Genomic DNA, 57,671 nt, shown 5'->3' with positions numbered 1-57,671 from the left:
TTATGTGTGCTATCGCTTTCGCGTGGCTTGTGCGTAACCATATAATTATAGTTTATTCGATCGTGTGTTCTCTGTTTGACCCTCATGAATGAGTGTCAGTAACATCATACTCATCTTTCTGAGAAAGGCTATACAAGAACAAACCCTCGCTCTCGAACAAGTTTTACCCTTGTTTAAGGAATATAAACTTATCGTTTTGGGCGACCGTGAATTTTGTTCAGTAGACTTAGGAAACTAGCCGGGATCAATGGGTATATCTTTTTGTTTAAGGCTTAAAAAAAATCATTGTATTGAAACAGAAAATTTAATCTGGCAACGCTTAGACCAATTAGGAGTAGTACCCGGAACTTCGTTGTACTTTCAAGGAGTGAGGGTAAGAAAAACTCAACCAGTAGCAGGATTTGATATCGCCTGTAAATGGAAACGAAACTATCGAGGATTAAAAGTAAAAGACGCCTGGTTTATTCTCACAGATTTGGGTTCATTGCCAGTAGCGCTCTCCGCTTATAAAGAGCGAATGGGAATTGAAGAAATGTTCCGAGATTGCAAGACAGGAGGTTATAATTTAGAAGGGAGTGGTTTAAGGGGAGACAGACTGATTAAGATGATTCTGTTAATGGCTATCGCCTACACTTGGGCCATATTTCAATGCATTGAAATTCAGAAGAAGCAGGTACAAAAAGATGTATCTCGCCGCTGTGAACCGAGAAAAAAATACCGTAGACGGAGTACATTTGGCGTTGGTAAGAATGGAGAACAGTGGGTTGATTATCTCGATAGGCATTCATTAGAAATTCAACAGTTAATGAAGTTAACTCGAAATAAACGTCGCTTTTATCAACAGGGTATACGGGCTGCAACCCTTATTGCGTCTATCTCCTAAACCTCTTTGTCACCCCCCCAGATGAAGAAGGAAGAACGAAGAAGGAAGAAGGAAGAACGAAGACTTTTTTCTTCCCTCGAACCTCTTAGTTCAATATTTTCTGAGAGCAGTTTTCCATTCTATGAAATAAAGTAAGGACTTAGGCAAAGCCTAAGTCCTACCGCATATCTGTAATTGACTCAACTGAAAACCGCTATATCGGCGATTTAGAAATTTTGACCTTCACTGGTTGGAGCTATCGAACCCGGTTGATTGAGGAACAGGTTTTTAGCGCCGTCGTTTTGGTAGATACAGTTAATTTCGGGTTGAGCTTCCAGGGGGCCGGTGAAGCCAAAGGTGTTCATGCGATTTTTGCAATCGCGCACTTGGTCTTGGCTGATGAGTTTTCTTTGTTCCAGAATTGCCCAGTTATTGGTTCGCAGGACGCATCCGGGGCGCATACTCGGCTGCGAGATGTAGACGTTGAAAGGGTTGAGGGTGACGTAGAGGCGCATATCTGTCACCATCGCGCTTGCTCCAAACTGCACGCAAAGTTCTGGGTTCGGGGCGCTGCGATCAATAAATTCGCGGGAGGCTACGTTCTTTGGGCTAATTGTAGCTGTGGAGCTAAAAGCAATGCCAATCCCAATTCCCAGAATAAAGACGGCTGTTAAAATCCCTAGGGTGGCGGAATTGAGGAAAGAGGGTTTGCCGGACTGAGGTTGACGCCGCGACTGTCCGCCCATGGAGCCGGAGTAGTCGGAGTCTTCATCTCCTCGGGATGGGTCGCCGCTGAATCTGTCGTTGTAGGATTTAGGTTTGCGTTTCATATAAGGTTCCCTCAGTTCTGGAGACTCAACAGGTAGTAGTTTGTTATTTTTAACCGATCGCGCCTTTCTAATATTATGGCGCTAGGAATGTGGTTGCGGAGGGTCCAGGACACCCCCTGTGGGTTTGGTGTTGGGTTCGCAGCTCGCGATCGACCAAGGGGCTGCCTTGTCTGAATTTTCAGATTTCAATAAAATAGCTGAAAGTGAGATAGTCTTGCACAGCGGAGGAATCCGGCTCAAGATTGTTGACAAATTTTAACATTTTACAAGTCAGGAGGTATAGATTAGTGTCTGTCGAAATTATTCAAAAGCCTTCCACAGTCCGCAAGCTTGCACCGCGCTACCGCGTTCTGCTGCACAATGATGATTTCAATCCTATGGAGTACGTGGTGCAGACTTTGATGGCGACGGTACCGAGTCTGACTCAGCCACAGGCGGTAAATGTGATGATGGAAGCCCATACTAACGGGATGGGATTAGTGATTGTTTGCGCTCTCGAACACGCTGAGTTTTATGCTGAAACCCTCAATAATCACGGATTGAGCAGCAGCATTGAACCTGACGATTAGAACCTGACGGTACTGCAACGGATTCGCCCAGCCGGTTTCCGACTCATACTGTCAACTCTCATACCAAAAAGCCAAGGGTTAGGCCCTTGGCTTTTTGGTATATTTAATCCGGTAGATATGGAAATTTGAAGAGCATAGGTTTTTCGGAACGGCCGGAAGTGGTTCGGAGCTAGGTGAGCTCTCGCGCCAATTTCAACTCTCCAATCTCAAATCTTTATCCGAGGAAACTAATGAGGAAATTAATAACGTCCTCCGCCGCCGCCGCCTCCGCGAGCAAATTTTCCAGGGCCACCGCCGCCCCGGTTGCCGCCACCCCGGCCGCCTTCATCTTCGCGGGGCTTAGCTTTGTTAACTTTGAGGTCGCGACCCATCCACTCTGCTCCGTCGAGAGCACTAATGGCTGCATCTTCTTCTGCATCTGTGGACATTTCTACAAAACCGAAGCCGCGGGGGCGACTGGTTTCTCTGTCGGTAGGTAGATGTACTCGCTTAACGGTTCCGTATTCGGCGAAGACGGTGGTGATGTCTTCTTGGGTAACTTGGTAGGATAAGTTACCGACGTATATCGACATGAGGAATAACTCCAAAATTTAGACAGTGCGAAGATTTCAGTTTCGGAGAGTCCCCTGCCGATACAGAAGGGCAAGTTTTTAGACAATTCTGTAGCAATGAACAAAGCCTGCAACTGAATCTGATTCACACTTGGTACTTTAACATAGAATAATGTCTTTTGAGTAGGTTTCAGGAGTTAATTAAGTTGTTCTAATTAAAGGTAAAACTTTTAGGGTATTCAGAAACCTGGTTGATCGGTGTGATGTTTTGCCTGCAGTGGAAGCAGAGAAAGTTATGTCGCGCCCTCTCATCGCAGGAAAGATACATCCACCTTGCCAAAGTTGGTACTCAAAGCTAGGTTCACGTTTTCCAGGGCTTTGACTAACCAGACTACGCCTTCTCGGGTACTGCATTCGTAGTGACCGAACAAAATTGCCAGTCGCTTTTCTAGGTAGGGTTTGACTTTGCCGCAAATTAGTACGATTTTCAGCAGCAAACCTGTGGTTTGGGTCGGCCCGAGGTTTGAGATCAGGTCGATGAAGACAAAGTGGTTGGGCCGCACAGGACTCTCTACTACTAAAAAGTTCAATAACTGGCTGCAAGTTCTGATCATTAAAAATTCATTAAACTTCTGATCATCGCTGTGGGGCAGGGTATTTTGTAGTTGCTTATACAATTTTTCGTTAAAGAGACGTTTGCCGTACCGATCGTCGGTGACAGAAGAAATCAGGTATTCGTACAAGTCGTCTTTAAAGGATCGGTAGGACCCAGTTGTGCTGGCGTTTGCCGTGAATCGGCCCGCTAGCTCTTTGTAGGTATCGGCTCCCTCTACTTTTCCGACAAAGTGCTTGAGGGCAAAGAACAGTTCCGGGTCGGTCAACAGTGTCGGGTTTTTTATCGGTTGTATAATTCTTTTGAATGAAATTGAGGTTTCCCGGCGCGCTGTTTGGGCTTTTCTCACTTGGTGAGCCACGTATTGCGAGAGGTTGACCTCAAATTGCTGCTGCTTTTGAGCTTGGATTTTTTTAATGATTTTCTGCTGTTCGTAGGTGCTGTCGTCGCTGAGGAGGCAGTGTTTGTAGAGGTAAGGGTAGCGGGGAATTAAGGTTCCGAGGGCAAGGGTAGCAGGGGTTTTGCTGTTGCTGCTATCTTCATTGTTGTGAGTTATGACTTTGGCTAAACGTTGGAGGGTGAGGTACTGTTCGCTTTCGGTAAATTGATTTGCTAATTGGGGGATGGAGGCTCGCCCCCGCGATCGATTGTATCCAAATAATATTTTGGGCGCTTCTTCAAACAAAGCGATCAATTCAGGGATGGCTGCTTGTTTGCTGGGGTAAGTTTGCCAGCGGTTGATCAGGATGTGGCAGCAGCGGTTGAGGATGTACTTGAATTCTTGTTGGGCGTGTTCTGAGGCTGCTATTTTTTCGAGTGCGTCGGCGACGGAGCGATCGGGATATCCGGTACCCTGGATAAACAAAGTGCGAAAGCGGCTGATGAGTTCGGCTGGCTGCTCTCGTTGTACCAACTCCAGCCAGTGCTGGTAAAGTAGCTGTTCTTCTTCGTAACTTTGTCTGTTGTAGTCGTTCACTGTGGATTAACCCTCCGAGGCTGGGGCAGTAGCTTTCCGCGCTATTAGCTTGATGAATTGGCCGATGAAGCGCAACAATTAAGTCAACCGAGCTTCTGGCCGGATGAAGCTTAGGGGTAGAAGCTGTCAGCAGCTTAAGCCGATCGATATTTTTTGCTTAGTTAAACTATTTACCAACACCAGCATGGCATGAATTGTTGGTAATTAGCAAGGCCTTAAATACCATCGACTTTGTAAAGTATTGGTAAAGATTGTGGGTGGGTACGGGATATTTTTTTGGTGGGCCGACGATTTAGTATTAGGACGATCAAGGTCAATCCTGATCCGCAGCCTGCGGTTAGTTAAATTTGAGGTTGGGCGAGGTAGAATTAACTGTGAAAATAATTATTTGAAATGTGAGTGCTGGTTATGGTTTGTCGCGTAAGTATCGCCCAACTTGCTGAAATTTTAAATGTACCTTTGCCTGCTATGTCTAAGGGCGTTTTGACAGTTTTAGGGACAGGTATTGCCACAGATACGCGCACTCTTGAGGGGGGCGAAGTATTTTTGGCGCTGCGGGGAGACAATTTTGATGGCCATCAATTTTTGGCAAAAGCCCGTGATTTGGGGGCGATTGCGGCGATTGTCGATCGAGATTGGCAAGAGGAATTGCCTAATTTTCCGCTGTTGCACGTTGACGATACTTTAAAAGCTTATCAGTCGATCGCCCGTTGGTGGCGTGACCAATTCAGTATACCTATAGTTGCTGTTACTGGTTCTGTCGGTAAAACTACTGTTAAAGAGTTAATTGCGGCGGTTTTGTCAACGAAGGGAAATGTTCTTAAAACTCAATATAACTACAATAATGAAATTGGCGTACCAAAAACTCTGTTGGAGCTTTCACCATTACACAATTATGCTGTAATTGAAATGGGAATGCGCGGGAGTGGCGAAATTGCGCTGCTGTCGCAAATTGCGCGTCCTACTGTTGCGGTAATTACTAATGTAGGAACGGCACATATTGGGCGATTGGGTTCGGAAGAGGCGATCGCCCAAGCAAAGTGCGAACTGTTAGCCGAAATGCCTGCTGATAGCATTGCTATTCTCAATCACGATAATCATAGATTAATGGCAAGTGCGGCGAAAGTTTGGCAGGGGAAAACTTTAACTTACGGTTTAGAAGGCGGAGATTTGTGCGGAGAATTGCTCAATCATGATACAATGTTGGTAGAAGGTGTGGAATTGCCACTGCCGCTGCGTGGACGGCACAATGCTGTAAATTATTTGGCGGCTTTGGCGGTAGGAAAAGTTTTAGGTATTGATTGGGAAATTTTCAAGCAAGGTTTGTCTGTGCAGTTACCGGATGGACGGGCGCGCCGCTACGATTTGCCCCAGGATATTGTGATTCTGGATGAGACTTACAATGCTGGTTTGGAGTCGATGTTTGCGGCGCTGAGACTGTTAGCAGATACTCCGGGAAAGCGTCGGATTGCGGTGTTGGGAACGATGAAGGAATTGGGCGACAGGGCGATCGAATTTCACCGGCAAGTGGGAAGGGCGGCGCGAGATTTGAATCTCGATGCTTTGTTTGTTTTTGCTGATTTTGAGGAAGCGGCGGCGATGGCCGCGGGCGCTGCGGGTTTGCATTTTGTGGAGATAGGAGATATTACAGCCAAGGGTGGGCGGGAAGATTTAGCAAAGCGGTTGTTGGGATTTGTCGAAAAGGGCGATCGTATTTTATTTAAGGCTTCTCATTCGGTTGAGTTGAATCGAGTTGTTGAGAAAGTTAGAGCTGATTTTGGCGGCGAAGAATAGAAGAGAAACTTGGCGGTTTTGACTCGGCGATTTATATCGTTTCCGGTTGCATCGGAATGATACTGAGGACACGGCAGTGCCGTTTCCCTACCTCCATTAATTGTAGGAACACGGCACTGCCGTGTCCTCCGTTTATATCATTCCGATGTAAGCATTCAGCTATCAGCCGTCAGCCGTGAGTTAGCGCAGCGTAACGCTTCGCTGCCGAGGCTTGATGCGTTACGGCTATCGCCTAACGCATCCTACAAAATGCTTTGATTCGACAAATGGATATTCAGGAGTTATAAAAGCATTAGCCAGTAATTGCCCAGATCGCTTGTAAACTTGGCACGCATAAACTATCCTCAAGAGATCGGAAATAATAACAAGCTTTCTTTCAAAAAATCTTAAACCAACACAGATGCTACAGCCTACTTACAAAGCAAAATCTATAAAGTTTTATTGCAGAAAAAAAGCCCGACTTAATTCTGAGCAATAGATCGCAGTTTACAATCGTAGATTTTAGAATTGGCGGATATCTGTGTTGGGGGGAGAGACCCGATCTGGGAAGCAGCCCGGATGTATTGAAACTAGAGCGCTCAATTATGCCGATCAATTAAAATACAAGCAAGTTTGTGGACAGGGGGCAAAATGTCTAACATTCAACTCGGCAGTCTGAAGGATAACTATTTCAAGATCGACAGGTCAGTCGCGGATACACGGATAGCTTTTTCTAATTACCAATTCCCAATTACCAATTCCCAATTACCAATTCCTATTCTTGAGTAACTAAGACTAGAATCGCAATTAAAATAACGTCCCTTTGGACGAATTCGGTTTTCATCTGTAGGTTTTGTCTGAGTGCTAATACTATCGCCAGAGGTATATACCAATGTCTCTCAAGGAAATTAATCCTGCAAACAGCCTCAAGACCGGAGTAGACTCCTTTACTGGTTTACCTGGTAGCATTTCTGATATTAATCGCGATCTCTTTGGAGAATCACTGAGTAAGGCTCCTAGTAGTGTTCTTGGAGGCATTCCGATGAATCCTCTTTTGGAGTCTGAGGATGATTTTGATACAAGAGCAACCTACGATCGCAGCATCAGTGCCATTCAAACGAAAGCTTGGTCTGGTGCCTCATCGGTATATGGAGATGAAAGCGGAATTTTTCCGATCAATCGCACTGCTCAACAAGTAGGCAAAGCGTTAATGGATAATCCCATTACCGCACCAGTTCCCAGTGGCGATCGAGTCGATCGGCCAGGGCAATATGACGAGTTAACTAACCCGAACCCCTCCAATTTGGCGACAACAGTTCTTTCCGGCGATACTCTCTGGGAAATTGCTCAAAAAGGATTGGGAACGGGTAGCCGCTGGAGAGAACTCCAGAAAGCGGACGGCAATGGCTTTACAGAGCGAGAGGCTTATAAACTTCCGAACGAAAAAAGTTATAAACGCCATGTTATTAAGCTAGGCGATACCCTTTGGAGCATTGCTAAAGAAGAGCTCGGTGTAGGAGATCTTTGGAGGACACTCAGGACAAAGGACGACAAACCCTTTAAAGACGAAGATATTCGTAAACTTGAGATCGGAACAGAAGTTTATGTCCCAATCAACGTAAATAAAAATAAAGAGAAGGGTACTAGTCTGTCGGACAGATGGATAAATTACTTAAAGTATTGCCAATCCAAGAAAGGTGACAAAGTTTTTGGTGAACGCCGATGGGTACACGCAGAAGACAAGAAAGACGAAAGCGGAAAAGTCATCGGCAGAAAAGGAGTAGGAGTGAAATTCGACAAGCAGTATTACACTCTGGACAATGGCAACAGTCGAGAACGTCCATACAAGAGCTCGCGTAAACTAGATATAGTCTGGATAAAAAAAACTGGAGACGTAATTGGGTTTGAAATAAAGGGAAGCGAGGAGGCAGCAAACAGCCTCGAGTCACAAGACCAGAAATCACGGGATCAACAGGCTCTGGATGATGGCCACAAGATTCGTGAACCAGGAAATCCCAAAGAACTGCATAAACCAACCAAGGTCATACGAATCTACGATAAAGAGCCGCCCAAAGAATGTAAAGAAGATCTAATAGAATATCTAGAAAAAGAAGGTTTGATTGACGAGACAAACCTTCCCAAAAAAGCCCCCTCTCCAGTCGGGTCCAAGGAAGACCCAGGAGTCGAGGTTGAACCTCCCAATATAGACTCACCTCCCCAACCCCAAGACTATCGCTCTCCAGTCGGGTCCGAGAAAGACTCAGAGGAAGACCCAGAAGTCGATGTTGAACGTCGGAAACCAAAACCTCGCAATATAAACCCTCCGAGGTTCAACGTTCCTGCTCGCCCTCCAGCAATAGAATCTCCCAAGCCCATAGACGACGCTCCAGCTCGCCCTCGAACAGAACCTCCCCTAGACGCTCCAGCTCGCCCTCGAACAGAACCTCCCCTAGACGCTCCAGCTCGCCCTTCAGCTCGCCCTCCCATAGACGACGATCCAGCTCGCCCTCCAGTTCGCCCTCCAGCAAGCACTACAGTCCTGAACACCGCATCTAGGGTTGCCAGACCCCTTGCGGTGGTAACCGATGTAATTGATCTGACCAATGCCTACAACGAGGATGGTGGATTTGGGGAGAACTTCCAGGAAACTGCTGGTAAGGTTGCTGGCGAAGTGGTGGGTACAGCGGCTGGGGCAGCCGTCGGCTCACTACTAGGGCCAGTGGGTACGGTACTTGGAGGGGCTGCCGGAGGGTTTTTGGGAGGGATTGCCGGAGAGGGGATAGTGAAAGGCATTAGAGGCTTGTTTGGTTAGGCAACTCTGCAAGCTTCAAAGCCCTTGGCGAACCCTTTCAAGGTAGAAATCGAATATGCTGCGCTCGTTATCCGACTTCTACCTTGAACCCTACAGGATTGTTGAAAGGCTTACAATATCTCAGTTTGAATCGAAAAAACCGGAATAGCACGGTTTAAGTAGCAGAAAATCCGAGACTCACAACATCACATCAGGGAAATTCAGTCATGGCACTTATTTTGGCACCGAATAACAATGACACTCTACTCACAGGAACTGCGAACGATGACACGATATTCGGAGCCGCAGGAAATGATACCCTCGTCGGCCAAGGAGGTAAGGACGCTCTTTTAGACGATGACGGCAATAACTCCCTCCTCGGCGGACTTGGTGATGATACCCTGATTGACGGACTCGGCAATTCGACTCTCAGCGGCGGTGAAGACAATGATTTTCTGGGCAACCTTGGCGGTAATGACCTCATGCTTGGCGAGGCGGGGGATGACACTCTGATCGGCGATGAGACTCTCGCCAGTGCGAACAAATCTACTACCCTTCTAGGCGGATTGGGCGACGATGTAATAATTGGCGGTTTTGCCAAAGACTCCATCGATGGCGGGGATGGCAGCGATTTCCTCTTCGGCGGTGATAACAATGACAGTCTCAAAGGGGAACTCGGCGACGATTTTCTGGTTGGAGGCTCTGGCAGCGATTCGATCGACGGCGGAGACGGTTTTGACTTAGTTTCCTATGCGGCAGCGACAACTCCAGTGCTGGTAAATCTTGCCACAGGGAGAGCAACGGGAGAGGGAACCGATACTCTGAGCGGTATTGAAGATATTGAAGGCGGCAGTGGCAAGGACTCTCTGGCAGGAAATACTAGCCCTAATTTCCTAAACGGTTTGGCTGGGGATGACTCTCTGTCAGGATTGGATGGCGGTGACTTCCTCTTCGGCGGTGATGGCAATGACTTCCTCGGCGGCGGATTGGGCGACGATTTCCTGTCTGGGGAAGCTGGGAATGACACTGTTGATGGTGGAGAAGGTTTTGATTTTGTTTCTTATGACGGTGCAACTGACCCGGTAGTCGCTAATCTGACAACTGGGACGGCAACGGGAGAGGGAACGGACAGTCTCATTGGTATTGAAGACATTGAAGGCGGCAGTGGCAATGATTCTCTGACAGGGAATACAAGTGTTAATTTCCTAAGTGGTTTGGCTGGCGATGACTTTGTGTCGGGATTGGATGGCGATGACTTCTTGTTTGGTGGTGATGGCAAGGACATCTTGAATGGGGGGGCGGAGGATGATTTTCTGAGCGGGGATGCTGGCGATGATTCCTTAAATGGCGGGTTGGGCGATGATTTTCTATTGGGAGGAGATGGCAATAATACCCTTATTGGCAGCGGTGCTGACGAATTGTCTGGAGGGGCGGGCAATGATTTTTATCAGTTGGATGCTATAACGACTGAAGGTAGCTTTATTTCAGATACGGGCGGCATAAATTCCCTCAGCCTTCCCGGAGTAACGCTTTCACTCAATTTGGCGGTTGGAACGACGGGCTTGGGACGAGATGGCACGAGTTTGGTGATTGACTTGAACCAAGATGGGGTGCTTAATGCTCAAGATGTGGAGATTTTGGACTTCTTTGCTACGCCCCCTGGGACTACTCCTGGTTCAGGCGTCATCCAAACGGTAGGAAATTTCAGCAGTACGGAAATTTTTAGTAGTTTTGCTGACAGGCCTCCAACCCCTCCGACACCACCAACTCCTACACCAACACCTCCTATACCACCGACGCCAACGCCTGTACCAACGCCTGCGGCTCCACCTGTGCCTACTGCAACACCTGCACCTGCACCAACTCCTGCACCCACGCCAGCACCCACTCCTGCACCGACGCCTGCACCAACGCCGACGCCTCCACCCACTCCTGCACCGACGCCTGCACCAACGCCAACGCCGACGCCTGCACCAACGCCGACGCCTCCACCAACGCCGACGCCTCCACCAACGCCGACGCCTGCACCAACTCCTGCACCGACGCCTACAGATACGCCTGCGCCAACTCCGACACCGACGCCTACAGGTACGCCAACTCCAACTCCGACGCCAACTCCTGCAACTGAATCATGTCCAAGTCCGGTATCTATACCGATGCCTGTACTGGAACCTGGGCCGATTGTGACTCTGGAAAATTCAGGGGATGATTCGCTACTTGGTACTAGCGGTGAAGATAGTATCAATGGCGGCAGGGGCAATGACACGATATTTGGTTTGGATGCTTCTGATAGTCTGCTTGGAGGTGATGGGGACGATCGCATCTTTGGCAATCCCGGCAGTGATACGATCGATGGCGATGCTGGCGATGATGTTGTATTTGCTGGCAAGGATAACGATTTGGTTGTCGGCCGTGATGGGAACGATCGACTCAGGGGCGATCGAGGTAATGATAGTGTCATCGGTGACAATGGCGACGATATTCTGTTCGGCGGCAAAGGGTTAGATTTGCTTTTCGGCGGGGAAGGAAATGATACGATGAGCGGCGATTTGGCTCAAGATACTTTGATTGGCGGGTCGGGAAATGACTTGTTTTTGCTACGACAAAATGGAGCGCCGACGGATGTAGCTTTTGCAGATTCGATCGCCGATTTCGAGATTGGGGTTGATTCGATCGGACTTTCTGGAGGTTTGACTGCTGCTAACTTGCGGCTGGAGGCTGTCGATTGCAACACTGTGATTCGAGTTGCTGATTCCGGTCAAGTTTTGGCTGTTGTTAACTCGGTGAATCGCGATCGACTTTTGGGAAGTTTTGTGACTGCTAATATCACTTTGATTTAGAGGTTTAGTAAAGGGCGATCGCTTGTCATGATTACAAAAGTCAATATCCCGATCGCCCTCTGGCCTCGATTTCGATATCTGGAGAAATCTCAATTATTGAAATTTTGGCATTTTCAACTACTGTATTTCCGAGCATTGTATTGTGCATTGCCTCAAACTTAGATTCATCTTCAGCAATTCGTTCGTAGTGCAAAATCACGTGATAACGCTTTTCAATTGGCTCTCCAGAATCCGAAATTTCCACCGCGTCCCAATCTATATTTTGAGCTTTTTCGGCTTGCTGGCGGTAGCGAGAGGCTAAATTTTCTAAGGCGATCGCGATCGCGTGTTCTTTCGTTTGTCCGTAAAAATTCATGCTATCATTGGGGCGATCGCTCAGAGATGATGAAATCTGACAAAGATACTGCCCGTTTGATTGAGCAAAAACGTCGATCGCAATTGTTCCAGTAGTGCGATCGGGATTTATTTGAGTCATGTCAACCTCGCTATTTCATGAAATAAAATTGCTAAATCGTATCTGGGTCAATATTTAATTCTCGCTGTTTTGCGGTCTGGCGATCGGCTCGTTGCGTCTCTTGTTGAGCACGTTGCATCTCTATCAAAATTGAGATGGAGGAGAACATTAGCGATACGGTTTAAGATTTGCAAGGGCGAAATTGGGGTACATTTGAGGCGATCGCCCGAATCATCCATCCGCGTCAGTCAGCGTTCATTTGCGGTTGCTAAAAAGAGCGTCAAACGCAGCCATCCCGATCGTGAATCGCCCGTTCATTCTCCTGACTGAATTTGACTTCTCACCCACTCCCGGAATAAGCGAATTAAAGCATTTTCTTTTATAGTCTTCCTCAATTCCAAAAAGCGCAGCATCTCAACTTGCGACAAAAAAGGGAAAGTCGGAGAAACATCTCTTTCGGCATATTCCTGTGATTCCAACTGATAAATTATTAAACGATTCCCGTCGTATCGCCAAACTTCCGGCACGCCTAAACTTGCATATAAAGAAAGTCGATCGATCGAACTGCTAGTCACGTCAATTTCCACAACTAAATCTGGCGGTGGATCTTGATTGAGATCGATTTGTTCTTTGTCCCAAACCACATTCTCATTTTGGATATAGTAGCACTGATCCGGTTCCAAACCGCGAGCCAAATCTTCGCGCCTGCAAGTTAGAGAACCCAAACTGCAAATTTCAACATTCAATTCATCACTCACACTTTCTACAAAACGTCCCAAGATTTTTTTGTACTTTTCGTGGGGTGCTAAAGGAGTCATAATTTCTAAATTTCCGCGATCGTAAGTCAGGCGAATTCCTCCCTGTTGGGTTAACTCATTCAGCAGGGATTCGTAAGTTTTCCAGCTAATGTTTTTCAGCAGAATTCCGCTAGTTTGATTCTGGATCAGGGTGGCTGTCATGGCTACCTGCCTGGGTTGTAGATTATCGATCGTATTTTAACAAAAATTATTTTCCTTGACGCGCGATCGCCCTTTTAGAGCGACTTTTGAAGGGAGCATCTCTTTCGGATAGTAAAAAGCATTTTTTAGGAGTGTGAAAATAAAATTGGGATAAGCTCAGGCGCATCTAAGTTTTACTGTGAAGTGCGATCGAACTCTTGTGGGGTGTCCCGCCCGCCCGAAAAATACCATTTAGATGCGCCTGTGCTGACTGCCATTGACAGATGTTAAAAACTAGATTTTTCTAGTTTTTAACCTTGGTGATTGAGTGCGACGAATCGATTCGATCGCACTCAATACATTACTTCGCAGCTTGACGCTCTTTTGCCGCCTTGATCACTTCTTCCGCGATGTTATTCGGACAAGGAGCATAGTGCGAGAAGGACATTGAGAACTGTCCGCGCCCAGAGGTCATAGTACGCAAGTCGCTAATGTAACCAAACATTTCGCTCAACGGTACATCTGCCTTGATCCGCGCTCCTGTTTGTCCTGTCTCCTGAGATTTCATCATCCCACGGCGGCGGTTGAGGTCGCCGATCACGTCGCCCATGTAATCATCTGGAGTGAAGACATCGACATTCATAATCGGTTCGAGCAACTGAGGCCCCGCTTTCGGCAAAGACTGGCGATAGGCCGCTTTGGCAGCAATTTCAAAGGCCATCGCTGACGAGTCAACGGGGTGGAAACCGCCTTCTAGGAGGGTGAATTTCAAGTCCAAGCAGGGGAACCCGGCCAAGACACCTTTGTCGATGCAGCTTTCAAAGCCTTTTTCGACCGCTGGCCAATATTCTCTCGGCACGCTACCACCGGTCACTTTTGACTCAAACTGGAAGCCGCTTCCAACCTCACCAGGCTCGATTACATAGCCGATTTTGGCAAATTGACCGGAACCACCTGATTGCTTTTTGTGGGTGTATTCGTCTTCGAGGCGCTTGGTAATCGACTCGCGGTAGGCTACCTGCGGTTCGCCGACTTCTACTTCGATGCCGTGGGTGCGCTTGAGAATGTCTACTTTGATGTCGAGGTGTAACTCGCCCATCCCCTTGAGAATCATTTCGCCGCTTTCTTGATCCGTCACCATGTGGAAGGATGGGTCTTCTTGCACCATCTTGGTGAGGGCTGCTCCCATTTTTTCTTCGCCGCCTTTTTGTTTCGGTTTGACCGAAATCGAAATGACGGGATCGGGGAATACCATCGGCTCTAGGGTTGCGGGATTTTTGGGGTCGCAGATGGTGTGTCCGGTGCGGACGTTTTTCATGCCGACGATCGCCACAATGTCCCCTGCTTGGGCCGATTCAATTTCTTCGCGAGAGTTGGCGTGCATTTCCACCAAACGGCTGACGCGCTCGGTTTTGCCTGTGGCGGTGTTGAGTACGGTGTCGCCCTTGGACAGAGTACCGGAATACAGGCGCGTGAAGGTTAGAGCACCGTAGCGATCGTCCATGATCTTAAACGCGAGTGCCCGCAATGGCCTGTTGGGATCGACGATCGCAAATTCGCCGGTTTCCTCGCCCTCGAGATCGACTTCTGGCTGCGGTGTGACTTCCATCGGGTTTGGCAGGTAGTCAACCACGGCATCAAGAACCAACTGCACGCCCTTGTTTTTAAACGATGAGCCGCAGTAGGTGGGGAAAAATGCCCGATCGCGAGTACCTTTGCGAATGCAGCGCTTGAGGTCATCGATGCTCGGCTCGTTGCCTTCGAGATACTGTTCCATCAGAGCGTCGTCTTGCTCGACTGCCAGTTCGATCAACTGTTCGCGCCAAGTTTCGACATCATCGACCATATCCGCTGGGATATCTTTAATTTCGTAGTTCATCGGATCGCCGGAGTCATCCCAGATCCAGGCTTTGCGGGTCAGCAAATCGACTACGCCGCAAAATTTTTCTTCAATGCCGATCGGCAATACCATCACCATCGGTTTAGCTGCGAGGATTTTATCAACTTGCTTGACAACGCGGTAAAAATCTGCACCGGTGCGATCGAGCTTGTTGATGTAGATAACGCGAGCGACTTTGGAATCGTTAGCGTAGCGCCAGTTGGTTTCAGATTGCGGTTCAACTCCACCCGAACCGCAGAACACACCAATGCCACCATCAAGAACCTTCAAAGAACGGTAAACCTCGATCGTAAAATCGACGTGTCCCGGAGTATCAATGATGTTGAGCTGATGCTCGTTCCAGAAGCAGGTGGTAGCAGCGGATTGAATCGTAATACCGCGCTCTTGCTCCTGTTCCATGAAGTCAGTAGTCGCCGCGCCTTCGTGAACTTCACCAATTTTGTGGATTTTGCCTGTCAGTTTCAGGATTCTTTCTGTTGTGGTGGTCTTGCCAGCATCTACGTGGGCGAAGATGCCGATATTTCGATAACGAGTGAGATCTTTCATAATTACTGTTGAGATTAAATGCGACGAACCGTCGGCGACCACCTGCAAGCGTAACCAGCGAGGAATCAATGTTGCCTTAGGCGCCAGTACAGGCTAGATTTCCTTTCCCCTGTTTCTGGCAGAACTATCTTAATTTTGACACTTCCCCGTCATTCCTGCGAAGGATTTTTGGTTTAATCAGTACGGGAATCCTTACAATTCATAAAAATACCCTAGACCAAGGGAAAAATTTTCTGTGAAAGTTAGGTTGGGTTCAGAAAGTAGGTTGGCTTGAGGCACTCGTACCCAACAAATTCGTGTTTTTGACGCTTCGCTCAACTTGATATTTTGCACCATTCTCAGCAAAACGGTATAAAGCGGGTTTTCCTGACAAAAAACCTAAGATTTTACGTGACTTTGTGGCAAGAAACCCGGTTTCTGACATTAAATAGGTAGGTGCAAATAAATCAGCCTACGGGGAGAGGGTGCGTGAGTGCAGCAATAAACTGCCGGCTTTGATACATATTCGCTTAACCCGACCATACAAAATATTATTAAAAACCCCGTTGCTGCGTCTAAAACTATCTAAGTCAAAATCGACCCGCTCATCATCCGCTGATATCTCCGCTCCAATTCATCCCGCACCACTGGCCATTGATTCAAACTTTCATCATTCTCAATTACCATTTGAGCCGCCGCCCTCGCCAACTCCAAAACCTCCTGATCCTCCACCAAACTCGCCAAAGCAAAATCCGGCAAACCAGACTGCCGAGTTCCCAAAACCTGACCCGGCCCGCGCAATCTCATGTCCATTTCTGCAATAAAAAAGCCATCTTGAGATTGTTCTAAAACCTTCATTCTCTGCATAGCTTCCGCCGTTTTGGAACCGGGCATTAACAAACAATAAGAACGGTTGCTGCCCCGACCGACTCGACCCCGCAACTGGTGCAGTTGCGACAGTCCAAAACGCTCAGAATTTTCAATCAGCATTACCGTGGCATTCGGCACATCTACTCCCACTTCCACCACAGTAGTAGATACTAAAATATCAGTTTCTTTATCCCGAAACTTAGTAATTGCCTCATCTTTGTCCGCACTGCTCATCCTACCGTGGAGCAAACCCACCTTAAACTCAGGAAATACACTTTTTTCAAGTTTCTCTTGTTCCTCAATTGCCGATCGCACGTCCAACTTTTCCGACTCCTCCACCAGCGGCAGCACCACATAAACTTGACGCCCGCTCGCCACTTCCCGCCGAATCAAATCGTAAGCTTGGCTGCGTTCTTTGGCAGACAGTACAGTTGTTTGAATCGCCTGCCTGCCGGGGGGAAGTTCATCAATTTGACTCACATCTAAATCCCCGTGCAGTGTCAGCGCCAGCGTCCGGGGAATGGGAGTAGCCGTCATCGTCAAAACGTGGGGAGCTTCGCCTTTTTGCTGCAATTTAGCGCGCTGCTGCACACCGAATCTGTGCTGTTCGTCAATTACCGCCAAACCCAATTTATGGAAATTCACCGTATCTTGAATCAGCGCGTGAGTTCCCACTAAAACCGGCAATTCTCCGGTTTCTAACTGGCTGTGAATTTCCCGGCGCTTTGCTACTTTTGTCGAACCAGTTAACAGTTCGACAGACAAGTGCATCAAGTTAAACCAACCTACCAATTTGCGGTAGTGCTGTTCTGCTAAAACTTCTGTCGGCGCCATTAAAGCTGCTTGATAGCCGGATTGAATTGCTGCTAGCATTGCCACGACGGCTACTACAGTTTTGCCAGCACCGACATCGCCTTGCACCAATCTGTTCATCGGTTGCGACGAAGCTAAATCGTTGAGGATGTCATTGATGACTCTTTCCTGAGCATTAGTCAACGCAAAAGGCAAGATTTCATAAAAATGTTCGATCAATTTGCCGCTAGGAAGGATGACTGCACTAGCTTGAGCTTTCCTTTGGGTTTGGCGGCGCTTTAAAAGTCCTAATTGCAGGTAGAAAAATTCGTCAAAAACTAAGCGGCGGCGGGCGGCGGCCAAACAATCTCGATCGAGCGGAAAGTGAATATTAGTCACGGCATCGGCTAAACCCATTAAACCGTAACGCTCGCGCAAATCCTCCGGTAGCGATTCTGGCAACATTTTCGCCGCCGGCATTGCAGCCAAAATCGATCGCCTCACCGAACCAGCATCGACCCCCTCCGTCAGCGGATAAACTGGTATCAGGCGGCCGACTTTCATTGATTCGATCGCACCGCCGGAGTCGTCTAATACTTCTAACTCAGGATTTTCTAAAGTAATTCCATATTTACCCTGCTTCACCAACCCGGAAGCTGCCAGCACTGCACCTGTACAATACTCGCGCTTTTTGAATTCTTGCCAACCGCGATTACTGTAGCGAGGGCCTGCAAAAAAACGACTAATTTTTATCTCTCCGGTGCGGTCTTTTAAAATTACTTCTAATATGGTTAACTTCTTATTTTTCGGACTAGAAAAGCAATTGCAGCGCTTTACTTCTGCGATTAAAGTGACAGTTTCCCCGGCTACTAGCTCGCGAATTTGTACTTGCTTTGCATAGTCGATGTGGTTGCGGGGATAGTAGTAAAGCAAGTCATATACAGTGTATAAACCCAGTTTTGCCAAGCGGTTGCCGTTGGCGGGGCCGATGCCGGTGACGCGGGTTAATTGTTGGTCGAGAGTCAGGCTTGGTGGTGGGGGTGCTGTTCGGGGAACGGAAACTGCTGGGGCGGTTGGTTCCGAAGCGTTTGCGGGTCTGACTTGTCGTGCTTGTTCTTGCTGGTGGCGAGTTTCTTGTTCCCAAACTTGCTCCATTTGCCTGAGAAAACTGACCGTAATGGCGATCGAATGTTGGCGCTGTTCGAGATCCTTCTGAGGGTAGATGTCAAATTCAGCCGCTAGTTGTCTGGCTCGATCGCGCGAAGAAGCCGCCACAGCAACTGCCAACTGTCTCAAACTAAGGCCCAGAAACTCGCTGAAGCGGTATTGACTGCCTTGGATGTCGTTAAATCCGCGATCGGCTTCTACTGAAAGAGCTTTTTGCAATCGCTGCCATTCTGGTTGATTATTAGTCATCAGTCATTAGTTATTAGTCATTAGTTATTAGTCATTAGTCATTAGTCATTAGTCATTAGTCATTAGTTATTAATCATAGCTCAAGAATTCCCGACAATTACCTACTGAAAATTACCTACTGTCAACTGTCAACTGACAACTAACAACTGACAACTAACAACTGACTAATCTTCAAACCAACTCGATCGCCAAGCCGACTCAGCCTCCACCACAGCGAGTTCCCGCTGCTTTTTCTGGTAATCGCGGCCGAGCGAGTTCAACCTTACAGAAAGGTTGCGAATTTGCTGGCGCCAAGCCGAGGTTCCCGCATCGGCAAACTCTATTTCCGACAGCCGCAGTTTAACCGCTGTAATGTGCAGCGCCCTACTAGCCAATGTTTCTGCCAAGTTTCGCGATGCTGATGAGGCATCGGTTTCAATGATTAAGTTTAATAAGTTAGGCGGGCCCGCCACGCTGTCGCCGGACGATTCAGCTTGAGAAGCAGCTTCTAGAACAGGTTCTGGCAATTGACTCGGCAATATTCCCGACTGTTGCAGCAAGCGGTTGGTGTCGCGAGAAAGCAGCTTGAGTATATGGACGATCGACTTTTCAATACTATTTTGCCAGCGTGCCAAACTTTCTGGGGAATTGGCACTTGGCAATTGATAATTTGCCAATGAAAATAGATAGTTAATGGCCGAAACTTGGTTTTTTTCCTTTTCGTCTTCTTCCTTGTCGTCTGCTTCGTCTTCCTCTTCTTCCTCTTCTTCATCGAAGTCGTCTTCGTCTTCTTCTTCCTCTTCCTCTTCCTCTATTTCTTCCTCTTCCTCTATTTCTTCCTCTTCCTCTATTTCTTCATCTGCTACTGATTCAGTCACCAGCGATCGCAATTTTTCCTCCGACGCCGCAGCCAAAGCCTTTACAGACTGCTGCATTTTTTGTCGCCCCTCGAAGGACAAGTTGAGAAACGACTCCGGTACTGCTTGAGTGCAAAGGTGATAGCAAGCCAAAGTTAACTGCTGTCGCACCGCTTGTCCCAACGCAGTTAAATAACCTTCGTAGGTACTGCGAAACTCCAAATTCAAGGCTGCTAAAGCCTCTTCGAGTCCTGCCAAATCTTGCTCTATTCTCTCTTTTGGTCGCACCATATCTCTCGTATAAAATTAAAATAGGACTTATATCATTTCCGGTTACACCGGAATGATGTTGACTGTTGACGGTTGACTGTTGACAGTGAACAGTGAACAGTGAACTCTAATTTACTATTCCGATGCTAACGGATTTGATATTACGAAGTTTTCCATTTTTACGCTGTCTGTATTAGTAAGGTTTGCAGTGCCCACCCTACAAATATAGTCTGTCGATAAGTCCTATAAAAATTAAAAATTAAAAATGCAAAAAATTGATTTTTCACATTTTTAATTTTTAATTCTCAATCTTAAATTGGGGATTATTGAACACCCATTTGGGCTGCCACTTCATCGGCAAAGTTAGCTTCTACCTTTTCAATGCCTTCGCCCAAGACAAAACGCACGAATCGGCGCACTTGGACATTTTCTCCAATTTGGGCGATCGTTTGTTTCACCAACTCTTCCACCGAGATATTCTGATCTTTAATAAAAGGCTGATCCATCAAAGATAACTCTTTCATGCGCTTCTCAATCCGCCCTAGAACAATCTTTTCTTTGATGTTGTCCGGCTTGTTGCCCAAGTCATCCTTGCCCATTTCAATTGCCTTTTCTCTTTCGACAACTTCGGCGGGGATATCTTCAACTTTCACGTATTCCACATTCGGGCAAGCTGCAATTTGCATCGCAATATTCCGCACCAAAGTTTGGAATTCTTCGCGACGTGCCACAAAATCTGTTTCGCAGTTAACTTCCACCAGCACTCCCACGCGGCCGCCGGTGTGAATGTAGCTACCTACAAGCCCTTCTGAGGCAACTCGTCCACCTTTTTTACCCGCCGAAGCCAGACCTTTTTTCCGCAGCCACTCAATGGATGTTTCCATATTGCCTTCGTTTTCAACGAGGGCTTTTTTGCAGTCCATCATGCCCGCGCCAGTTTTTTCGCGCAGTTCTTTAACAAGTTTTGCAGATATGTCCGCCATCTTCTTTAAGTTCCCCATCAAAATTAGTTATTAGTCATTAGTCATCAGTCATTAGTCATCTGTCATTAGTCACTAATTTTAATGTTAATGATTAGACCAGAGTGAAGAAATACCCAGTCGATCTTAGTACCGACTTGGTAGGTGTAGCGCCCGAATTCATTCTAGCGCTGACACAATGAATGCTTTTGCCAGAACTCTACTAATGACTTAGACTCCTGCCATGTACAATTAAAAATTAAAAATATCCAACTAAAAATAGTAATAATTATTTTTAATTTTCAATCTTTAATTTTTAATTTCCTGGTGTCAGATTCCGAGGGCAATACTAGCTCTCGGTTTCTTCGCCCTCGGCCTCAGCAGCTTCGTCGGGATCTACATAATCGGGGTCATCCAATTCTTCGATTTCGACATCATATTCAGCGCCTTCGTAACCACCTTCGTAGTCGTAGTCTTCCTCAGAGTCGCCGCCCTGCTGACCGTGACGACCTTCGTAGATGGCATCAGCTAACTTGCCGACAATCAGCTTGATCGATCGAATAGCATCGTCGTTCGCCGGAATCGCAATGTCAACCAAATCCGGGTCGCAGTTGGTATCCAACAGAGAGACGATCGGAATTCCCAACTTTTGGCATTCCAACACCGCATTATACTCGCGGCGTTGGTCTACCAGCACCACTCCGTCGGGAATCTTCCGCATAGATTTAATCCCGCCCAGATATTTCTGGAGTTTTGCCATTTCTCGGCGCAGTACCGAAGCTTCTTTTTTCGGCAGCAAATCAAGGGCGCCGATTTCTTCGCGACGTTCCAAATCCTTGAGGCGCTCCACGCGGGACTTAATCGTCGTCCAGTTTGTGAGCATTCCCCCCAGCCAGCGCTGGTTGACGTAATAAGCACCGCAGCGTTGAGCTTCTTGGGCTACAATCCCTGCAGCTTGGCGCTTTGTACCCACGAACAAAAACTTTTTGCCTTTTTCTGAGGCAACTCTCATGTACTCGTAGGCGTCTTCCATAAGCTGAGCGGTTTGCACGAGGTCGATGATGTGAACCCCGTTGCGCTCTGTAAAAATGTAGGGAGACATTTTTGGGTTCCACCGACGGGTTTGGTGTCCGAAGTGAACCCCTGACTCTAACATTTGAGCCAAACTGACTACTGGCATTGTATTTTTAACTCCTAATTCGGGTTAATCCTCCACCCGGTCGTATTTCTGAAGGTTTGCGCCTTAGAAACACCCGAAAACCCGGATGTGCGAATTTAAACAACTTTTCTAGTTTATCACAAAGCGCGATACTTTTGGTGACAATTTGATATCCGTAGGGTTGGCTTGGCACCCGGAGGTGAGATTTAGGGTGCGGGTTGGGTGCGGGGTACGCACGCTGCGGTTAAAGTTACTTGCAAGCACTTCTTAAAAAACGAAAAATCCTGGTGGGAGGTTGCGAAAGCCTTTGTTCGCTTGTGAGAGAATGGCGATGTTGGTGCGCCTCTTGTGCCTTCTAACTTCGATCGAGCTGGTATCCATTTTTTTCGATCGGCAATTCAGTCAGCTTTAGTACACTGCCCTCTCGAACCGCAAAAATCCCCAAGCTAAAAACGCCATGCCCATACCCATTCTCGTCCTGCTTGAAGTTCTAATTGTTATCGCACTTTCGAGACTTGTAGGTTTAGGATTTCGAGCGATCAAACAACCTCAAGTCATTGGAGAAATTGTCGCAGGAATTATGCTTGGGCCTTCTCTATTTGGCTTAGTTGCACCAGATTTAGCAACAGCACTTTTTCCAGCCGAAGCCGTTCCCTTCCTAAACGTGTTGTCTGAGGTGGGGCTGATATTTTTCATGTTCTTGATTGGTTTGGAACTGAATCCCAAGTACCTCAAAAGCAATTTAGATATAGCGATTTTAACTTCCCACGTCAGCATTCTAGTGCCGTTTTCCCTGGGAAGCTTGCTCGCACTGCTGCTGTATCCCATCGTTTCAAATAATAGCGTTTCGTTTACCGCCTTTGCTTTGTTTTTGGGCGCGGCGATGTCAATTACTGCCTTTCCGGTGCTGGCAAGAATTATTACAGAACACAACTTGCAGAATACCAAATTAGGGACACTGGCATTGACTTGCGCTGCGGTAGACGACGTGACGGCGTGGTGTTTGTTAGCAGTTGCGATCGCAGTTACTCGTACTAATTCGATGATCGGCGCTTTGCCGACAATTATTGAGTCTTTAATTTACATCGGTTTCATGCTGACTGTAGTCCGCTGGTTCTTGCAGCGACTTTCCAAACAGTACAACCGTACCGGCAGATTAACACAGTTAGTGCTGTCGGGAATTTACATGGGAGTTGTAGCTTCTGCCTTAATTACTGAATTGATCGGCATTCATTTAATTTTCGGTGCATTTTTGCTGGGTGCTGCAATGCCTAAAAATGCTGGGTTAACCAGAGAATTAGCAGAAAAAACCGAAGACTTTGTACTAATATTTCTGCTACCAATATTTTTTGCTTACAGCGGCTTGCGGACTCAAATCGGATTGCTCAACAGTCCCGAATTGTGGCTGCTGTGCGCCGCAGTTTTAGGAGTGGCAATTGTCGGCAAATACGTCGGCACTTACGTTGCAGCAAGAGTTTGTGGCATCAGCAACCGCGAAGCTTCAGCCCTGGGATGGCTGATGAATACTCGCGGTTTGACTGAACTAATTGTGCTGAATATCGGTCTTTCATTGGGCGTAGTTTCGCCGCTGCTATTTACGATGTTAGTCATCATGGCTTTAGTGACAACTTTTATGACTTCGCCTCTGTTGGAGTGGACTTATCCAAAACGGTTAATTAGATTAGATATTTCCGAAGTAAACTCTGAGGATTCAGAATTAGAACATTTAGAAATGGCTGACAGCAGCGAAGAAACTGCTAATAAATTGCTGCCAACTTATCGAATTTTAGTACCTGTTGCCAATCCCAGCACGCAGAAAGGTTTACTGCGATTAGCGGTAGCGCTGGCGCAGCCGGCTGCTGGTATCGGTGGTGAGGATTTACAGTCGGCGGCGGTTCATCCTCTGAGTTTGATAGAATTAAATGAGGATTATGCCTTTGAAAGTACGCCTGCGGAAGCCGATCGCATTATTCAAGAGCGCCGCTCGAAATTATCAGAATTGATTGAGAGTTTGGAACTGCCAGAGGCACAAAAATTCGTACATCCCATCATTCAGGTTACTAATGATGTAGCCCGGGAAACGGCTCAAATTGCGGATATCGATCGCGCGGATTTGATTTTAGTAGGATGGCACAGACCTACTTTTAGCAGCAACCGTTTGGGAGGGCGTGTCGGCCAAATTCTCAGCAACGCTAAGGTGGATGTAGCAATTTTTGTTGACAGAGGCCGGGAAAGGTTGAATAACTTGTTAGTACCTTACGCGGCAAACATTCACGATGATTTGGGTTTAGAATTGGCGCTGAGACTGTTAGTTAATAGCGAGGAACGCCGTTTGACGGTGCTGCGGGTGGCGGTTGACGGGGAAGCTGAAAACGAGCTGAGTTACGAGTTTCAGCGAGTGATGGATCAGTTACCGGTTGAGGTGCGATCGCGAATTGAAACTCCGATTGTGGAGGCTGCTGAGCCAATTCAAGCAGTGGTGGTGGCTTCTGCTAATGCTGATTTGACTATTGCGGGTACGAGTCGGGAGTGGGGAATTGAGCGCCAAACTTTGGGACAGTATACTGATGAATTGGCTGTGCAGTGTCATTCTTCGCTGCTGATTGCGCGGTGCTACGTTAAAGTGCGATCGCACTTGGCATCGGTACTCAGTCAAACTACTCAGTATTAGTCATGAGTAGGGCGCGCAGTGGGCATCTTACCCTATTACCGATTACCAATTACCAATTACCAAGATGATGAATCATTTAAGCCTCAAATCGCTGGCATTTTACGGGATTGCGCTCGGCTCAGTTGCACTACTGTTTAAAGTAGTAACTGCTTACGGGGAAGCAAATTTAAAGGCTGCTCCGGCAATTGCGGGAACTTATCGCTTCGATCCTAACAGTTTGCCCGAATGTCTGAATTCTGATGTTTTGGTATTGACAATCGAGCAATCGGGTGTTTATTTGAGCGGTAATTTGCGATCGGGCAGCAGGGAGGGCAGGGAAAAAACAGCCGAAGAGAAACCTTCTCTATTTGGTAAGTGGGAAACTCAAGGATTGAACTTGTCGGGTGCGGTTCCTAATTTAGCTGGTTGCAGCGACTCCACAGCAACCGGTCAAAACAGTTCTGTTAAAATGCGCGGAATTGTGGAGCAAGAAACCCTCAAGGGAAAAATTAGTCTAACTGATAAGGCGGCGGCTACTGATTTTACGGCTCAAAGAGAAGCGGCGGTGCAACCCCAAAAGCCTGAACATTGATTGATTCCAATAGAAAATAAGAAAGGAGAAATGGGTAATTCTTTGTCGCTTTCTGACCGAAAGCATCCAGGATACAAGCCCCCGGATTCATCCGTGGGGTCAATGCTTCAATCTAAAATCTAAAATCTAAAATCTAAAATCGATTGACTCTTCCCTTTACCCCTGGCAAAGCAAGGAATCACAAAGCGGCGACGGGGGTGGGGGAGTGGGCGATCGAACTCCCGCCGGAGCTCGCCTGTGAGGGTCGGTTGCTGCTAGATTGAATATATATAAATAAAAGTCAACGATCGAAATAAATTATCCCAGAGAAGTTCTTGGTTGAGAATTTGTCTTGCTCAAGACCCCCCGTGCCCGTATAGTTTGTTTGGAATGGATGTTGCCGTGATATTAATGCCGTCAGAAACTTCGCTTACCCAGTCAAACCCATTAATTTTAGACAGTTTGCCAGACTTGTCGCCGCCGAAGGGTGGTGGGTGTCCCCGCCGAGCCAGATTGCAAATTGACTTGATGTTGCTGGCGATCGAAGCCTTGTATCTCGGAGGTGCGGAAGAAATGCTGGCAGTGTCAAAGGACCTGGAATTGGAATCAATTATCAAAAATCGGGTTGCCCTTTGGCTGATGCGTAATACTAACCCGCTGAGACGCTACGCCCAGCGGCGCTCCCTTACGATGGTGGAGGCAAAAGCGCTGGTGGTGATCGCCTGTAATATGGCGCGCAAGTTAACTGCGACAATTCGGCAGTTGCTGCTAGACTCGCAGCAGTTGCGATTGAAAAATATCCCCCTCAACCAGAACCTGCCGCTGGCCGAGTATTTAGAACGCTTTCGAGCTCACTTTCGATCGCGCATGAACCCCAAGCGATCGCTCGTTGCAGCTTACGATTCCGACGACAAGCTCAACGAACTAGCTTTAAACTTGTTGAGCAAACTGCTATTTTGTACAGGCACAGCCGGAATGCAGCGCTTCTGGGTTAGCCTGTTTGATGGAGAAGTTGAATAAAAAATGACTATTAGGCGTCAGTACAGTCTGCCAAATTGCACCCTAGTTCTAGAAGGGTTGAGCGATGGATCGGCAGCCAGCCAGTTAGATATACGACCGGTGCTTTCCATACTAATGAGCGCTGAATGCTATTTGACCGGTCTCGGCGAGCCCCTAAGCGGGGGACGGGAGTTTTTTGAAAGCTTGGTGAGGGTCGTCAGCAGCTACGCTCAAGAATTTATGAGCGGAGTGCATTATCCCGATCGCTACGGCCCGAATGTGGGTATGGTGCAGTTACACAGAATTGACGGCAACGTGCATCGATTGACCGTTCTACCCGCCTCCACAGGCAGCCCAACCCAAATCGATCAAAAAACAGAACTGTCGGCAAAAGTTGATTTGACGACGGTACAGCTATTTGACTTGGTAGAGGCGATCGATCAGTTTTTTGCCGACACGCAGACACTGCCGGAATTGTCGCTGCAATTAACCCCAATTTCCAGGCGTTACATCAAGTCTGCCGAACCTTTGGCGAAGCGGAGTTTGCCTGCTGTCGTGGGGGTGTCGAGTTTGGCTTTGGCTGCGATGGCGTTTTTCTTGGTGCCGGTGCCGGAAGTCCAGCGCCAGAGAGATCCGGTGCCGCAGCCCAATCCTGCTGGCCAGAATCAGGGGACGCCGAACCCGGGCGGATCGGGTTCGCCTAATCCCAATCCTACGCCTGCGGCTGACGGTTTGCTGCCAGGGACTCAAACTCCGAACGCTGAATCGAGTTCGCCGACTCCGAACCCCGCGCCGGAGTCGGACGCTTCACCGTTGGCCACACCGCAGTCGAGCACTTCGCCGGAAAGCACGCCCAGTCCTGTTGCTGAAGGTTTGGCAAGCCCAGAGGTGGCAGCCGTGCCAATTACAGATCCAGGGGAAATTGACCTGTTGAGGGGCAAACTTTCCCAGCAAATTGACGGAGTTGTGAAGGATAAGCCTCCGGTTGATGCGGAGTTGGTTTATCGGGTGAGTGTGGCCCAAGACGGGGCGATTGTCGGTTACAGGCCGGAAAATTCGGCAGCAGTCGATCGATCCGAAACGCCGTTGTCGGAGTTGCTTTACCAACCTGTTGGCACCAGGCCACCTGCGGAACCGCTGGCTGATTTCCGCGTAGTTTTGGCACCAGACGGCACTGTTCAAGTCACTCCTTGGTAATGGTTGATTGTTGACTGTTAACGGTTAACTGTTGACTGTTAACGGTTGACTGTTAACTGATACCAAATCCCGCTTAAATGCTCCCTCAATCTCTTAGTCTGCGGAGGCAGACTTGGTTTTTCTAGTAGCGATTTCAAGATCCGAATCATCTACAAACCGATTGCTTATTTAAAGACCTGTTGGTGCGATCGGCTCAATATCTGGGTCAAATCCCCCAACTTGATTGGTGCGAATTATCCACAAAAATGCTCCCTGTTTTAATAAAACTTTGGCGATTTCATCTTGGGTGCGCCTGGGCAACATTGTTCGGTAACTAATAGCAGCTTTTATCAGGTTCACTATACCGACAAAAAAGGTTTTTTTCAGTTCAGAATCAATCCCCGCTAATCTCGAATTTTTGCTCCAATCTGGACGGACAATGCCGAGGGGCATTAATACTTTTTCTAAACTCTCTCCTAATGCTACAAGCTGGTGAAACCTTTGGGTTTGTGCGTCGGTGGGATGTGTTTTCAACCAGTCTTGAATCTGAGGATTTGACTCTATTTCGGAAGTGATTTTTTTAATTGTCGCGTAAATTGCCTGACTTGAATCTTGGACGCAAGAAGTTGCTGGCGTGACTAAACTGGCGCCGGTGCCGTCTCCGCTGCGGTAGCGGGCCATCATGATATCTAGTTGCTGGTTTAATTCGGTTAAAGGCGACAAGGTGATGCCGTCAAAATCGTAGTCGCAACACACGCAGTCTAATTTACAGATGATATCGCAAACCGGGCGATCGCCCAACCAGCCACGCTGCAAGTCTCCCATGTAGCTTTGCCATTTGCTGGAACCGGCAACAATTCCGTCGGGATTGTGGGCGTAAACTTGTTTGTATTCTATGTCAAAACGTAGTTCGCTGGTAAAGCGATCGCGCACTACTTTTGCTACTCCAAAAGCAAAATGTCCGGTGACAATTCCCAGCGGTGGCTGTTCGCCTTTTTTCCCGCCGATACCCCCGAAACTGTGAATCACTATCCCGATATCTCCTTCTTGCCAAGGAGAGATGGAAGCGTTTTCTGTAGCATGATTTGGGGTTAACAATACTATTTTTGCTTGCCCTTTTTGTGCTGGTGTATTTTCCCAATTTTGGCTGCTTAAATAATCGAGAGATTTTTTTAGTCCGAAATGTGTTTCATCTGGGATTAATTGAGCAATTTTGCGGGGTTCGATTGCCTGTACTACAAATATACTGTCTTCGTCTCTTTCGCCGTAAATGTACCAGCCGTCTGGATTTAAGGGCGATTGTTCGATTAGGTGATTGGTAGACCTCGCTACGCCATGTTTGTCTGGCTGTACTTGCGGAATCCGAATGATTTCGGCTGCGCCGTCAAATTGTTGAGATGTTTTGTTGAAATGCCGGACAATAAATTTGTCGCTGTCGCCTTCTTTTCGCTGTAAAATTGTGACTAAGGCGCAGAAACGTCCGATAATTTGTACTGGTTCGCGATCGATCGTGAGTTCATGGCGATTGTTGCTGCTATAGTGAATCGCAATCACGGGCCGACGTAGCATAACAGTCACGCTGTCTTCAAGTCTGCTGCCTGCTAGAGTTTCTAAAGGGCCGACATTTCGCCAGCCGTTCAATCTATCTGGATGGATATTGCCAGATTTTTGACTTTTTTGAGTGTGTTGTGTGAAGTTTATATCTTGACTGACTGCGTGGACAAAAAACTGTACTTCGCGATTTGTACTCCATTTCAAAAATGCTGTTTTGCCAATAAAGTTTTTATACTTTTTGGGGGAACTTATTACTTCAAAAAACACTGTCCCGTAGGGCTGGCGCTGTTCGTTTGAGGGCAAAATTAAGCGCCCGTGCCAAAGGGCTATCGGCTTGTAGAGATAGGCAACTGATGCTGAATTTTCGCAGATTATCTCCGGCTCAAACGCTTCTGAAATCTCGCTTGTGCCTCCAAAAATAGTAGCCATTAAATTGCCGTCACTTTCTACGAATCGGGGTTCTAAAAAAACCTTTTCAGGTTGTGAAATATTAGCGGTTAAATGACCACTATCTTTTGTGAAGGAGCGTCTAGAAAAAAGACGGTTGTTTTCTAATTTCGCCTGCAACCAGTTGACGAAAATGCGAATAAAAATAAACGCTGTTAAACCAAAAATAACAGCTAAAATAATCAGCCCCAGGGTCAAAATGAATTGGTTGAAAGACTGACCTAATACTAAAAAAATTGTTGGCTTGATCGAAGAAAATGCCATAATATCTAAAAACGAGTTTTAGGTTCGATCCAGTCTGTGCTGGCTTGACTGCCGAAAACTAGGGGTTTGTCCTCGGTGACTGCTACCGTTTGCCCTGTCATATCAACTGCACAAAGAGGCCAAGATCGATCGCCCAAATTGCCGGCGCGGAACAGAACTTTTCCGGGACAAACTTGGCTCCAACCCAACAATACAGCATGAGTGTAAAGACTGCGAGCGGGAGCAACGGTATAAGTGTAATTATCATTTTTGTCCCAAATGACACCGTAGTCGGACATATCGGAAGAGTTGAAAAGTGCTTCAAATTCGCGGGCGAGAATGCGGGAACCGTCTTGATTCCAAGAAACAGGCACTAAAATGGCGATCGTCCCGGACATATCTGTATCATCGCTACCATACATCCCACTTTCCGCCAGTGGCGAAGCAGCCGCCACTGTTTGCAGTTCGCCGGTTTTGAGATTTTCGACAAACATGACGCTGCTAACCCGACACCGGGAGAATTCCGGCTGCACTTGCAACTCAATTCGACTGTAAGCTGCGTATTGGCCGTTAGTTGAAACTAGGGAAGGGCTGCGGTAGTAGCGGAGGCCTGTGCCGGCAGTTGAGCTCACTTTAGCATGAGTGGCACTAATCCATTCCCAAGGAACGGGATAAGGGCTATTTAAAGGGTCAGTCATCGGTTTTTTTTCCAAAATTTTTACGGAATTATCCAACAGATTCAGGCTGGCACGCAACGGACTAGAAACCCGGTTTCTGCCTCGATGCTTCGCCACCAAACCCCAGATTTATAGAAACCGGGTTTCTTTTTGAGATTTTAGATTGGAGGAGAAATCTCAAATCTCAAATCTCAAATTTCAAATCGGATAGGTAAGATAGTATCGAAATTAATCTGGTATGTACACTGAGAGGGATGAAATATGACGCGATCTTTTAACCAAAAACCTTCAATCCCCCCCACTCGCGTCTCCAAGTCGCGGGGAAAAGGTTTGCTTGTACTGTCGCTGATTTTTCGACTGCTGCTGCTGGGGGTGGGCAGCGGTTTTGCGTGGGTTTTGGGGATGGCGATCGCTCAAATTTATCCGTCAGGCGCGACGGAGATGCCGCTGGCAGAGAGATTGCTGCGTGTAACTCAAAATTTGACCTCCAGCCCGAAACGCGCCCCAGCAACGCCAATTCCGGCGCTCCCGCCACCAACCGCTACACCGACTCCCCAGTCAAAAGTCAGTCCTGCCGAGAGAGAGAAATTGCAGTCGGATTTGAGACAGTTGCAGGGCGAACTCAACGCGCTGATTGGTCGCACGGCGGCTTTGGAGAGTCAGTTGGGCAGCAGCCGCCCGACGGAAACTTTGGAAAAGCGTTTGCAGTTGATGTCGCGGGAATTGGCGGCGCCGGAAACGGCGGCAAGTCTTGCCCCTGCTTTACCGGCGATCGGCAGCAGCCCGAGTCTGAACCCTGAAACGGTGAATACTGCCCCACAGAATGCCAATAATCCGGTGTTTGGGGGGGATGGGCTGATGGTGACTCTGCCCAGCGATGTTTTGTTTGATACTGGCAGCATTTCTTTGCGGGCGGGAACAAGTGCGATTTTGGACAATTTGGTGGCGGAGTTGAGCAATCACGAGGGGGCAACTGTGCGGGTTGCGGGTCACACTGACGACGCGGGGGAGGCGGCGGATAATCGCAATGTGTCGTTTGCGCGGGCTCAGGCGGTGGTGCAGTATTTGTCTGGTGTTCTCGGTCAGAAGTATCATTGGGTGGCGATCGGCTATGGGGAAAGTCGCCCTTCGGTGGATAATAGTTCCGATACTAATCGGCAGCGCAACCGCCGCATTGAAGTGGCAATTAGTCCTTAGTTTTTAGTCATCAGTCCTCACTCACCAGTCATTAGACTTATTGCATAAATATTTTGATTGAAAAGGGAACAGCAGAGGCAACGCAGAGACATTTCAAGATTGTTTGGGAAGGCTAAAATTCAATTCTAGTATGAAAGTCAATAGTGCGAGCTTAATATCTCGCGAGTGTTCTTTTCGCGAGATGTTAAGCTCGCACTGCACTTTCAAGCATATTATGCCGATGCCAACAGAAACGATATAAATTAAATTTTTCAATTCCTCTCTCTCTCTTGCCCCATTTCCCTCTCTTCCCATTTTCCCAGCTATCACGCCGAAGGTGTAAGAGGTGGCAAGTCAGAATTATTTTTAGCCTGATCTATTGCCTCTCGATGTTCGCTTCTAAGCTTCGGTTTTAAATACAAGTTTTCAATCAAAGCTGCCACTCCCGCAAACCAAGGTGGCACAATTACAGCTCCAATAATTCCTAATACTTGAACGCCTCCCAATACAGACAGCAATTGATATAAAGGATGCACACCAACCGATGAACCAACCAGCAAAGGATCGAGTACGTAAGTTTCTAAATTCTGGATAATTACAAATAACAGTAATACCCACAAAAGTACCCAGCCACCTTTAGCTAATGCTACGATTAATGCTGGTACTGCTCCCAACACTGGGCCGATGAACGGAATCAAGTTGGTAACACCTGCGATCGCACCCAAGCCTAAAGCAAATTCTGGCATTCCCAAAATGCTCAAACCTGTGGTAATAAATATCCCTAAAATGCCCGAAACTAACACTCGCCCGCGAATATAACTCCCCATTCTTTGACCGATTGGCGCGGCTTGTGCGGCTAATCTTGCATCCCAAGGTTTCGGGAAAAACTGCACCAAACTTTTAATTAATGTGTCGCTGTCCGCAACCATGTAACCTGAAATAAATAATGCTAAAACTAAGCTGAAGACACCGCCGAGAATGCCTCTGGTTAAACTGTACGATCGCAAAACCAGTTGTTGGCTTGATCGAATCAGCCAATTAGTCAGCGATTGAGTGTCCACCAGACCCACCAAGGTTGGGGCATCGTCGCTCAAGCGACTCAATACATTAGTTGCCACAGTTCGCAAACTTTCGACATAAACTGGTAACTGCCGCAGCAGTAACTCTATTTGTTCGATGGCCGTGGGCCCGATTAACACTACCGTCCCGCTAAATCCGCCGATGAGAGTTAAATAAACCATAATCACCGCCAGCCAGCGGGGAACCCGCATGGTTTGGGCCCAATTAACGATCGGGACGATCGAAGCAGCCAGCACAACTGATATCATCAGAATTACTAGCAGGCTCCGCAATTGCCACAGCAGCACTAGCAGCAAGGACGATGCTATAATTAGCAGCAAGTTAGGTAAAGAAATAGTTATCCGCTGTTCTGACATGATTAAGTAATTATATTTTTGGCGATCGTCTCAGCCTTGATTTTATAATAAACGATATGATATAAGTTACAATTAAGATTATGAAAGTGCATTCAAGCAGTGGGAATGTCTTTGCTGACTTAGGGCTCCCCAATCCTGATGAACTATTGATTAAGGCAGAACTAGCTCATCAAATCAGTGAGTTAATCTCCGAACGCCAACTAAGCCAGACTGAAGCAGAAAAGCTCTTAGGAATCGATCGACCCAAAATATCAGCATTGATGCGCGGTAAATTATCCGAGTTCTCTACAGAACGCCTATTTAGTTTTCTCAACGCACTCGGCAGCAATGTAGAGATTCGTATTGCCCACTCGCAACCAAATGTCCAAGCTCAAACTCGCATTGTCGTAGCGCCTAGTATACGATCAATTAAAACATTAATATGCAGCCACAATATTCCACCCAAGATTTATCCACCCTTTCGTCTATAAAATCACCAACGCTGTTTTACGAATGGCAAAATTATCGCTGTGCTTACGATGTTTATAAACCAACTACTGCGACAGAAGATAGCATCCCTTTGTTATTGATTCATCCTATAGGAGTTGGATTGTCAAGAATCTTTTGGCATAGATTTTGTGAGAGTTGGTACAAAGCAGGGAACAGTAATCCGATTTACAATCCCGACCTTTTGGGCTGCGGCGATTGCGAAATGCCGGCTGTGGCTTGCTATCCTGACGATTGGGCTGCACAGTTGCAGTATTTCTTGGAAACTGTAGTCAAAAAACCTGCGATCGTCCTCGTACAAGGTGCTTTACTATGTGTAGCCTTGGCTTTAGCAAAAAAGCAGCAGGAAAGCGGCTCAAATTTAATTCGCGGCTTAGTCCTCGCGGGGCCTCCCGCTTGGGCGGTGATGAACAAACATTCGACAGAAAGACAGCAAAGAATTGTCTGGAATTTGTTAGATTCTCCCTTGGGAAACGCTTTTTATCGCTACGCCAGACGCGCTGAATTTTTGCGTTCTTTTTCTGTGAAACAACTGTTTGGCGATGGGGCAAAAGTTGACAGCGAATGGTTGGATGCTTTGCAGGCTGGGGCGGCGAATCCTGACAGCCGACACGCGGTTTTCTCGTTTTTAGCGGGGTTTTGGCGGCAGGATTATAGCGGTACGATTCAAAAGTTCGATCGACCCGCACTCATTGTGATGGGAGAAAAAGCCTCAAGCATCAGTCAAGCGGGTAAGGAAGAGAAACCGGATGAAAGATTAGCGCAATATTTAGCCCATTTTCCCAATGGGGAAGGTTTATTAATGCCGGGGCGCAATGTTTTGCCCTATGAATCCACCGCAGAATTTGTCGTGGCTGTTGCCGAATTTGTGAACAAGTTAAATAAAAATTAAATCTCTTCCTGAAGTTGTCGTCTAATAATGACTGACACAGTTAATAGACCTCATCATGTGTCCCGATGTCGAGTAAAACAATGACTTCAGTATTTGTTTCCGTATCCTCTTCAATCGAGAACACGATACGACAATCATAGCCGCAAGAGCAGGACTGAAGACCGTCGAGTTTGCCGCCTAGTTTATGGGTACCTAAGTTAGGAAAAAATACATCTGCTTCCATTTGTTGAAGAGATTCTTCAATACGTTGCTGGATCTCAGGATTTCGTTTGACAAACTTGCGAAATGCTCGTTTGAATTTGGGAGTCAGAACCAGTTGTCTCATTCTTCCGGCTCGTCCAAAGACTGGCGTAATGTTGCAATAACCTCCTCGGCTGACTGGTGTCGAAATTTGCCTGTACGGAAATCAGCTAAGGTTTGTTGGGCATCAGCAGCTATTTCCGCGCGGACACTCTCGCGGTGACGGTTTTGCAGGATTTTTATCAGCATTTCCTGCTGTTCGTAGGACAGTTGTAAAGCAGTTTCTAGCACTTGGTCGAGGGTATTCATAGAGTTAGGCTATTAGCTCCAAGGTTGAACAAATTGCGAAGTTGAGTAAATTGTATCGCTTATTCCAAGACTAGGCTACACTAAAAAAAATGTACTAAAGTCGGTCTTGTCATGAGCGATAACATCATTACGATCGAACCAGGTAAACGCAGTGGAAAGCCTTGCATCAGGCGAATGCGAATTACCGTTTATGATGTGTTGGGTTGGCTGGCTGCGGGAATGTCTCATGCACAGATTCTAGACGATTTTCCTGAGTTGACGGAGGAAGACATTAGAGCGTGTTTAGAATTCGGCGGTTGAAACCGCTTTTTGTCAAACAAAGTCTGCCTCCGCAGACTATGAATTTAGTTTCAACCCCGATGCCAGATCGTGATACCATCCTTTTGATCGATCAGAGTAATTCCCTTATCCTTAAGTTCGTTGCGAATTCTATCGCCCTCAGCAAAATCCCTCGCTTTTCGGGCATCTTTCCGCTGCTGAATCATCGCCTCAATTTCCCCATCACTCAAACCATCAACAGCATCATTGCTATCACTTTCCGGCTGAACTTCTAAACCCAAAACCTCCGCCAAACTCACCAATGTCAGCCATTTTTGCTGCAACAAATCCGGCGCAGTTTCTGTTTTGCCTTGATGAACTAAAACATTGCCTTCTTTAGTCAATTCCTTAGCCAATTCAAACAAAACAGTCACAGCGCCGGGAGTATTAAAATCATTGTCCATCGCTGATTGAAATTCCTGTACAGCTTTGCTATCCTGTCCAGTTTTCTCAACGTTCCAACTCAGTTGAGAAGCGTATCGTAGACCAAACAGCAAACCTTCATTGATGGTGTTCCAGCCATTTCGAGCGCTAGCGATCGCCTCTTCGGTAAAATCAATTTGACTGCGATATTGCGCCATCAACACAAACAGCCTCACCGCCATCGGTTCCACCGCTTTTGACTTCTCGCTTCCTTCCAAAGCTGTATCGCCAGACCAATTCCCTTCCAACAAATCGCGAATTGTAATAAAATTGTGCAAAGATTTCGACATCTTTTTGCCATTGACAGTCACAAAAGCATTGTGCATCCAATAATTAGCCAGTGACTTGCCCGTCGCGGCTTCAGATTGAGCAATTTCGTTTTCGTGGTGCGGAAAAGTTAAATCGGAACCGCCGCAGTGAATGTCAATTGTTTCGCCCAAGCAATCGCGCACCATCGCCGAACATTCGATGTGCCATCCGGGGCGACCTTTTCCCCAAGATGAATCCCAAGCAGGTTCTCCGGGTTTAGCGCTTTTCCACAGGGCAAAATCTGACAAATCTTGCTTTTTTTGAGCTTCTATTTCTGCGGTTTCCAATCTACCGCTAGCCCCTGCCTGCATTTCTTCCAACTTGCGGCCGGAAAGTTTTCCGTAATCGGCAAATTGCCTCACGTTGTAGTAAACGTCGCCGCTGGAAGCATAGGCATAACCTTTATTTTCTAATTCGTGGATCAGCCGTTTAATGCCGTCCATTGTATGGGTGGCGCGGGGATATTCATCGGCCCTGAGAATATTCAGCTTGTCCATATCTGCAAAATATTCATCGATGAAGCGTTGCGCCACGGCTTCCATTGTTGAATTTGTTTCGCGGGCGCGGTTGAGAATTTTGTCGTCAATATCTGTAAAATTCTGCACGTAGCGCACATCGTATCCCCGCCACATCAAATAGCGGCGCACCATGTCCCAAACAATGTAAGCGCGGGCGTGGCCGACGTGGCAGTAATCATATACCGTAACGCCGCAGCAGTACATCCGCACCTTTCCTGGTTCGAGGGGATCAAAAGGTGATTCGCGACGGGTCAAGCTGTTGTAAAGCGTTAAAGTCATTCGATTTTAGATTTTAGATTTTAGATTTTAGATTTTACAAGATTTACGCAGAACGTCTATGTGTAGGGTGTGCAGTGCCTCACCTTATCTGTATCAGTTGCGCGTCAAACCATTTTTGCGTTCAGGACTGTTGGTTTGTAGTTGCGATCGCCCGTTAGCGAAGCTTGCACAATAGTATCGCCCAAGAGCCAGCCTAGCAAATTTTGTACTAAATCTCCTCTATCCATAGTACCGCCCCGCCCGACTCAATCTCACATCTAATTCATGTCAGGGAATTTTGACAATAGTTTCGGTGACGATCCCCATCAGCGCTTAATTGTCAAGATTCCCTGACATATTGATCCCCAAAATCACGAAAATGCGTATAAGTACCCATAATTGAGGGAAAAGACCCCTTGACCCGATCGCAACTTGTCTGCAACATTAAGTCATGACAAAGCGATCCCAAAGAAATGCTTCGATTAAGCAGCCCTGGGAGTCGAATAGCGCGTGTGCTGCAAGCACAGCGTTGCTAGCAGCACCGATCGCACTCACAAAATCGATCTTGTCAATCAAGAATCGACAGATAAAGCTTTATTTAGATCGAACGGTGCGCGCAGAAGCCAATAAGTCCAAACCCCCGATCGCATGGGGACAAGACAAGCTAAAAACAAGCAAGGCTTCAAAGGTTGGAGAGATTTGGAAGCTCGATAATATGTAGATTTAAAAGAGTTTCTAACTCAAAAAATCAACACATTTGTGTTGCAAGAAAAAATCTAACCCGCCATCCTAAATTAGTGGAGAACAAACTCATGGCAAAAGAACGCCCACCATTAGAAGAGATGACTTTGCGACAACTCCGCAGAGTTGCTAGCGAATGTGGAGTCTCTCGCTACAGCCGGATGCGGAAATCGCAACTTCTGGCATCAATTCAAGAAATTCAACGCACCAAATTTTCCTACACCCCATCTCGCAAACTAGAGGCACAAGAAGCAGTGGAAGCAGCAAAGTTTGAACTCGGTCAAGAAGATAGAACAGGCGGTTCTTTGTCGTCTGTAGATGAAGGTTTAGCAGATTTGCCCAACGGCTACGGCGAAAGCCGGGTGGTTTTAATGCCCCGCGACCCTGAATGGGCCTACACTTACTGGGACATTCCCAACGATCGCAAAGAAGAATTGCGTCGCCAAGGAGGACAGCAACTCGCCCTGCGGATCTACGACGTTACAGATGTTAACCTCGACATTCAAAGCCCACACAGCATTCAAGAATATCCCTGCGACGAACTGGCGCGGGAATGGTACGTGCCAATCCCCGTGAGTGATCGGGATTATGCGATCGACATCGGCTACCGCTGTGCAGATGGCCGCTGGCTGGTATTAGCTCGATCGGCCCAAGTCCGCGTTCCTCCCGTCTATCCCAGCGACTGGATTGAAGATCAATTCATCACCCTCGATTGGGAAGAAGAGTTGCAAGGCAAAACCTTCGCCGAACTGGTTCCTCCGGCCAAGAAACTCGCACAAGCAGCCAATGGCGGTGGTTACAGCACCAGCAACGCCATCTACGAACAAATCTTCGGCATGGCAGAATCTGCTGAATCCCTGCGCGTAGCGGGTTCTGTCTTCGGTTCCATGCAGCACGTCGCCGGTTCCGTCCAGCAAGTCGGCATCCACGAACAAGCTCTAAGTTCCTACGTGTTCCCCTCCGGCGTCGGAATGTGGGCGGCTCCCACCATGTCCGGCCTCACCGCGTCGGGTGTCGGTATGTCCGGCCTCACCATGTCGGGTGTCGGTATGTCGGGTGTCGGTATGTCCGGCCTCACCATGTCCGGTTTCGGTATGTCCGGTGTCGGTATGTCGGGAGTTGGCTTCGCCGCCCCGATGCGCCCCCGCCAGTTCTGGTTAGTTGCTGATGCCGAACTGATCGTCTACGGGGCCACCGAGCCTGACGCTACCGTCTACGTAGGCGGACAGCCGATTAAACTCAATCCGGACGGCACTTTCCGCTTCCAGATGTCCTTCCAAGACGGCTTAATCGACTATCCGATTTTTGCAGTAGCAGCAGACGGCGAGCAAAACCGCGCCATCCACTTGAAATTCAACCGCGAAACCCCAGAACGGCGCACCAATACCAAGGAAGATGCTGTTGTGGAATGGTTGGGCTAATCGCTCGCGGTCGATCGAGCAACGGGCGATCATGCAGGTTTGTGCCAATTTTTTAACCATCACAAGGCATAGCCTCAACAGATCATGATTTGTTAAGGTTAATGCCAGACAACAACCCATAACACCCCCTATACACCGTTCTCCTGTTTTGAGGAGCGGTGTTTTTTGTATTTAGGACTTACTTAGAAACCGACGTTTTATAGCAGAATAGCTTGTGGAGCGGGCGAGCAAAAAAAGTTATACCCATTCTTAAAAGTAGGGATAAATATAGATGGGATGCCAGCATCTGTAGGCACTTAGACCAAGCCTAAGTCGGGCGCGGGACTCTCCGACTTTTAATAATTGGTATAAAATTGATGGTGGTAGCAAGACTTTTTTAAATTGGTATAGCCGTTTTCAATTGAGTGAATTACAGATATCCGGCCCATGACACGACCTTGCCGTGCTCATACTTTATTGCATCCGATTGACAACTGCTAGCTTAGACAATTGTCTCAATATCTCTCTAGAGATAGATGTCTACTTAACTCCCCTTCGACCTACTTAAATCAAAATTTGCATTCTGCACTCAAGCATTATTAAGTAAGCTAAAGTTTACTTAAACTTTTATTGCACAAACTCGCTAAATGCAGCGAAACAAAAGAAAGCGAGTTATGAGAGAAATAAGGCGATCGCACCGCCATTTCTCAAAAACAAATGCAAAAAATAAACTCCCCGCAGCAACGAAGCCAGAAGCGTCCCCGTCTTTTAGCGTTATTCGCTGCCACATTAACCGCCGTCTTGCTTTTATTTATTCTGCCGGCACTAACTCAACAGCCAGTCGTGCTCACCATGTTAATGCAAGGCCAAGACATTGTTAACTGGAGACCCTTTGTCAAAGAATTTGAACAGAAAAACCCCGACATTCGCATCAACCTCATAGAAGGGCCTTTTGACACCAACCTCATAGAAAATCTTTACACATCTGCCTTTCTTTTAGGCGAATCGCCTTACGACATCATCAACATGGATATTGTCTGGGTTCCCAAATTTGCAGCCGCAGGTTGGGTAAGGGATTTGACAGACAAAATTCCCCCCGAACAACTTTCCAAATTCATCCAAGGTAACGTCGAAGGCGGGCGGTATCGGGGCAAACTTTACCGCATTCCCCACGCTTCCGATGCCGGAATGCTTTATTACCGCAAAGACATTTTAGAACAAGCGAAAATTCCAGCCCCGAAAACCTTTGAAGAGATGGTAAAAATCTCTCAAAACTTACAAAAACAGGGAAAAGCAACTTGGGGTTATCTGTGGCAAGGCAAACAATACGAGGGAGTCTCTGCGATGTTTGTCGAAGTGCTCTCCGGTTTCGGTGGCTTCTGGGCAAACCCTCAAACTTTTGAAGTTGGGTTAGATAAACCGGAGGCAATTAAAGCAGTGGAATTTCTCAAAAATACGATCGCCTCTGGCATTTCTCCTCCGGGTGTCACCACCTACGGCGAAGAAGAAACCAGGCTCTTGTTTCAAAATGGCCAAGCGCTATTTTTGCGAAACTGGCCGTATGTTTGGAAGCTGGCAAATGCCGAAGGATCGAATGTTAGAGGCAAAATTGCGATCGAGCCAATGCTCAGCAGTGCCGGTCAAACAGGCGGTTCCTGCTTGGGCGGCTGGGGCTGGGGAATTGCCAAAACTTCCAAACATCCAGAACAAGCCTGGAAAGCAATTCAGTATCTTACCAGCGAGGAAACCCAGCGCAAATTTATTTTAGAAACTGGTTTAATTCCCAGTTACAAATCCCTATTTACCAACAAAGAAATAGTCGCCAAATATCCCCACTACCCGCAACTGCTAAAAGTAGTAGAACGCCCAGCGTTGCGCCCGCCCATAGCACAATACGCTCAAGCTTCTGATATTTTGCAGCGTTATTTGAGTTCAGCTTTTACCGGGAGAATGAGTGCAGAACAAGCAATGAAAGCAGCAGCTAGCGAAACTCGCAATTTATTAGGCAGTTTGAAACAACCCCAAGCTTTGTAAATTTGTGTTTCCGATTAAATAAGCTTAATAAAAACGATATTTTTCGGAACACAGGAATGGCAATCATTTTCAACTTGAGTTCAAAGTTAATATCAGTTTCCTGTCGGAAAATGAGCCACTCGATCCCCCCTAACCCCCCTTAATAAGGGGGGAACTGGAACTTTCAAAGTATCCCTTAATAAGGGGGGACTGAAATTTTCAAAGTATCCCTTAATAAGGGGGAAGAACTGGAACTTTCAAAGTCCCCCTTATTAAGGGGGATTTAGGGGGATCGAGACTCGGCTACAAGCGAGAAATACAAAGGTGAGAAATATGCAATTAGACAAGATGCGACAGCGCGAACAGAAAACCGGGTGGATATTAGTAGCACCAGCTTTGATAATTCTGATGCTAGTATTTGCTTACCCAATATTGCGCGCTTTTTGGCTGAGTTTATTCACCCAAAACCTCGGTACAGAATTAAAACTGGTTTTTTCTGGTTTTGCTAACTACAGTCGAATCTTAGGCGACGGGCGTTTCTGGCAAACTTTAGCCAACACCACAGTATTTACTGTCGCCTCTGTTGTGCTGGAATTAATTCTCGGTATGGGCATTGCCTTAGTCTTAAATCAATCCTTCACAGGGCGTGGCATCGTGCGGACAATTTCCTTGCTGCCTTGGGCGCTGCCGACGGCATTGATGGGAGTAGCTTGGGCGTGGATTTTTAACGACCAATACGGCGTTATTAACGACATTTTGAGGCGATTAGGATTGATTCAAAATAGCATTAGCTGGCTGGGCGATCCGACTTTGGCAATGATGGCAGTGATTACAGCAGATGTGTGGAAAACTACGCCGTTTGTCAGCTTGCTTTTGCTAGCGGGATTGCAATCGATTCCCGGTGATTTATACGAAGCCCACGCCATTGACGGCGCGAGTAGCTGGCAGAGTTTCCGTCAAGTTACCGTGCCCCTGCTGATGCCGCAAATTGTGATTGCTGTGCTGTTTCGATTTGCCCAAGCTTTCGGCATTTTTGACTTGATTCAGGTGATGACGGGAGGGGGGCCGGCGGGGGCAACGGAGACGGTTTCTATCTACATTTACAGCACGGTAATGAGGTATTTAGACTTTGGGTATGGGGCGGCTTTGGTGGTGTGTACTTTTTTGATGTTAGTGGCAGCAGTTGCGATCGCCGCTTACCTGTTATCGAGAGCGCGCACCAATGCAGCAGGAGGAAACTAAGAGGATTTTAGATTTTAGGTTTGGGATTTGAGATAACCAACAGTTGCACTTTTATTTCATTGGTATAAATTATGTCGATCGCCCGCGAACAACCCACGAAAAAAGCCTTTAACATCCGGCAATTAATCTTGCCAATCTCGGCGATATTAATCGTCGCATATTTTCTCGCACCCATTATCTGGCAAGTGTTAACATCTTTCAAAGTAAATGCGGATATTTCAGCGATTCCGAACGTCTACATTCCCAAACGAATTACTTTCGAGCATTACCTGTCCCTATTCCAGCGCCGCCCCTTTGCACTTTACATTTTAAATAGCGCTTTTGTTTCCATTACTTCAACATTGCTGTGTTTAGCAGTAGGCGCTCCCGCAGCTTACGCTTTAGCCAGGTTGCGGCTGTGGAGCGAGAGAATTATCCTGGCAACTGTGACGATTGTAACGCTATTTCCGGCGGTGCTGCTATTTTTGGGACTGCTAGAAATTGTCAAAGCTTTGGATTTAGGCAATAATTATTTAGCATTAATTATTCCTTATACTGCGATCAATTTGCCGCTGACAATTTTGGTAATGCGGAGTTTCTTTCAACAGTTGCCCAAAGATTTGGAAGATGCGGCTAAAGTAGACGGATACAACACTTTCCAAATGCTGTGGCAAATCGTACTGCCGATGACATTTCCAGCCTTAGTCACAACTGGAATTTTAACATTTATTTCAGCTTGGAACGAGTTTATTTTTGCACTGACATTTATGACTCGCGAATCTCTAAAAACAATCCCCGTCGCCACGGCTCAACTCAGCGGGGTGTCAGTATTTGAGATTCCTTACGGGCCGATCGCCGCAGCTACCGTTTTGGGAACTTTGCCCTTGGTTTTGCTGGTTTTGGTGTTCCAGCGGCGGATTGTTCAAGGTTTAACTGCGGGGGCTGTAAAAGGATAAATCGATTTTAAATTTTAGATTTTAGATTGAACTGGTTCCTGGGCTGTGCCTGGGAACGAGTCAAACAACACAGTCAACAGTCAACAGTCAACAGTCAACAGTCAACAGTCAACAATCAACAGTCAACAATCAACAATCAACAGTCAACAGTCAACAGTCAACACTTTAAAAATCATGGCAAAATTGCAACTCAAAAACCTCAATAAAACCTACAGCCCTAAAGTAGTTCCCGTAAAAGACATTAGTTTGGATGTCAGCGAAGGGGAATTTCTGACTTTGTTGGGGCCATCGGGGTGTGGCAAATCTACGACGCTGCGGTTAATTGCAGGGTTGGAACAGCCAACTAGAGGCGAGATTAGAATTGGCGATCGCGATGTCACTTATCTCAGACCGGGCGATCGGGATATTGCAATGGTTTTTCAAAGTTACGCGCTGTATCCGCACATGACAGTATACGAGAATATGGCATCGAGCCTCAAACTTCGCAAAATCTCCTCCAGCGAAATCAATCGGTTAGTGACAGAAGTTGCCACATCCCTCGGATTGACGGAATTAATCGATCGCAAACCCGGAAAACTATCAGGCGGACAGCGGCAGCGAGTCGCCCTCGGCCGCGCATTAGTGCGCCAACCTGAAGTATTTTTGCTCGACGAACCTTTGAGCAATCTCGACGCATTATTGCGGGAAAAAGTTAGGGCCGAACTCAAACAATTATTTTCCTCCCAAAAAGCTCCTGTAGTTTACGTAACTCACGACCAAACCGAAGCAATGACCCTTTCTACGAAAGTCGCAGTTCTCAACAGCGGCAACGTGCAGCAGCTAGATCCGCCACACTTAATTTATACCCGTCCTGCAAATCAGTTTGTAGCTGGTTTTGTGGGCAGCCCGCAAATGAATTTGCTCGTGCTTAAATGCCAGGGCAATTTTGCTGTGTTGGGGGATTTTCGAGTTCGACTACCAGATATGCCGACTGTGCCGCCAGAAATTGTGTTAGGAATTCGCCCGGAACACGTCAGTTTTGCAGATGTAGAGGCCGGCAATATGTCGGCCCCAGAGGCAATTAAAGGTGAGGTTTATTTAGTGGAAAACTTGGGGATGCAAAATTTAGTTAGCGTCCGAGTTAAAGGTTTGGAGTCAGTAACGGTGCGGGCTTTGCTGCCAAATGACGGCCACTGGAACTCAGAAATTGTAGAGCTGGTTTTTGGGCCTCAGTTGCTGCACTGGTTTGACGTGAAAACGGGCGATCGCTTGCAATAAGAATGTGCGCTGCATAGCATCATTGATTAAAAATTCTCTAACCCTGTGCTGAAAAATATTGTTTTTGCTTCTAACTAAGTTATGACTTTAGTTAGAGGTAGAACTCTTTGGCTGCTGTTAACGTGATAATCATGTGTGAAAAAACTAATTGGCTGACACATAGGTGGCGTGTTTACCAGATTTAATCGCTAACCTATAACTCTATTTAGGTGGTTAATGACAAGTTAAAGCTAAGTTAGCTTTACCTCGCATTAACTGCTGGTTTTGGAGCGAGTCAATTAGATGAAAAAATGTTGAAAATTATCACCAATTAACTTAGGGAGTATTACTGAGATGAATTTGATTTCCACAGCCATAGCTCGCATTAGTTCCCTGCTTAAGGGCTTTCAAATCAAGAGTTTTTTGAGTGTTGTCCTAGTCGGTTTCCTGCTGCTAACAACAAATGTTGATTCGGGGCGCAGTAACCAACTTTTTGGCGGGCAAGCAAGCTCAAACTCTGAGCTAAACAATCCTGAAAGACCCCAAACAACGCGGGAATGGAGGCAAGAAGCTCGCGAAACGTCAGACTCTCCGGGCGAACGAGTTCAGAAGATTGGGCAAGAGGCAGGAGCAGCCGTGAAAGAAATGGGGGAGATGTACCAAGACACTGCTAAGAGAAGTGCCCGCGAATTAAAGGATAACTAGCTCCAACTAAAAAAATATAACACCGAGAAACCTGATTGCTTTCGGGGCGGAGCCAAGAGTGCTCGCCCTTCCGGGTTTCTGAACACCTGAAAAGTTTGACGTTTAAATAGGTTGAGCTACTTCATATGACAGACGCAATCAAGTAGGCGAGCATAAATAAACTAGAACAGAGGCTCAAAAACCCAGTTTCACCTGAGAAACTGGGTTTTTGAGTTGGAAGTCTTTTATGTTAAATTAAATCAAATTCCGATTAAAAACCCGTTGATCAGACTCGGTGGTTAAAACTGAGATATTGCAGTATTCTCAATCAGCATTTCAACAGCGGGCTAGAAGCAACGGCCCACCATATAGAATTTCCGCGTAATTCCTGATGAATAAACATCTTAAGAGTCTTTGCTTGATTGGCCTGCTGTTCATCCTGCTTGTTTGTTCGGCGACAATGGCCCGCGCTCAACTTCCCGAAACTTCGGATACTAATGCCAAGCAAACAAATCTCCTTAAAGATGAACTGTACTTTGGCTTAACAAAACCGGGAGGCGAGACAATTTCTCAATCAGAATGGCAGGAGTTATTGAAATACTCCCCGGCGTAAACGCACGGGGATTCTTTACGCTTCACAGACTGATGCAACCGAAGTTGTCTTACTCCGTCTCTGCGTACATTTAGAGTCGTGGCGATTCCCCATCCCGACTTTCTCTATATTTCTAGCAGCATTTTCGTCTCTATCTTGCTCAGTGTTGCAATTTAAACAAAGCACTGAGCGGATAGATAAATCAATCTTGCCCCATTTAAAACCGCAGTCTGAACAAACTTGGCTAGTAGGTTCCCATCTACTAATTACTTGAAATTCTCTACCATGTTTTTCAGACTTAGCCTCACAAAGCGTTCGGAATTCGTACCATCCTTGCTGGCTAATTGCCCGTGAGAGCTTCCGATTCTTAACCATGCCGGATACGTTGAGGTCTTCCAAAACAATCACTTGGTTTTCGTTGACTATTTTGGTTGATAATTTGTGCAGGAAATCTTTCCGGGTATCGGCAATGCGGTTATGAAACTTGGCAATCTTGATTCTAGTTGTATTCCTTCTTTTAGAATCTTTGGGTTGACGAGCTAACTTGCGCTGAAGTTTGCGAACTTTTCGATCTAGCTTTCTGTAACTAGGACTTTCTGCTTTTTCGCCATTACTCATTACTGCAAAAGTTTTAATTCCCAAATCGATTCCGATGCTGGGATTTTTTGCTTCAACTTGAACAGGTTGAACCTCTACCACAAAACTTAAAAAGTAACGATTCGCACAATCTTTGATTACTGTAACAGAGCTGGGTTCAGACGGAAGTTCTCTCGACCAGATTGGCTTGACAATACCAATCTTGGCTAGATATACCCCACGACCTTTCAAAGAAAAACCTCCTACTCTAAAACGCGCTGATTGACTGTTCGTTCTTTTTTTGAACTTAGGATATCCGACTTTGCGACCTTTCCTCTTTCCCTTGCAGGAGTTGAAAAAATTCTTGAAGGCAATATCCAAGTCGGCAACTGACTGCTGTAACGGGACGCAAGACACGTCTCCCAGCCAAGCTCTTTCTTCAGTATTCTTCGCTTGAGTAATTACAATTTTTTGCAAATCTGTTGAACTTGGTTTTTTGTCTGACTGTTTGCAAATTGCCAGCGCATCGTTCCAGACTACCCGGACACAGCCGAACAACTGAGCTAGGCTCTGCTGCTGTTGGCTAGTTGGGTAGAATCTGTAGCGATATCGTGCTTTCATGGCTTGTGCTAAAATTGGTCTGTTAATGAATCATATCTTGGTTTGTAAAAAATGACAACCACTTATCGCCGAGAACGGCATTCTGTTACAGAACTTAAAATACACTTGGTCTGTATAACTAAATACCGTAGGTCTGTGTTTACAGGTGAGAGTCTTGATTTGATAGAAAAATCGTTTCGAGAGGTGGCTGAAAAAATGAATTTTCAAGTGCTGGAGTTCAATGGTGAAGGCGACCACGTTCATACACTGATTGAGTATCCGCCTAAACTTTCTATTTCTCAAATAGTGAATGCTTTGAAAGGCGTTTCCAGTCGCCGTTACGGACAAGCGGGACACAGAAAACCCCACAAAGAAGCTTTATGGAGTCCTAGTTATTTTGCTGTTTCTGTAGGTGGTGCGTCTTTAGAGGTTTTGAAGGAGTATATTAGAAATCAAGAAAAGCCGTCCTAAAAGGACGGGGCTTGTATCCCATTCTTATTGTTGAAATACTCCCCGGCGTAAACGCACGGGGATTCTTTACGCTTCACAGACTGATGCAACCGAAGTTGTCTTACTCCGTCTCTGCGTACATTTAGAGTCGTGGCGATTCCCCATCCCGACTTTCTCTATATTTCTAGCAGCATTTTCGTCTCTATCTTGCTCAGTGTTGCAATTTAAACAAAGCACTGAGCGGATAGATAAATCAATCTTGCCCCATTTAAAACCGCAGTCTGAACAAACTTGGCTAGTAGGTTCCCATCTACTAATTACTTGAAATTCTCTACCATGTTTTTCAGACTTAGCCTCACAAAGCGTTCGGAATTCGTACCATCCTTGCTGGCTAATTGCCCGTGAGAGCTTCCGATTCTTAACCATGCCGGATACGTTGAGGTCTTCCAAAACAATCACTTGGTTTTCGTTGACTATTTTGGTTGATAATTTGTGCAGGAAATCTTTCCGGGTATCGGCAATGCGGTTATGAAACTTGGCAATCTTGATTCTAGTTGTATTCCTTCTTTTAGAATCTTTGGGTTGACGAGCTAACTTGCGCTGAAGTTTGCGAACTTTTCGATCTAGCTTTCTGTAACTAGGACTTTCTGCTTTTTCGCCATTACTCATTACTGCAAAAGTTTTAATTCCCAAATCGATTCCGATGCTGGGATTTTTTGCTTCAACTTGAACAGGTTGAACCTCTACCACAAAACTTAAAAAGTAACGATTCGCACAATCTTTGATTACTGTAACAGAGCTGGGTTCAGACGGAAGTTCTCTCGACCAGATTGGCTTGACAATACCAATCTTGGCTAGATATACCCCACGACCTTTCAAAGAAAAACCTCCTACTCTAAAACGCGCTGATTGACTGTTCGTTCTTTTTTTGAACTTAGGATATCCGACTTTGCGACCTTTCCTCTTTCCCTTGCAGGAGTTGAAAAAATTCTTGAAGGCAATATCCAAGTCGGCAACTGACTGCTGTAACGGGACGCAAGACACGTCTCCCAGCCAAGCTCTTTCTTCAGTATTCTTCGCTTGAGTAATTACAATTTTTTGCAAATCTGTTGAACTTGGTTTTTTGTCTGACTGTTTGCAAATTGCCAGCGCATCGTTCCAGACTACCCGGACACAGCCGAACAACTGAGCTAGGCTCTGCTGCTGTTGGCTAGTTGGGTAGAATCTGTAGCGATATCGTGCTTTCATGGCTTGTGCTAAAATTGGTCTGTTAATGAATCATATCTTGGTTTGTAAAAAATGACAACCACTTATCGCCGAGAACGGCATTCTGTTACAGAACTTAAAATACACTTGGTCTGTATAACTAAATACCGTAGGTCTGTGTTTACAGGTGAGAGTCTTGATTTGATAGAAAAATCGTTTCGAGAGGTGGCTGAAAAAATGAATTTTCAAGTGCTGGAGTTCAATGGTGAAGGCGACCACGTCAAGGCAGTTATTACCCCTCATTTTCGGGAAGGGCTAACCGTATTAGACGGCTCCGGGCAGTTTCTCAACAGCTCGGTAATTCTGATTAGAGAAAACTCTAAAAGAGTTATTTTAATTTATGAAAGTAGTCATGAAAAAAATCAAGCTATTCATAAAGATATCGTAACTTACAAGCGCACTTTCCTGCAATAGTCAGTGCTGCGGGCTACCAGCGAAGTTAAGGTTTCTTTCTGATGCGGTCATCGAATCAGCGTATTTATGATATTATTCGTGGTAATCAAGGTCATATCCTCAAAGATAAGTAGGGTGCAGGTGCAAGAAAAATCATAATTTGTGGGTATCGATCGCAAACCGCAAAAAATCGCTAGAAAAACCTGCCCGGGAGAAAACAAAAACATGATGAACGATGGCAACCAAAAAGCTGAAGCGCCTGAAACCGAGGATGCACAAAATTTGTCCGGCATGGCGAAAGCTTTTCTTGTGAGCGTGGCTTGGTCTTACGCAGAGGCATTGGAGCGCATGAAACGATCGCGAAATCCACAGGAACCCGCGCCGGAATCTCCGACAGAACAAGTCGAACCCGATACTGAAAAAAATTAATGAAAGACTATTAATGCGATCGATTTGCCAAACTATCTGGGGGTGCGATCGAACGCAATAGTCAATTAGCTGTTTTGAGTGAAGAACAATCTACTCAGAACAGCGAACTGTTCAGCTTAAGCCGAGTTTGTATTGGATTTTACAATAAACAAAAACTGAAAGCCCCGTGACGCTTCAACAAGCTCAGGAAAAGCTTTAGTCGGGGGATGACAACTGCGTTGCAGGTTGGAACCGCAACCTATATCTATCCATCAAAGAGATTTAAACTAAACAAAGTACGGTTTTACCGCTACAGTGTACAAAACAAATAACCAATTTTTAGATCGGTCTCATGTCTAATTCAAAAATGATTGGTAAAGCGATCGCAGGTAGCCTTTGCTTGGGCATCCTCATTAGCTTCAACACCTCACTCGGCCCAGCATCCGCAGCAACACCAACAATTGCCCAAGAAACAGCAGCCCCTGCCGCTAGCACCCTCGACCAGCAACTTCTAGGCCAATGGCAAGGCACAGCATCAGGTCAGTCTTTCACCTTCATCTTTGCCCCAGAAGGCAAATTGTTTCTCATGGCTAAAGGCCCCGACGGAGCCGTCCGCGCCCAAGAAATGAGGTACAAAGTTAATCTCGGTGAAAAACCGATGCACCTTGATGTCGGCCTCAGCAGCACAGAAACCGTTGAGACTGTTTTTGAGTTGACTCCCGAAGGTCAAATGCGCCTTCAGTTGCAAGGCACCAATCCCGGACAGGCCAGACCTAATTCCTTAAACGAGCAGGCAACTGTGTTTAAAAAGGTCTCCGAAGCCACTGCACTGCCTGCTGACACTCAAATCATTGGTTTTTAAGGAAAATTGCAGGCAGAAGGCACTTATCGCAATTGTCAATTGAGTGAGCTACTGATTGGGATTTTCGATTTTCGATTTTCGATTTTCGATTGCGGAATTGGTAAGAAAGCCGGCGAGTACCTCACCTGATTGAGATCCGCTATAACTAGCTCTGAGTTTTCAGATTGCCACGCTTCGCGAGGAACGAAGCAATCTTAAAACTCTCCCGGTGCCTTCTGCCTTCCACAGGCCCTGCTACAATCCACTTAGTCTCCCTTTAATTTTTGCCATAGACTTCCATGAGTGAAACCGTCCTAGAAGTTCGCAACCTGCGGGTTCAATTTCAATCTGCGGACGCAGGCGATGCGTCTGCAACCGTCAAAGCGGTTGACGGCATTTCCTTTGAGGTCAAGCGAGGGCAAACTCTGGGCATCGTGGGAGAGTCGGGATCGGGAAAATCGGTAACATCCCTGGCTGTTATGGGTTTGCTGTCGAGTTCGTCAACGAAAATCGATGGCGAAATTTGGTTTTCTCCGACAAAAGACGGCGCTAACAATGGGCCTGTGAATCTGCTGGAAATGCCGGACAGGGAAAAACAAACATACCGGGGCAGCCAGATTGCGACGATTTTTCAAGAGCCGATGAGTTCGCTAAATCCCGTTTATACGATCGGATTTCAACTCACAGAAGCCCTTTGTTTGCACCAACAGGTGTCGCAGACAGAAGCGCGGCGCCAAGCTGCTTCTCTGCTGCAAGAGGTGAAGCTGCTACCGGGCGACGATGAGCTCAGGCAGCGGTGTTTGGCTTTGCGGCAAGAGCACTCCCGGACTGCTGCGGGGAATCAAGCAGGTATGGAGGACGATCGCGATTTGATGCAGCTCGTTAACGGCCAAAAACAAGCTATGCTCGATCGCTATCCCCACGAACTCTCCGGCGGTCAAATCCAGCGCGTGATGATTGCAATGGCCATTTCTTGCAATCCAACTTTATTAATTGCTGATGAACCTACCACGGCTTTGGACGTAACCGTGCAGGCAACTATTTTAGCTTTGCTGCGGGACTTGCGGGACTCTAGAGGCATGGCAATGATTTTTATTACCCACGATTTGGGCGTCATTGCTGAAATTGGCGATACGGTGGCGGTGATGTACCGCGGCAAGATTGTTGAGTGCGGTGCGATCGAACAAATTTTCAGCAATCCCCAACATCCTTACACAAAAGGTTTATTAGCTTGCCGCCCAACTCTCGATCGGCAAAGGCGCCGCTTGCCGACAGTTTCCGATTTTATGGATGTCACCACAAATGCTAGCGGCGAATTAGTAATTGTCGAGAAAAATGCCGATTTAGACGGCGACAACAGCGGGGGAAATCCCGCTTTTGCAACAGGAAAACCGCCTCGGCTGCCGCATATTTCCGAGCCTTTGCTAGCTGTTAATAACTTGCGCGTCGGTTTTCCGGTTCAGGGGATGTTTGGCGAAACCAAACGCTTCTTTATGGCGGTAAACGATATTTCTTTTGAGGTTTACCCGGGCGAGACTTTGGGTTTGGTGGGCGAGTCGGGCTGCGGCAAATCTACTTTGGCGAGGGCTTTGCTGCAATTAATTCCGATCGCCAGCGGTCAAGTGTTTTTTGAAGGTCAAGAAATTACGCCTCCTGCGAAAAGTAGTTCCGCATCGCAGTGGATGGCTAATTATCGGATGAAAAAAGAGTACGATCGCAAATTGCGGTGGCTGCGGCGCGATATGCAAATTATTTTTCAAGACCCTTTTAGTTCTCTCGATCCGCGCCTGAATATTGGGGATGCGGTGATGGAACCGATGGTGATTCACCGCTTTGGTAAGAACCACAAAGAACAGCGCGATCGCGCTGCTTATTTGTTGGAGAGAGTGGGCTTAAATGCCGATTTTATGCGGCGCTACCCTCACGAGTTTTCGGGTGGACAGCGGCAACGAATTTGTATTGCTAGAGCTTTGGCTTTGAATCCTAAGTTTATTATTTGCGATGAGTCGGTTTCGGCATTAGATGTGTCGGTGCAGGCGCAAGTTTTAAATTTGCTGAAGGAGTTGCAAACAGAGTTTGGACTGACTTATATTTTTATTTCTCACGATTTGAGCGTGGTCAAGTTTATGAGCGATCGCGCGATCGTCATGAACAAAGGTAAAATCGAGGAAATTGGCACTGCCGAGCGCATTTACCGCCAACCGCAGCAAGCTTACACGCGGCAACTCATAGCTTCTATTCCTGCGGGGAATTTGGAGCGAATTCGGCAACAGCAATTAGGCCGCAAATCTGCTTTGGGTGCTGTGGCGCCTTGGCCCCCATCGCCTGCAGATGAATCAGAACAAAATTGATATCTAGTGTTTTTAACTCGTATCAAGTACCAATTGCCTGTTACCAAATACCAATTGCTAATTAGCCATTACGCGCGAACATATCGAGCAACGAAAAACTGCTACGAAGATTTTTTTCATTGTATCTTCACAAATTAGCAGTTAATCTTTATTTTAAATTCATAATTTATGCTCAAATTCAACCTGCTTGAACTTGACTAATATTCCTGATTTTTCAACCCACCGCCAGGGCGCTAAACGCAGTATTTTCCTACATCAAACCCAGTTATTTCTAGACGCAAAAAGTGCGGTATAACACGCTACTATAAGGCGGTAAGCAGCTTCAGGCGCAGCCTAGATAATTAGGTTCTGCGTCTAGGACTAGCTAAATTAGGCCAAATGTCCAATGACTAACAACAATATGTCGCGTAGTATTATAAGTAAACTTTCTCTATGAGTCGGAAAAATTAGAAAATGCGTACCCCAGCTAAAAAGAGATTGGTGGCTACTTACGTAAATACACTTAATTATCGCCTCGTGTTGCGTACATTTACGCAAGTATCCAATACTAGAATTCGCACAATAGGAAATATTTATAATATTTAAACATCTTTATTGTAATTTTTAAATCAGCACAACTCAAAGTAACTATAGAGTAAAAGAATGAAACATTCAGTTCAATTAGGAGAATCCAAAAGCACTAAATTGGTGAAATTCCTGCAAGTGTTGTGGACAAAAATTACGGCAGCAGTCACCAGAATAGAAAAGGCAGAAGGCAGCAAGAAGTATGAAAAAAAAATTAGCGTAGGGACGATCGCCCCTGGCAGTTTATTCTCAATTTTGATAATTGTACTGCTTGTCTTAAACGGGTGGCTCGTAGCTGGTAGCGGTGATAATTTCTACGATAGCCAACTCGCCCTGGGCTTTTTGGCAATAGCAAATATTGTGTTTTTGGCGGTATCGGCTGGTTCAAAAGCTTCTGCTGTCGCACCCCAAAACGATCGCCCATCCAGCGAACCCAACGGGGGCGATCGCTTTTTTACCCTCTCGCTAGATATGCTGTGCGTCCTTAGTTTTGACGGTTATGTAAAACGCATCAACCCAGCAGCAGAAAAAATCCTCGGCTATTCCCCAGAAGAAATGGTTGGCCAACTCTTCATTGAATTCGTGCATCCAGACGATCGCGAAGCTACTTTAAAAGAAGCTGAAAGTCTTGCTGCGGGGAATAATACCGTTGGGTTTGAAAACCGCTGGCGCTGTCGGAACGGTTCTTACAAGTGGATAGCCTGGACTGGTAGCTGTTTCTGGGAGGAAGAATTGATGTATGGTGTCGGCCGCGACATTACCGCTCAAAAACAAGCAGAAGCAGCGCTGCAAGAGAGTCAGCGTTTTGTTGAGCGAATTGCCAATACCAGTCCGAATCTTCTCTTTGTTTACGATGAAAGCGAGCAGCGAAATGTCTACAGCAATCGCGAAATCAGTGACACCCTCGGCTATACGAGCGCAGAAGTTGAAAACATGGGCAGCAATCTGCTGCCCACCATCATCCACCCTGACGACTTAGCTAAATTTCCCGGCTATTTTCAGCAATTAGAAAATGCTCCCGACGGCGAAGTTATTGAGTACGAATATCGGGTACGCGACAAACAGAATTGTTGGCACTGGTTAGTCAGCCGGAATATTGTATTTAGCAGAACAGAGGAGGGAAAAATTAAGCAGCGTCTCGGTGCTGCTACGGACATTACAGAGCGAAAAATAGCAGAACAAGCTTTAGCAGAACAATTGAAACTTTCTTTATTCACAGCAGATGTGGGAATTGTTCTAACTCAAAACCAGGGTTTGCGTACAACTTTGCAATATTGCGCCGATGCAGTTGTGCGCCATTTGGATGTTGCCTTTGCTCGGATTTGGACATTGAATGAAGACAGAAATGTATTGCAACTGCAAGCAAGCGCGGGGATATATACTCATATTGACGGCGCTCACAGCCGTATTGCTGTCGGCGAGTTCAAGATTGGTTTAATCGCCCTGGAGCGACAACCTCACATCACTAATTGTGTGAAAGAAGATCCCCTAATCCAGGACAAAAAATGGGCCTCACGAGAAGGAATGGTGGCTTTTGCTGGATATCCGCTAATTATTGACAATCAGTTGCTGGGAGTAATCGCGATGTTTGCTCGCCAAGAGTTGAACGAATCAACGCTGATTGCTTTGGCGTCAAGTGCCGATACGATCGCCCTGGGAATTAAGCGGAAACAAACAGAAGAAGCTCTCGCCAGACAAAAGCAAACTTTGAGGGCAATTATTGACAACGCTCCGATCTGGGTATGGCTGACTGACACTAAAGGTAAGATGCTTTTGGTTAACAAAACTTTTTGCGAATCTGTCAACGTTCCTGAAGAAAAATTTTTGGCAGCATCTCACTCTTGTGAAATTTTGGGAGCAGAAGCATTTGCTAACTGCATGGCGTCTGACGTGCAAGTCTGGAGTCAAGATACTCCTTTTTATGCTGATGAAATTATCCAGTTTGCTGATGGTAAAAATCACCATTTAGAGGTAATCAAAGCTAAGGTAAAAGATGGCAATGGCAGCGCGATCGGCTTAATCGGTTTGGGTTTGGACGTTACACAACAAAAAGAAGATCAACGAAAATTGCAAGCTTCAGAAGCGCGATTCCGCAAGTTAGCGGAGCAGGAAACGCTGCTCAACCAGCTAGCTAGTAATATCCGCGAATCTCTAGATTTAGATACTATTTTGGCAACAACTGTGCAGCAGATTCGCGACTTGCTGCAAGTCGATCGCTGTGTGTTTATCTGGTATTTGCCCGACGCTTCGCCACCTGCTTGGGATGTCGTCCACGAATCTAAAAATGATGACTTGTTCTCGCTTTTGGGTTATTACCCTGCTGACATAACGGGTACGCTGCCGCAAAAAATCGCTAAGTTGGAAGTTTATCAAATAGATGATGTTGCCACTTTCAGCAATCCAGTAGAAAGGGAATTCTTTTTGCAGGTGGGTTACAAGTCTGTCTTGGATTTGCCGATTAAAAGTGCCGGAGGTTTAACTGGTGTTGTTAGCTGCGTTTCTTGCAGGGAGGTTCGCAAGTGGACAAAAGAGGAAGTGGAGTTAATGGAGGCAATTGGCGATCAATTGGCGATCGCCATCAGTCAATCTGAACTTTACACTAAAAGCGTCGATTCAGCACGGATAGCGCAAGAACAAGCTGCCAAACTCGAATTAACTCTGTGCGAACTCCAGCAAGCTCAAACTCAACTCGTGCAGGCAGAAAAAATGTCGAGTCTCGGTCAGATGGTAGCAGGAATTGCCCACGAAATCAATAACCCGGTAAGCTTTATTTTCGGCAATCTTACCTACACAGAAGAATACGCCGGAAGCCTGATGAAACTGCTGCAAATGTATCGAAATGAATACCCAGAACCTTCTTTAGCTCTTCAGCAGGAAATAGAAGTGTTAGAGCTGGATTTCTTGCTAGACGATTTGCCAAAAATGCTGTCTTCTATGCAGATGGGAGCTACTCGCATCCGGGATATCGTGCGGAGTTTGCGAAATTTCTCTCGCCTCGATGAATCTGACATGAAAAAGGTTAACATTCACGAAGGCATCGACAGCACATTGATGATTTTAGAACACCGTCTGAAAGTTCAGCCTGAGCGCCCCGCAATTCAACTCGTGAAAGAATACGGCAAATTGCCACTGGTGGAGTGCTACGCCGGACTATTGAATCAGGTGTTTATGAATATTATTGCTAACGCTATTGACGTGTTACAAGAACCGCTCGAAAATCCGGGAATTATCCGCATTCGTACAGAGGTAGAAGGTAATCTCGCTGTGATTAGAATTTCTGATAACGGTGCAGGTATTACCGATCAAGTCAAGCAACGGATATTTGACCCCTTCTATACTACCAAACGGGTCGGTTCAGGAACGGGGATGGGTTTAGCGATTTCCCATTCAATTATTGTAGAAAAACATAAAGGTGAAATCAAGTGTTTCTCCGTGGTGGGGAAAGGCACTGAATTTATAATCGAGATTCCGATTAAAAGGGCAGAAAATTAAATGGGTTTGTTGGTCAAAATACTAAGGTGCGTCAGTTGGAAAAACCAGTTCTTTTTGTACTAACCTTAAGACTGACAAACCCTACAGACGCCAACATATAAAAGTTATTTTAGCAGAATTTTGTCTGGTTGACAAGATGAACTAGACAACTAAAATTGATATGATATTAAAAATCTAAAATCTAAAATCTAAAATCTAAAATCTAAAATCTAAAATCTAAAATCTAAAATTTAAAGACGCACCCGACAGGCTACCAACAGAGAAAAGTTATTTTTTCATAAATTTGTCTGGTGCGTATTGCCCACCCTCCAACTAAAATTGATATGATATTAAAAATCTAAAATCTAAAATCTAAAATCTAAAATGGCATTACCTCCCGGCAGTTTCGGTTTACCCCTAATTGGCGATAGCCTCAAGTTTTTGCGAGATTCCCAATTTGCCAAAAAACGCCACCAGCAGTACGGGCCCATTTTCAAAACCAGCATTTTCGGAGAGCCTACCGTGTTTATGCGTGGCCAAGAGGCTAGTTTGTTTGTTTTAAGCAATGAAAACCAATATTTTGTTGTGAGTTTTCCTCCGAGTACGAAAGCGCTTTTAGGGCCGCTTTCCTTGTCGCTGCAAACGGGTGCTAACCACCAAAATCGGCGCAAGTTGCTGTACCAAGCGTTTCAGCCGCGAGCTTTAGCCGGCTACATCGGCGCGATGGAAGATATCACTCAGCGCTATTTGGAAAAATGGGTCAAAATGGAAACCCTGACTTGGTATCCTGAACTGAGAAATTATACTTTTGATGTTGCGGGTAAGTTGTTAGTAGGGATGGAAAAGGGTTCGGAAACGGCGCTAGGACATTATTTTGAAACTTGGTCTAAGGGTTTATTTTCGATTCCTTTAGATGTGCCTTGGACTCTGTTTGGCAAGGCGAAAAAGTGCCGCAAGCTGCTGTTGGCAGAACTGGAAAAGATTATTCGCGATCGCCAGCAAGGAACTCCTAGTGGCAATGATGCTTTGAGTTTGCTGATTTCGGCTCGCGATGACGAGGGAAATAGTTTGAGTTTGGATGAGTTAAAAGATCAAGTGCTGTTGCTGCTGTTTGCGGGACACGAAACTTTAACTTCGGCGATCGCCTCTTTTTGCCTCCTCCTAGCTCAACATCCCGATGTGATGGCAAAAGTGCGGGCCGAACAGCAGCAGTTCCCCGCAACTGAACCGCTAACCTTGGAACAGCTCAAACAAATGACTTATTTAGAACAGGTGCTGCGAGAAGTGCTGCGTTTAGTTCCA

General features: G+C 46.5%; 46 protein-coding genes (1 of these 46 only partly in view). 27 read left to right on the top strand and 19 right to left on the bottom strand.

Annotated features, from left to right (window positions below; translation table 11 throughout):
• Window positions 1-247: 247 nt before the first annotated feature.
• Window positions 248-883, top strand: a complete 636-nt coding sequence (locus tag QUB44_RS09050; RefSeq protein WP_333365790.1) for a hypothetical protein — start codon at window positions 248-250, stop codon at window positions 881-883.
• Window positions 884-1,089: 206 nt separating this feature from the next.
• Here the strand turns inward: QUB44_RS09050 and QUB44_RS09045 are convergent, their stop codons facing one another.
• Window positions 1,090-1,692: a DUF3172 domain-containing protein gene (locus QUB44_RS09045; RefSeq protein WP_333365787.1), complete on the bottom strand. Its 603-nt coding sequence runs from the start codon at window positions 1,690-1,692 to the stop codon at window positions 1,090-1,092.
• Between the two features lie 287 nt (window positions 1,693-1,979).
• On the opposite strand from QUB44_RS09045, the gene clpS reads away from it, so the two are divergent.
• Window positions 1,980-2,261 carry an ATP-dependent Clp protease adapter ClpS gene (gene clpS / locus QUB44_RS09040; RefSeq protein WP_015178019.1) on the top strand — a complete coding sequence of 94 codons (282 nt, stop codon included), beginning with the start codon at window positions 1,980-1,982 and terminating at the stop codon, window positions 2,259-2,261.
• Between the two features lie 239 nt (window positions 2,262-2,500).
• On the opposite strand, the gene QUB44_RS09035 is transcribed toward clpS, so the two are convergent.
• Window positions 2,501-2,833 (bottom strand): RNA recognition motif domain-containing protein, encoded by a 333-nt coding sequence (locus QUB44_RS09035; protein ID WP_006635107.1) that lies wholly within the window; start codon window positions 2,831-2,833, stop codon window positions 2,501-2,503.
• Window positions 2,834-3,120: 287 nt separating this feature from the next.
• On the bottom strand, window positions 3,121-4,401 hold the full coding sequence (locus QUB44_RS09030) for a hypothetical protein (protein ID WP_333166553.1): 1,281 nt from the start codon (window positions 4,399-4,401) through the stop codon (window positions 3,121-3,123).
• 408 nt (window positions 4,402-4,809) lie between these two features.
• Between QUB44_RS09030 and QUB44_RS09025 the strand changes: the two genes are divergently transcribed.
• The 3 genes from QUB44_RS09025 to QUB44_RS09015 all read left to right on the top strand — a co-directional run bounded on the left by QUB44_RS09025 (window position 4,810) and on the right by QUB44_RS09015 (window position 11,805).
• A complete protein-coding gene (locus QUB44_RS09025; RefSeq protein ID WP_333365784.1) occupies window positions 4,810-6,195 on the top strand; it encodes a UDP-N-acetylmuramoyl-tripeptide--D-alanyl-D-alanine ligase in 1,386 nt (461 codons plus the stop codon).
• An 871-nt stretch (window positions 6,196-7,066) separates the two neighbouring features.
• A complete protein-coding gene (locus QUB44_RS09020) occupies window positions 7,067-8,986 on the top strand; it encodes a LysM peptidoglycan-binding domain-containing protein (protein WP_333365781.1) in 1,920 nt (639 codons plus the stop codon).
• Window positions 8,987-9,192: 206 nt separating this feature from the next.
• A complete protein-coding gene (locus tag QUB44_RS09015; RefSeq protein WP_333365777.1) occupies window positions 9,193-11,805 on the top strand; it encodes a calcium-binding protein in 2,613 nt (870 codons plus the stop codon).
• A gap of 40 nt (window positions 11,806-11,845) precedes the next feature.
• Here QUB44_RS09015 and QUB44_RS09010 read toward each other — a convergent pair whose 3' ends face one another.
• From QUB44_RS09010 to rpsB, 7 genes are all read right to left on the bottom strand, one after another.
• Window positions 11,846-12,280, bottom strand: a complete 435-nt coding sequence (locus tag QUB44_RS09010) for a hypothetical protein (RefSeq protein ID WP_333365774.1) — start codon at window positions 12,278-12,280, stop codon at window positions 11,846-11,848.
• A gap of 293 nt (window positions 12,281-12,573) precedes the next feature.
• On the bottom strand, window positions 12,574-13,218 hold the full coding sequence (locus QUB44_RS09005; RefSeq protein WP_333365771.1) for a Uma2 family endonuclease: 645 nt from the start codon (window positions 13,216-13,218) through the stop codon (window positions 12,574-12,576).
• A 340-nt stretch (window positions 13,219-13,558) separates the two neighbouring features.
• On the bottom strand, window positions 13,559-15,643 hold the full coding sequence (fusA, locus tag QUB44_RS09000; RefSeq protein WP_333365769.1) for an elongation factor G: 2,085 nt from the start codon (window positions 15,641-15,643) through the stop codon (window positions 13,559-13,561).
• Between the two features lie 564 nt (window positions 15,644-16,207).
• On the bottom strand, window positions 16,208-18,700 hold the full coding sequence (gene recG / locus QUB44_RS08995) for an ATP-dependent DNA helicase RecG (protein ID WP_333365767.1): 2,493 nt from the start codon (window positions 18,698-18,700) through the stop codon (window positions 16,208-16,210).
• A gap of 164 nt (window positions 18,701-18,864) precedes the next feature.
• Window positions 18,865-19,827 (bottom strand): hypothetical protein, encoded by a 963-nt coding sequence (locus tag QUB44_RS08990; protein ID WP_333365763.1) that lies wholly within the window; start codon window positions 19,825-19,827, stop codon window positions 18,865-18,867.
• 302 nt (window positions 19,828-20,129) lie between these two features.
• On the bottom strand, window positions 20,130-20,789 hold the full coding sequence (tsf, locus tag QUB44_RS08985; RefSeq protein WP_333320821.1) for a translation elongation factor Ts: 660 nt from the start codon (window positions 20,787-20,789) through the stop codon (window positions 20,130-20,132).
• Window positions 20,790-21,114: 325 nt separating this feature from the next.
• Window positions 21,115-21,945, bottom strand: a complete 831-nt coding sequence (gene rpsB / locus QUB44_RS08980; protein ID WP_333166536.1) for a 30S ribosomal protein S2 — start codon at window positions 21,943-21,945, stop codon at window positions 21,115-21,117.
• Window positions 21,946-22,381: 436 nt separating this feature from the next.
• Here rpsB and QUB44_RS08975 point away from each other — a divergent pair, with 436 nt between their 5' ends.
• From QUB44_RS08975 to QUB44_RS08960, 4 genes are all read left to right on the top strand, one after another.
• On the top strand, window positions 22,382-24,595 hold the full coding sequence (locus QUB44_RS08975) for a cation:proton antiporter domain-containing protein (RefSeq protein WP_333365760.1): 2,214 nt from the start codon (window positions 22,382-22,384) through the stop codon (window positions 24,593-24,595).
• A 64-nt stretch (window positions 24,596-24,659) separates the two neighbouring features.
• On the top strand, window positions 24,660-25,166 hold the full coding sequence (locus QUB44_RS08970; protein WP_333365757.1) for a hypothetical protein: 507 nt from the start codon (window positions 24,660-24,662) through the stop codon (window positions 25,164-25,166).
• A gap of 369 nt (window positions 25,167-25,535) precedes the next feature.
• Entirely contained in the window at window positions 25,536-26,165 is a 630-nt protein-coding gene (locus tag QUB44_RS08965) for a DUF3038 domain-containing protein (RefSeq protein ID WP_333365754.1), read from the top strand.
• 3 nt (window positions 26,166-26,168) lie between these two features.
• Window positions 26,169-27,341 (top strand): DUF4335 domain-containing protein, encoded by a 1,173-nt coding sequence (locus tag QUB44_RS08960; protein ID WP_333365752.1) that lies wholly within the window; start codon window positions 26,169-26,171, stop codon window positions 27,339-27,341.
• A gap of 168 nt (window positions 27,342-27,509) precedes the next feature.
• Here the strand turns inward: QUB44_RS08960 and QUB44_RS08955 are convergent, their stop codons facing one another.
• Window positions 27,510-29,585: an abortive infection protein gene (locus QUB44_RS08955; protein ID WP_333365749.1), complete on the bottom strand. Its 2,076-nt coding sequence runs from the start codon at window positions 29,583-29,585 to the stop codon at window positions 27,510-27,512.
• Between the two features lie 5 nt (window positions 29,586-29,590).
• The gene (locus tag QUB44_RS08950; protein ID WP_333365746.1) at window positions 29,591-30,262 is read right to left on the bottom strand and encodes a hypothetical protein; all 672 of its coding nucleotides are present in this window, start codon (window positions 30,260-30,262) and stop codon (window positions 29,591-29,593) included.
• Between the two features lie 240 nt (window positions 30,263-30,502).
• Between QUB44_RS08950 and QUB44_RS08945 the strand changes: the two genes are divergently transcribed.
• A complete protein-coding gene (locus tag QUB44_RS08945) occupies window positions 30,503-31,438 on the top strand; it encodes an OmpA family protein (RefSeq protein WP_333365743.1) in 936 nt (311 codons plus the stop codon).
• 305 nt (window positions 31,439-31,743) lie between these two features.
• Here QUB44_RS08945 and QUB44_RS08940 read toward each other — a convergent pair whose 3' ends face one another.
• Window positions 31,744-32,853, bottom strand: coding sequence for an AI-2E family transporter (locus QUB44_RS08940; RefSeq protein WP_333365740.1), 1,110 nt, complete (start codon window positions 32,851-32,853; stop codon window positions 31,744-31,746).
• A gap of 80 nt (window positions 32,854-32,933) precedes the next feature.
• Between QUB44_RS08940 and QUB44_RS08935 the strand changes: the two genes are divergently transcribed.
• Both QUB44_RS08935 and QUB44_RS08930 read left to right on the top strand, forming a co-directional pair.
• The gene (locus QUB44_RS08935; protein ID WP_333365737.1) at window positions 32,934-33,323 is read left to right on the top strand and encodes a helix-turn-helix transcriptional regulator; all 390 of its coding nucleotides are present in this window, start codon (window positions 32,934-32,936) and stop codon (window positions 33,321-33,323) included.
• A complete protein-coding gene (locus tag QUB44_RS08930) occupies window positions 33,275-34,231 on the top strand; it encodes an alpha/beta fold hydrolase (RefSeq protein WP_333365734.1) in 957 nt (318 codons plus the stop codon). Before QUB44_RS08935 ends, QUB44_RS08930 begins: the two co-directional genes overlap by 49 nt.
• A 40-nt stretch (window positions 34,232-34,271) precedes the next feature.
• Here QUB44_RS08930 and QUB44_RS08925 read toward each other — a convergent pair whose 3' ends face one another.
• Window positions 34,272-34,556, bottom strand: coding sequence for a type II toxin-antitoxin system mRNA interferase toxin, RelE/StbE family (locus QUB44_RS08925; RefSeq protein ID WP_333365730.1), 285 nt, complete (start codon window positions 34,554-34,556; stop codon window positions 34,272-34,274).
• Window positions 34,553-34,780 (bottom strand): hypothetical protein, encoded by a 228-nt coding sequence (locus tag QUB44_RS08920; RefSeq protein ID WP_333365727.1) that lies wholly within the window; start codon window positions 34,778-34,780, stop codon window positions 34,553-34,555. Before QUB44_RS08920 ends, QUB44_RS08925 begins: the two co-directional genes overlap by 4 nt.
• Window positions 34,781-34,891: 111 nt before the next feature.
• Here QUB44_RS08920 and QUB44_RS08915 point away from each other — a divergent pair, with 111 nt between their 5' ends.
• Window positions 34,892-35,080, top strand: a complete 189-nt coding sequence (locus QUB44_RS08915) for a DUF433 domain-containing protein (protein ID WP_333365724.1) — start codon at window positions 34,892-34,894, stop codon at window positions 35,078-35,080.
• 50 nt (window positions 35,081-35,130) lie between these two features.
• Here the strand turns inward: QUB44_RS08915 and cysS are convergent, their stop codons facing one another.
• Window positions 35,131-36,627, bottom strand: a complete 1,497-nt coding sequence (gene cysS / locus QUB44_RS08910) for a cysteine--tRNA ligase (RefSeq protein ID WP_333365722.1) — start codon at window positions 36,625-36,627, stop codon at window positions 35,131-35,133.
• Between the two features lie 104 nt (window positions 36,628-36,731).
• Window positions 36,732-36,854 carry a hypothetical protein gene (locus QUB44_RS08905; protein ID WP_333365718.1) on the bottom strand — a complete coding sequence of 41 codons (123 nt, stop codon included), beginning with the start codon at window positions 36,852-36,854 and terminating at the stop codon, window positions 36,732-36,734.
• Between the two features lie 564 nt (window positions 36,855-37,418).
• Between QUB44_RS08905 and QUB44_RS08900 the strand changes: the two genes are divergently transcribed.
• From QUB44_RS08900 to QUB44_RS08870, 7 genes are all read left to right on the top strand, one after another.
• Window positions 37,419-38,768 (top strand): DUF4912 domain-containing protein, encoded by a 1,350-nt coding sequence (locus tag QUB44_RS08900; protein WP_333166226.1) that lies wholly within the window; start codon window positions 37,419-37,421, stop codon window positions 38,766-38,768.
• 696 nt (window positions 38,769-39,464) lie between these two features.
• Window positions 39,465-40,781: an ABC transporter substrate-binding protein gene (locus QUB44_RS08895; protein WP_333365715.1), complete on the top strand. Its 1,317-nt coding sequence runs from the start codon at window positions 39,465-39,467 to the stop codon at window positions 40,779-40,781.
• A gap of 312 nt (window positions 40,782-41,093) precedes the next feature.
• Window positions 41,094-42,002 (top strand): sugar ABC transporter permease, encoded by a 909-nt coding sequence (locus QUB44_RS08890; RefSeq protein WP_333166221.1) that lies wholly within the window; start codon window positions 41,094-41,096, stop codon window positions 42,000-42,002.
• 71 nt (window positions 42,003-42,073) lie between these two features.
• Window positions 42,074-42,937, top strand: a complete 864-nt coding sequence (locus tag QUB44_RS08885) for a carbohydrate ABC transporter permease (RefSeq protein ID WP_333365711.1) — start codon at window positions 42,074-42,076, stop codon at window positions 42,935-42,937.
• Window positions 42,938-43,111: 174 nt separating this feature from the next.
• On the top strand, window positions 43,112-44,194 hold the full coding sequence (locus tag QUB44_RS08880) for an ABC transporter ATP-binding protein (RefSeq protein ID WP_333365707.1): 1,083 nt from the start codon (window positions 43,112-43,114) through the stop codon (window positions 44,192-44,194).
• A 333-nt stretch (window positions 44,195-44,527) separates the two neighbouring features.
• Window positions 44,528-44,878: a hypothetical protein gene (locus QUB44_RS08875; RefSeq protein WP_333365704.1), complete on the top strand. Its 351-nt coding sequence runs from the start codon at window positions 44,528-44,530 to the stop codon at window positions 44,876-44,878.
• 370 nt (window positions 44,879-45,248) lie between these two features.
• Complete coding sequence (locus tag QUB44_RS08870) at window positions 45,249-45,470, top strand: hypothetical protein (RefSeq protein ID WP_333365701.1); 222 nt, start codon at window positions 45,249-45,251, stop codon at window positions 45,468-45,470.
• A 15-nt stretch (window positions 45,471-45,485) separates the two neighbouring features.
• Here the strand turns inward: QUB44_RS08870 and QUB44_RS08865 are convergent, their stop codons facing one another.
• The gene (locus QUB44_RS08865; RefSeq protein ID WP_333365693.1) at window positions 45,486-46,646 is read right to left on the bottom strand and encodes a transposase; all 1,161 of its coding nucleotides are present in this window, start codon (window positions 46,644-46,646) and stop codon (window positions 45,486-45,488) included.
• 51 nt (window positions 46,647-46,697) lie between these two features.
• Here QUB44_RS08865 and tnpA (QUB44_RS08860) point away from each other — a divergent pair, with 51 nt between their 5' ends.
• A complete protein-coding gene (gene tnpA / locus QUB44_RS08860; protein ID WP_333365698.1) occupies window positions 46,698-47,096 on the top strand; it encodes an IS200/IS605 family transposase in 399 nt (132 codons plus the stop codon).
• 66 nt (window positions 47,097-47,162) lie between these two features.
• On the opposite strand, the gene QUB44_RS08855 is transcribed toward tnpA (QUB44_RS08860), so the two are convergent.
• Window positions 47,163-48,323: a transposase gene (locus tag QUB44_RS08855; RefSeq protein ID WP_333365693.1), complete on the bottom strand. Its 1,161-nt coding sequence runs from the start codon at window positions 48,321-48,323 to the stop codon at window positions 47,163-47,165.
• Window positions 48,324-48,374: 51 nt separating this feature from the next.
• On the opposite strand from QUB44_RS08855, the gene tnpA (QUB44_RS08850) reads away from it, so the two are divergent.
• The 6 genes from tnpA (QUB44_RS08850) to QUB44_RS08825 form a co-directional block, all read left to right on the top strand.
• The gene (gene tnpA, locus QUB44_RS08850) at window positions 48,375-48,755 is read left to right on the top strand and encodes an IS200/IS605 family transposase (protein WP_333365689.1); all 381 of its coding nucleotides are present in this window, start codon (window positions 48,375-48,377) and stop codon (window positions 48,753-48,755) included.
• A gap of 204 nt (window positions 48,756-48,959) precedes the next feature.
• Window positions 48,960-49,163: a hypothetical protein gene (locus tag QUB44_RS08845; protein WP_333365686.1), complete on the top strand. Its 204-nt coding sequence runs from the start codon at window positions 48,960-48,962 to the stop codon at window positions 49,161-49,163.
• A 331-nt stretch (window positions 49,164-49,494) separates the two neighbouring features.
• Entirely contained in the window at window positions 49,495-50,004 is a 510-nt protein-coding gene (locus tag QUB44_RS08840) for a hypothetical protein (RefSeq protein ID WP_333365683.1), read from the top strand.
• 278 nt (window positions 50,005-50,282) lie between these two features.
• Window positions 50,283-52,334 carry an ABC transporter ATP-binding protein gene (locus QUB44_RS08835; RefSeq protein WP_333365680.1) on the top strand — a complete coding sequence of 684 codons (2,052 nt, stop codon included), beginning with the start codon at window positions 50,283-50,285 and terminating at the stop codon, window positions 52,332-52,334.
• A gap of 642 nt (window positions 52,335-52,976) precedes the next feature.
• Window positions 52,977-56,390 carry a PAS domain S-box protein gene (locus tag QUB44_RS08830; protein ID WP_333365674.1) on the top strand — a complete coding sequence of 1,138 codons (3,414 nt, stop codon included), beginning with the start codon at window positions 52,977-52,979 and terminating at the stop codon, window positions 56,388-56,390.
• Between the two features lie 363 nt (window positions 56,391-56,753).
• A protein-coding gene (locus QUB44_RS08825) for a cytochrome P450 (RefSeq protein WP_333365671.1) crosses the window boundary here: on the top strand, window positions 56,754-57,671 show its 5' portion. The gene runs 387 nt beyond the window's last position; 918 of the gene's 1,305 nt are visible here — the first part of the coding sequence; it begins with the start codon at window positions 56,754-56,756; its stop codon lies beyond the right edge, outside the window.

It is taken from the genome of Microcoleus sp. AT3-D2 (assembly GCF_036705715.1).
Taxonomy (GTDB): Bacteria; Cyanobacteriota; Cyanobacteriia; order Cyanobacteriales; family Microcoleaceae; genus Microcoleus.
This window is presented reverse-complemented; position numbering and strand designations above follow the sequence as displayed.

Coding starts and splice junctions, on each gene's coding strand:
- QUB44_RS08870 (WP_333365701.1), top strand. CDS start 45,249: ATGAATAAACATCTTAAGAGTCTTTGCTTGATTGGCCTGCTGTTCATC.
- QUB44_RS08890 (WP_333166221.1), top strand. CDS start 41,094: ATGCAATTAGACAAGATGCGACAGCGCGAACAGAAAACCGGGTGGATA.
- QUB44_RS08845 (WP_333365686.1), top strand. CDS start 48,960: ATGATGAACGATGGCAACCAAAAAGCTGAAGCGCCTGAAACCGAGGAT.
- QUB44_RS08975 (WP_333365760.1), top strand. CDS start 22,382: ATGCCCATACCCATTCTCGTCCTGCTTGAAGTTCTAATTGTTATCGCA.
- QUB44_RS08970 (WP_333365757.1), top strand. CDS start 24,660: ATGATGAATCATTTAAGCCTCAAATCGCTGGCATTTTACGGGATTGCG.
- QUB44_RS08865 (WP_333365693.1), bottom strand. CDS start 46,646: ATGAAAGCACGATATCGCTACAGATTCTACCCAACTAGCCAACAGCAG.
- QUB44_RS08885 (WP_333365711.1), top strand. CDS start 42,074: ATGTCGATCGCCCGCGAACAACCCACGAAAAAAGCCTTTAACATCCGG.
- QUB44_RS08880 (WP_333365707.1), top strand. CDS start 43,112: ATGGCAAAATTGCAACTCAAAAACCTCAATAAAACCTACAGCCCTAAA.
- QUB44_RS08830 (WP_333365674.1), top strand. CDS start 52,977: ATGAAACATTCAGTTCAATTAGGAGAATCCAAAAGCACTAAATTGGTG.
- QUB44_RS08960 (WP_333365752.1), top strand. CDS start 26,169: ATGACTATTAGGCGTCAGTACAGTCTGCCAAATTGCACCCTAGTTCTA.
- tnpA (WP_333365689.1), top strand. CDS start 48,375: ATGACAACCACTTATCGCCGAGAACGGCATTCTGTTACAGAACTTAAA.
- QUB44_RS08945 (WP_333365743.1), top strand. CDS start 30,503: ATGACGCGATCTTTTAACCAAAAACCTTCAATCCCCCCCACTCGCGTC.
- recG (WP_333365767.1), bottom strand. CDS start 18,700: ATGACTAATAATCAACCAGAATGGCAGCGATTGCAAAAAGCTCTTTCA.
- rpsB (WP_333166536.1), bottom strand. CDS start 21,945: ATGCCAGTAGTCAGTTTGGCTCAAATGTTAGAGTCAGGGGTTCACTTC.
- QUB44_RS08895 (WP_333365715.1), top strand. CDS start 39,465: ATGCAAAAAATAAACTCCCCGCAGCAACGAAGCCAGAAGCGTCCCCGT.
- QUB44_RS08900 (WP_333166226.1), top strand. CDS start 37,419: ATGGCAAAAGAACGCCCACCATTAGAAGAGATGACTTTGCGACAACTC.
- QUB44_RS08955 (WP_333365749.1), bottom strand. CDS start 29,585: ATGGCATTTTCTTCGATCAAGCCAACAATTTTTTTAGTATTAGGTCAG.
- QUB44_RS09035 (WP_006635107.1), bottom strand. CDS start 2,833: ATGTCGATATACGTCGGTAACTTATCCTACCAAGTTACCCAAGAAGAC.
- QUB44_RS09020 (WP_333365781.1), top strand. CDS start 7,067: ATGTCTCTCAAGGAAATTAATCCTGCAAACAGCCTCAAGACCGGAGTA.
- QUB44_RS08935 (WP_333365737.1), top strand. CDS start 32,934: ATGAAAGTGCATTCAAGCAGTGGGAATGTCTTTGCTGACTTAGGGCTC.
- QUB44_RS08840 (WP_333365683.1), top strand. CDS start 49,495: ATGTCTAATTCAAAAATGATTGGTAAAGCGATCGCAGGTAGCCTTTGC.
- QUB44_RS09045 (WP_333365787.1), bottom strand. CDS start 1,692: ATGAAACGCAAACCTAAATCCTACAACGACAGATTCAGCGGCGACCCA.
- QUB44_RS08965 (WP_333365754.1), top strand. CDS start 25,536: ATGGATGTTGCCGTGATATTAATGCCGTCAGAAACTTCGCTTACCCAG.
- QUB44_RS08990 (WP_333365763.1), bottom strand. CDS start 19,827: ATGGTGCGACCAAAAGAGAGAATAGAGCAAGATTTGGCAGGACTCGAA.
- QUB44_RS08925 (WP_333365730.1), bottom strand. CDS start 34,556: ATGAGACAACTGGTTCTGACTCCCAAATTCAAACGAGCATTTCGCAAG.
- QUB44_RS08915 (WP_333365724.1), top strand. CDS start 34,892: ATGAGCGATAACATCATTACGATCGAACCAGGTAAACGCAGTGGAAAG.
- fusA (WP_333365769.1), bottom strand. CDS start 15,643: ATGAAAGATCTCACTCGTTATCGAAATATCGGCATCTTCGCCCACGTA.
- QUB44_RS09015 (WP_333365777.1), top strand. CDS start 9,193: ATGGCACTTATTTTGGCACCGAATAACAATGACACTCTACTCACAGGA.
- QUB44_RS09010 (WP_333365774.1), bottom strand. CDS start 12,280: ATGACTCAAATAAATCCCGATCGCACTACTGGAACAATTGCGATCGAC.
- QUB44_RS09005 (WP_333365771.1), bottom strand. CDS start 13,218: ATGACAGCCACCCTGATCCAGAATCAAACTAGCGGAATTCTGCTGAAA.
- QUB44_RS08920 (WP_333365727.1), bottom strand. CDS start 34,780: ATGAATACCCTCGACCAAGTGCTAGAAACTGCTTTACAACTGTCCTAC.
- QUB44_RS08875 (WP_333365704.1), top strand. CDS start 44,528: ATGAATTTGATTTCCACAGCCATAGCTCGCATTAGTTCCCTGCTTAAG.
- QUB44_RS08855 (WP_333365693.1), bottom strand. CDS start 48,323: ATGAAAGCACGATATCGCTACAGATTCTACCCAACTAGCCAACAGCAG.
- QUB44_RS08950 (WP_333365746.1), bottom strand. CDS start 30,262: ATGACTGACCCTTTAAATAGCCCTTATCCCGTTCCTTGGGAATGGATT.
- QUB44_RS08930 (WP_333365734.1), top strand. CDS start 33,275: ATGCAGCCACAATATTCCACCCAAGATTTATCCACCCTTTCGTCTATA.
- QUB44_RS09025 (WP_333365784.1), top strand. CDS start 4,810: ATGGTTTGTCGCGTAAGTATCGCCCAACTTGCTGAAATTTTAAATGTA.
- QUB44_RS08835 (WP_333365680.1), top strand. CDS start 50,283: ATGAGTGAAACCGTCCTAGAAGTTCGCAACCTGCGGGTTCAATTTCAA.
- tsf (WP_333320821.1), bottom strand. CDS start 20,789: ATGGCGGACATATCTGCAAAACTTGTTAAAGAACTGCGCGAAAAAACT.
- QUB44_RS09050 (WP_333365790.1), top strand. CDS start 248: ATGGGTATATCTTTTTGTTTAAGGCTTAAAAAAAATCATTGTATTGAA.
- tnpA (WP_333365698.1), top strand. CDS start 46,698: ATGACAACCACTTATCGCCGAGAACGGCATTCTGTTACAGAACTTAAA.
- cysS (WP_333365722.1), bottom strand. CDS start 36,627: ATGACTTTAACGCTTTACAACAGCTTGACCCGTCGCGAATCACCTTTT.
- QUB44_RS08940 (WP_333365740.1), bottom strand. CDS start 32,853: ATGTCAGAACAGCGGATAACTATTTCTTTACCTAACTTGCTGCTAATT.
- QUB44_RS08905 (WP_333365718.1), bottom strand. CDS start 36,854: ATGGATAGAGGAGATTTAGTACAAAATTTGCTAGGCTGGCTCTTGGGC.